The following is a 43,884-nucleotide window of genomic DNA, read 5'->3' on the forward strand; positions in this document are numbered from 1 at the left end:
GTTCGAGGATCGCCCGTTCGCGCATCTTGCGGTGAGTCTTCAGCCCGCGCATGAAGCTGCGCGGCGCATTCACCGGGCCGCCATGGCCGGGCAGCAGCAGGCGGTCGCCGCGCGCGATCAATTTATCCAGCGAGGCCATGTAGTCGGCCATCGCGCCGTCCGGCGGCGCCACGATCGACGTCGCCCACGCCATCACATGGTCGGCCGAAAACAGGATGCCGGTGCCTTCGAGCGCAAATGCCGCGTGATTGGCGGTGTGGCCCGGCGTCAGCACCGTCCGGATCGTCCAGCCATCGCCCTCGACCAGCGTATCGTCGGGCAAAGTGACATCCGGCGCGAAACCGGTGTCGGCGCTGGCGTCGAGCGGATTGATCTCGCCGATCCGCAGCGGCCTTGCCGGGCGGTGCGGGCCTTCGGCCAGCACGGCGGCACCGGTGCGCGCTTTCAGCCGGGCGGCCAGCGGAGAATGGTCGCGATGCGTGTGACTGACTAAAATATGGCTCACCGGCCGGTTTGCGATCACCTTCAGCAACGCCTGGAAATGCGCTTCATCATCCGGACCCGGGTCGATCACCGCCAGTGTGTCGCGGCCGATAATGTAGCTGTTTGTGCCGTGAAAGGTGAATGGGCTGGGGTTTTTGGCGGTGACGCGCAAGACCTCGAGCGCGACGGTGACGCCCCGGCCATAGGCGGGATCGAAGCTGGTGTCGAATTTGAGCGCCATGGCGGTGTCGTTGAACCTCTGTTCAGGAGGACGGCAAAACTGATTGCCGCATAACACGGAAGCCAATATAGAAAAACGCAAGGCCGCGATCTGCGGCAATCCGGATTGGGGAAGACCATGGCACTTGCAACGACGATGCGTCCGCTTGTTTCTCTCGCTTTGCCCCAGGAGGGCGCGCAGCGCCTGGCAACCCAGCTTTTGCTCGCGATCGCCGGAACGCTGCTTTTGACCCTGTCGGCCAAGACGAAAGTCGTGCTCGGGCCGGTCGACATCTCGATGCAGACGCTGGCCGTCCTGCTGATCGCCACCGCATTTGGCCTGCGGCTTGGCGTCGCTACCCTGCTTCTCTACATGGCCGAAGGCGCCATGGGCTTCCCGGTCTTCCAAAGCACGCCTGAAAAGGGCATCGGCATCGCCTACATGATCGGCGGCACCGGCGGTTATCTCGCCGGCTTCGTCGTCATGGCGGCCATTGTCGGCTGGGCCGCCGACCGCGGCTGGGACCGCCACCCGATCAAGTTGTTCAACGCCATGCTGGTCGCCGAAATCGTCATGATGGCCATGGGCTTTGCCTGGCTGGCCACCCTCATCGGCGCGGAAAAGGCGTGGCAGTTCGGCGTTTTGCCGTTCGTCCTCGGCGACCTGATCAAGGTTGCGCTCGCCGCCAGCCTGGTGCCGGCGGTATGGTCGCTGCTGCCCAAGCAGCCCTGAAACCGGACAAATGAATGAGCCGGCGGGCCCGGGGCCCGCCGGGGTTTTTTTTTGACGCGGCCGCCAGCCGCTGGTGCAAGCCGGTTGCCAAATCGCCACGCCCATTTGCATCGTCAGCTTGTGCCTGGTCGGTCAAATTGCCGCGAGGCGGCAGATGCAGAGCAACTCTGGCGCCGATCCACGGCCGAGATTGAATTGACAAGCCATTGCGCGAAACCTAAGCACGGGCAACTTGATTTCGAGGCGGGGGCCGGTAACTCAAGGAGAGCTTGTTGAAGGGAATAATCCTTGCAGGAGGCAGCGGGACGCGTCTGTATCCCCTTACATTAGCGATCTCTAAGCAGATTCTGCCGATATACGACAAGCCGATGATTTTTTATCCGCTGAGCGTCTTGATGCTCGCCGGTATCCGCCAGATTTTGATCATTTCGACACCTCGCGACTTGCCGGTGTTTCGGGAGTTGCTGGGGGACGGTTCGGATTTCGGGGTCGAATTCTCCTATGCCGAGCAGGCGCAGCCCAACGGGCTTGCCGAGGCCTTCATCATCGGCCGCGACTTCATCGGCAAGGATAATGTGTCGATGATTCTCGGCGACAACATCTATTTCGGCGACGGCCTGTCGCAGCTCTGCCGCACTGCTGCGCAGCGCCAAAGCGGCGCGTCGGTGTTCGCCTACCATGTCGAGGACCCGCAGCGCTACGGCGTGGTGTCGTTCGACAAGCTCAGCGGCACGGCTTTGACGATTGAGGAGAAGCCGCGGGAGCCGAAGTCCAACTGGGCGGTCACCGGCCTCTATTTCTACGACAATGAGGTCGTCGACATCGCGTCGACGATCAAGCCCTCGGCGCGTGGCGAACTCGAGATCACGGCGGTCAACAACGTCTATCTCGAGCGCGGGAAATTGCACGTGCATCAGCTCGGCCGCGGCTATGCCTGGCTCGACACCGGCACGCATGACAGCCTGCATGAAGCCTCTTCCTTCGTGCGCACGATCGAGCACCGCCAGGGGATCAAGGTCGCCTGTCCTGAAGAAATCGCTTTCGAGCAGGGCTGGCTGACTGCCGACAAGGTGCTTGAGCGCGCGACGCGCCTGGGCAAGAACGAATACGCCGCCTATCTGCGCCGGCGTGTCACTGAGCTGACGGAGAACTAGAGTGGACTTCAGGCAGCTTGGTCTTGATGGCGTGCTCGAGATCGTGCCGAAGCGGCACGGCGATGCGCGCGGCTATTTCATCGAGACCTGGAATGCCGAGCGCTTTTTTGAAGCCGGCATCGACCTGCGTTTCGTCCAGGACAATCACTCCTATTCGGCGGCGGCAGGTGTCGTGCGGGGGCTCCACTATCAGCTTCCTCCACGCGCGCAGGACAAGTTGCTGCGTGTGATCCGAGGCAAGATTCTCGACGTGGCGGTCGACATCCGCCGCAGCTCGAAAACCTTCGGCAAATGGGTCGCGCTCGAAATATCGGCCGAGAGAGGCAACCAGATCCTGGTGCCGAAGGGTTTCGCGCACGGTTTCGTCACGCTCGTGCCGGACACCGAGGTTCTGTATAAGGTCACCGACACCTATTCGCCGGCGCATGATCGATCGATCCGTTTCGACGATCCTGATATCGGCATCGATTGGCCGTCGCCGGCCGGCGCCTTCGAGCTCTCGGCCAAGGACCTCAAGGCGCCGGCGCTTGCTGAGGCCGAGGTGTTCGCATGACGCGCGACGATGTGGGGAGAGCGCCATGAATTTTCTGGTGACAGGCGGTGCCGGCTTCATCGGCTCGGCCGTGTGCCGGCATTTGTGCGCCAATCCGGCCTACCATGTGACCAATCTCGACAAGCTCACCTATGCCGGCAATCTGGCCTCGCTGCGCACCATCGAGAATGCACACAACTACAAATTTGCGCAGGCCGACATCTGTGACGAGCGGGCGGTTCTCGACATCCTCCACCGCGACGAGATCGACGTCGTCATGAACCTCGCCGCCGAAAGCCATGTCGACCGCTCGATCGACGGACCCGGCGCCTTCATCGAGACCAACATCGTCGGCACCTACCGGGTGCTGAATTCGGCGCTCGAATATTGGCGCGGCCTTGACGAGGACAGGAAGGCGCGCTTCCGCTTCCACCATGTCTCGACCGACGAGGTGTTCGGCGATCTGCCCTTCGATGGCGGCATGTTCGTGGAGGAGACGCCTTACGCGCCATCCTCGCCCTATTCTGCCTCCAAGGCGGCGTCGGACCATCTGGTGCGGGCCTGGCACGAGACGTACGGCCTGCCGGTGGTGCTCTCCAACTGCTCGAACAATTACGGCCCGTATCACTTTCCCGAAAAGCTGATCCCTCTGGTGATCCTCAACGCGCTCGATGAAAAGTCGCTGCCGGTCTACGGCGCCGGCGCCAACGTGCGCGACTGGCTGTTCGTCGAGGATCATGCGCGCGCCCTGGAGCTGGTCGCCACCAAAGGCCAGCCGGGCGAGAGCTACAATGTCGGCGGCAATTCCGAACGCACCAATCTCGGCGTCGTCGAGACGATCTGCGATCTGCTCGACACCAGACGTCCGCGCAGCGGGGGCCGGAGCTACCGCGATCTTATCAGCTTCGTCACCGATCGGCCCGGCCATGACCGCCGCTATGCCATCGACGCCTCCAAGATCAGCCGGGATCTCGGCTGGGCGCCGGCGGAGAGTTTCGACAGCGGCCTGGCAAGGACGGTCGACTGGTTCCTCGACAACAAATGGTGGTGGGGGCCGATCCGCGAGCAGCGCTATGCCGGCGAACGGCTGGGGCAAGTCCAGCCCCGGGGCCATGTCGAAGGCAGGAAGGGCGCGGCGTGAGACTGGTTGTCACCGGACGCGACGGTCAGGTCGCTGCCAGCCTGCTGGAGGCCGGGCAGAGGCGCGATGGCATCGAGGTCGTCACCCTCGGCCGCCCAGTGCTCGATCTGGCGCGGCCCGATACGGTCTTCGACGCACTCGCGGCAGCGCGGCCGGATATCGTGGTGTCGGCTGCCGCCTACACCGCCGTCGACCAGGCCGAGGACGAGCCCGATCTTGCCTTCGCTGTGAACGCCGTCGGCGCCGGCAAGGTCGCCGAGGCGGCCGCGAAGCTCGGCGTGCCCGTAATCCATCTGTCGACCGACTACGTCTTCGATGGCACCAAGGACGGCGCCTATGTCGAGACCGACGCCACCGCACCGCTCGGCGTCTACGGCGCCTCCAAGCTTGCCGGCGAGCTGGCCGTGGCCGCCGTCAATCCGCGCCATCTGATCCTGCGCACCGCCTGGGTCTACAGCCCGTTCGGCAAGAATTTCGTGAAAACCATACTGCGCCTGGCCGGCGACCGCGACGAGATCGCCGTGGTCGCCGACCAATGGGGAAATCCGACTTCGGCGCTTGATATTGCCGATGCGATCCTGCATGCGGCGGCGATGTTGCGCGACGACGAGGCGTTCGACGGTTACGGCATCTATCATCTGGCCGGCACCGGGGGGATCAACTGGAGCGGCTTTGCCCGTCATATTCTGGAGGCAAGCCTGTCACATGGCGGGCCGTATGCTGCGGTACGGGATATTACGGCGCGCGACTACCCGACCAAAGCGCGTCGCCCGGCTAATTCGCGTCTTTCGACGCAAAAATTCACAGCCGCATTCGGATCGGAGGCACAGGGGTGGCAGCAATCGACGGGGCTTGTGGTGCGCCGCATCTTGCAAGCCCAGCCCGCAGCATGGAAAGACGTAGCGATTGTGTCTGTTAAGCGATGAAACAGCTTGTCGCTATCTTTATGTCGGCCGAGTCGCCATATCGCGGCGCCTTCATGCCTGTCGCGGAAATTACCAAGCCTGAGCAAGTTACACTGAAGGAAGTATCATAATGTCGGGTGTATCAATGGTTTGGCTTCGGCTCGCGCAGTTTGACATACGGCTTCGTTACCGAAATTCGACTTTCGGGCCTTTCTGGATTACGCTGAACACGGCAATATTTGCCCTTTCAGTTGGGCTTCTATATGCTGTCTTGTTTAAGCAGCCTATCAGGGAGTTCATACATCACTTGGCTACGAGTGTAGTCTTGTGGCAATTTTTATCTGGAGCAATAATTGAAGGTTCGGAAACTTTAATTGGATCTCACGATCTTCTTCTAAATACGAAGATCTCGCCGGCCTCATGCATATTTCGTTGTGTCTCTAAGAACATAATAATATTGATGCACAATGTGCTAATTATATTCATAACTCTAATTATTGCCTATCCGAACTCCGGCTTGAACATACCAATGTTCATCGTCGGAACCGCGCTGTTGGCTGCCCATGCCGCCTGGATATCGACCATCGTAGCGATTGTTTCTGTGCGATACAGAGACGTTCCGCTGATCACCGCTGCCGTTATGCAGCTTCTGTTCATGCTTTCGCCGATTATCTGGACGGCAAAGGTTCTCCCTACCAGCTCTCCGTTCCTGGTCTACAATCCTGTCGCCTACATCATCGATGCAGCGCGAACTCCACTGATGAGCGACGGCACCGACTACATGAGCGTGCTCGTGTCCGCCATTATTGCCGGCGCGGGGAGCATCGCCGCCTATCTTCTCTATCGAAGGACGGAGCACCGAATTCCGTACTGGCTTTGAATTCTGACGCCGTCACACAATTGTATTGGAAGCCCCATGTCACCGCCATCCATTCATCTGAGCGACGTCACCGTCCGGATTCCGGTCTGGTCGGCTCCGGCAAATCGTTCTCTCAAGCAAGCCGCGCTCCGTTTCACCACGGGCGGGCGTTTGCTGGCCGGTGACTCCGGCCGTTTCGAAGTCGCGGCTCTCGATGGCGTGTCGCTCGATCTTAAACCCGGCACCCGGCTGGGGCTGAGCGGGCACAACGGTGCTGGCAAGACGACACTGTTGCGCGTCTTGGCAGGCATTCTCAAACCCACCAGCGGGACAGCTGTCATCAACGGGGACTCGGCCGTTCTGATAACGCCCTCCATGGGTTTATCTCCCGAACTCACGGGCCGAGAGTTCATCCGGCTTCAGAGCCTCATGACCGGTATCGCCCCCCGTGAAATCGAGCGCCAGACCGAATCGATCATCGAGTTCTCGGAACTGGGCGATTTCATAAATTTGCCGGTACGCACCTACTCGTCCGGCATGCAGACACGGCTGTCGTTTTCGGTTGTCACCGCATATCCGACCGATATCGTGCTTCTTGACGAAGGGCTGGGCACGGGCGACGCGTCATTTCAAAAGAAGGCCAGAGAGAGAATGGAGCATTGGCTCAACAATGCCGCCATCGTCGTGCTGGCATCGCATTCCGATGCCCTGATCCGGTCGATGTGCAGTTCCGCGGTTTTTCTCGAGAAAGGTCGCGTCGTGAGAGAGGAGACCTTTGGCTAATGCGTCGTCAGCTGACTGCAACGCTCGCCGGCGCCGGCGCCCGAATCTTCGGGCACCAGGATTTGAAACAATCCTACCATAAGGTCTTCGACCCCGACGTTCCCCTGCAAAGCTACAAGGGCAGGCTTGCCTATTGGTGCATGTCGGCGGCGCACCGCCTTGGCTTCCTCTCCGACCTGCAACTGTCCTACCTGTCGCAACTGCCGCTCGTCCCGGCGGTCGCTCCGCCAAACCATGTCTATGATCACGAGTTCTTGAACCTGCGGCTGAACCGAATCTACGACATGCCGGACGTCGAGATAGATGAGCGCCGGCCGCAGACGATCAATGTCCTGGTTCCTGCTTTCGACTTCAAATCGATCTCGGCCGGGTTCTTCGGCGTCTTCCAGATGGCGCTGTTCTTGCGTAAGACGGGTATCAATGTTCGCCTCGTCCTATTTGATAATTTTTATTTCAATCTCGCCGACTTCAGAGAAAAGGTTTTGAAATACCCCGGTATGGAGGGTGTCTTCGACGAACTCGAAGTCGAGTATATCGGCGAGAGGCGGAAACCGCTTGCTATATCGCGCTTCGACTATGCCGTGGCGACCGTTTGGTATTCAGCCTATTTTGCAGAGAAGATTACAGCTCGCACAGAGAGCAAGAAGTTTATATACCTGATACAGGACTATGAGGCTGTATTTTATCCAGCAAATAGTCTATATGCCGTTGCAGATCGTACATACGCGATGGACTACGACGCGATATTTTCAAGCGAAAGCCTTATGCAGTTCTTCATTTCGAATGATGTCGGCGGCATAAGGTCTCGCGGCATGTCGCATACGTTTTTCAACAACGCCTGCTCGTCCAATCTCCTGCCCAAGGACATGTTCATCCAACGCAATCTTGCAAAGAAAAAGAAGACGATCGTCTTCTATTCTCGTCCGGTGGTGGATCGGAATATGTTCGAACTTACAGCGTTAGCTCTTACGACGGCCTTCAGGCGGGGCATTTTCGACCCCGAGGAATGGGATTGCGTGGGCATGGGCTTGGGAGAAGGTGTTGTCGAGTTGCAGCCCGGGGTTCGATCGGTTTCGTTGCCAAGGATGGACCTCAGCAAATACATCGAGGAGGTCTCGGGTTTTGATATCTGTCTCACGCTGATGGCTTCTCCGCATCCGAGCATGATCCCGATGGATCTGGCCGGATCCGGCTGTGTCGTTGTGACAAATACCTTCAAGACAAAAACTGATGATTATTTGAAGGGCCTCAGCGGAAATATCATCCCGGCTGCTTCGGAATTGAATGAAATCGTTTCAGCTTTGGAGCTGGCAAAGTCGAGGAGCGGGGACCTGGAGCAGAGGTACAGATTTGCCAAGGCAATGAAGTATCCGCGGGATTGGGACCAGTCGCTCACTGCCAAACATCTGAATTTCTTCAAGCGTCGCCTGCAGGTTCGCGCGGAAAAAGCAGCAACCGGCAAACAATAACCGTCATGAATTTTTTCGATTGCCGGCGCTGCGGTCGGGGCGACTGCGAACATTGGGACACTAGGAGCGTAAGACGGTGGCGATGGCTACATCACACAAGGCGGTCAGACTCGCGTTGCCGCGGGGGCCACGAACCCTGATAGTGGTCGGATGTGGCCGGGGCGGCACAAGCCTCGTCGCCGGTGCGGCCATAATCCTGGGCGTGCCCATGGGATCGTCACCCGATTCCATCATCCATGAGGATATGGAGCTCGTTTATGCGGCCCAGGGTCGGGACATCGATGGCCGCCTGATCGATGATTGGGCAGATAATGGCTTGAAGAAGCTGGAAGAGATCATCGAGGCGAGAAATGATGCCAATGATCTATGGGGTTGGAAAGATCCGTCTGCCGATCTTTACCTCGGGGCGATAGCGGAGGTCGTGAGGAACCCGTTCATCGTGTTCGTCAACCGCGACATGGCTGCGGTCGCCCAGTCCGAAGTCAAGCAGATGCAGTCCTCGATCGAGCAAGCCTATGACCTGGCGCTGATCAGGTACAGCAGATATTGGGAATTGCTGCAGCGATTGCAGTGGCCGATGCTCCTTGTCAGTTATGAGCGTTCGCTGTTGAACCCGGAGTCACTGTTGTGCGAGATCGCAGATTTTATTGGACTTGAGCCCCCCAGCGAAAGACAGCGCGATTTCATCAAGCAGTTCGCTTCCGGGCGGGATTATCAGCAACTGGACTTGGCAAACGCCGCTGTCTAGGCTTCCTTGATGGCTTGCCGGGCACTTTCGTCGGGGGGCGAGAGACAGTGGTGACAAGGACGTAACCTTGGCATGGGGGCGCATGCATTGGACCAGCCTGTGTTGGGTTTCATCGTTGGTGGGGTGCAGAAGTCCGGCACGACCAGCCTGTTCGGCCATCTCAGGCAACACCCACAGCTGGCGACGCCGTCCGTCAAGGAGATGCATTTCTTTGACGACGAGACGCCGAACTGGACGGAGCCGGACTATCGCAAGTTGGGAAGCTTTTTTCCGACGATGCTGGGAGAGGCATCGGATTTGACGTGACCCCGATCTATCTCTTCTGGCCGCCATCGCTGGAACGGATAAAGCGATACAATCCCGCAATGAAGCTTGTCTTCATCTTTCGCGATCCGATCGAGCGAGCGTGGTCGCAATGCGTATGGAGACCGGTAACCGGTCGGAGCATCTGCCTTTTCACCTGGCGATCCGGCAAGGCCGCTGGCGACTAAAGGGATTGGATCAGACCGATCCGGCATGGCGTGTGTATAGCTATGTCGAACGGGGCTTTTACGCACGCCAACTACGCCGGCTATTTGCCTTGTTCCCGAGGGAGAACGTTCTGCTCCTGCGTTCACTGGATTTGTTGAGGGATCACCAACCTACGCTGGATGCCGTTGCTGGGTTCCTTTCCATCCAACCGTTTCTCCCCCTTGCTCCGCGAACAGATCATCTTGGGAGACGATGTGAGAACGAGCTTCGACCGGAGGACGTAACCTATTTGCGCGAGGTTTTTTACGATGACACCGTCGAATTCTCCCGACTTTCGGGGCTGTCGGTTTCCGACTGGCCGACTATTGATTCGGGCTTGGCGGTAGAAGGCTGATGGAGCGACCCAACATCCTCTTCATCGTGGCTGACGACCTCAATTCCTGGATTGCGCCGTTGGGCCGCCATCCGGACGTCAAGACGCCTGACTCGCGTCGCGTGGAACGACGTTTCTGCGCGCCTACTGCACGGCGCCCTATTGCAATGCCAGCCGGATGTCCGTGTTCACCGGATGCCTGCCGACGACAACGGGTGTCTATCAGAACGAGCCATTCTGGGGGGCGCCGCTGCGCAAAGTTACACTGCTCGAGCGCCTGCGCGAAGCCGGGTATTTCTGCATGGGTGCGGGGAAAGTGTTCCATGGAAGTTTCGACTACGCCGATGCAGGGCGCAACAGGACGCCGTCGGCAAGATGGAGCGACATCGAGAACCGCCCAGCCTTGTGGGACGAATTCCATACGACCGCCGCCGAGCCGATGCCTTTGCATCGGCCGCTCAACCGCATGTTTGATTTTGATGATTTCCCGAACGAGCGTCGATGAATCATCACTTCGATTGGGGCGCCATCGAATCCGCTCGCGAGCCGGAGATGCCCGATTTCAAGACCGCGGACGCGGTTTGCGCCTTCCTGCAAGAACCGCACGAGCAGCCATTCTTTTGCGCGACGGGTTTCTACAAGCCGCATTTGCCCTGGTACGTACCGCAACAATTCCTTGATCTTTATCCTCTCGACAAGGTCAGCCTGCCCTTTGTCAAGAATGACGACCTTGACGACGTTCCCGCCATCGCAAAGGCTTTGGCTCTGTCGCCGCCTGATCACGAAACCGTCCTGAAACACGGGCAATGGCGCAACGCCGTCCAAGGCCTATCTCGGGGCCATCTCCTACTGCGACACTCAGATTGGACGTGTGCTTGACGCACAACGGGTTCCACCTGGGCGACAAGCTGCACTGGCGGAAATTCGTGCTGTGGGAGGAAGCAACGCGAGTGCACTTCGTTCTGGTGCCGCCACGAGGTATGGCGACGTCGGCTCGCGTCGACCAGCCAGTCAGTCTGGTCAACTTGTTTCCTACGCTTCTTGATCTTTGCGGGTTCGAGCCACCGGCGGACATAGACGTCCGTTCACTCATGCCTTTGGCGCGGGGTGGCAAAATGGAAGACCATTGTGCGATCATGACATGGTTGCGCGGCAATCATTCTGTGCGGTCAAGCCGCTGGCGCTACACGCGCTACTCCGACTTGTCGGAAGAACTCTATGATTTGAGCGCCGACCCCTATGAGGTGGAACAATCTGGCCGGCGACGCCCGCTTTGAGCAAATGCGCATGGATCTCGGTGCGCGCCTCCCGCCCGATCGTCTGGATTGAAGGTCAGCCAAGGGAATTTCCAAAAAAATATCTGGCGATGACTACAACTCCACGCTATGCGATACAAAGCGGCGGGGCTGGGGATTGGCACTCTAAACAGGTGATCGGTGACGGGTTTCCGTCGCTCTCGCACTACGTTAGTGTCCAAGTCCTTGCGCCTGGAGTTCAGTACTACCCAATGACATCCTATGTAGAGGTCGTGTCCGGACTTCGGCCGAAGATGCGGCGCGCCATTATAATGATCCAGGATCTGGTCATGGTCCTGGTCGCGGTGGCGCTGAGTCTGGGGCTTTCTCAGTCGAGACTTTCATTCGACGCGCTCTCCACGGCCGGCCTGGCGTGCTGGGCAAGTATTGTTTTTCTCAGCCATATGCTGTTTCGCTATTGCGGCCTCTACAACACCGTGTGGCGTTTCGCCTCCACGCCGGACTTCTTCAACATCCTGAAGAGCTGCGCCATCCTGACCGTCACGCTCTATGTCGTCTCGCTGGCGGTTCGATCGTTTCAGCCGGTGACCGGCCTCAACGAGCGCCAGTTCATCGTCTTTTTCCTCGTCTCCTTCACCATCATATCGGCGCCTCGGCTCTATTACCGGTTCCTGCGCGACGGGGCGAGCTGGCGGATCCTGAGCCGCAACGCAAACAATGTGGCGATCAAGCAGGCGCTGTTCGTCGGCAGGCTCGGCGAAGCAGACGTCATAATCCGGTTCACGCGCACGGCAGAGCCGGCCGAATATTCCATCGCCGGGATCATGGCCATCGAGAACGGCGCGCCTTTGGGCACGCAGATCCACGGCGTTCCGGTGGTGGCCGTGCGCCCCCGCCTGGTCGAGGTCCTCGAAGAATATGCAAGAGGCACCAAAAGCCTCGACATGCTGATTTTCGGCAAAGGCGCCGAGCGCGAGATCGAAGAATTTTCGGAACTGGTTCGCATCGCCCGTCATAGCGGCATCGCCGTCGTCCAGTTCTCCGGCGTCTCGGAGCTCGGGCAGCGCGGAAAGCTGGTTCTCGATGCCGTCGAGATGGAAACCATCCTGCGCCGCTCAACGGTTCCATCCGACATTGAGCGCATTGGCGGCTTCCTCAACGGCAAGCGCGTCCTGGTCACCGGCGGCGCCGGCTCAATCGGTCGCATCCTGGTCAAGCGGTCGCTGGAACTTGGCGCCGAGGCGGTTCTGGTCGCCGATATCTCGGAGTTCGGTATTTTCCAGCTCGACCAGCAGGTTGACGAAAAGGACCATGTCCGGCTCAAGAGCCGCATCGTCGATGTCACAGACCGGCGCCAGATCACCCGCGTCGTCAGCGATTTCAAGCCCGACATCATCTTCCATGCCGCCGCGCTCAAACATGTGCCGCTGCTCGAGGAAAATTGGGAATCGGCGATCCAGACCAACATTTTGGGCACCCTCGTCTGCGCCGAGGTTGCCGCCAAATGCGGGGTGCCGCAGTTCCTGCTGATTTCCAGCGACAAGGCGGTCGATCCGACCTCGGTGCTCGGCATGACGAAACGCGCCGCCGAGCAGATCGTCTCTTCGCTGCACGAAACGCACGCCACCGGGCCTAGCGGCCGTCGCTCCGGCACCAAGTTCATCGCCGTGCGGTTCGGCAATGTCTTCGGCTCCAATGGCTCGGTCGCCACCATCTTCCAGGCGCAGATCGAGGCCGGCGGTCCGGTCACCATCACCGATCGCCGCATGACCCGCTACTTCATGACGGTGGCCGAAGCCGTCGACCTCGTCATCATGTCGGCGGCCGACGCCGAGCGGCGCCAGGGCAAGGACGACTACGCCATCTACATGCTCGACATGGGCAAGCCGGTGCCGATCCTCGAAGTCGCTGAAACCATGATCCGCATGGCCGGCAAAAGCCCCTACACCGACATTCCGATCCGTTTCACCGGGATCAGGCCGGGCGAGAAGCTTCACGAGGTGCTGCATGGCGGCAATGAGGAGATCGTCGCGCTGGATATCCCCAAGATCTTCGGCCTCAGAACCGATGTCGTGGGATGGCCCAAGGTCCAGGCGGCGCTGACATCGCTGCAGGCGGCCATGCGCGATCAGGACAAGGCCTCGGCGCTCGCCGTCATGGCCGCCCTCTATCAGGCGGAAGAGCCTCCAAGTGACGCACGCCGGGAAACCGTTGCGAAAACAGTCGGGCAAGCTGGTTAGAGCAATTCCAGGAAAAAGTGTGGAGCGGTTTTCCCGTCCGGGATTGCGTCAAAACAAAGAGCCTGTCCTGATCGACCGGGATTGGCTATTGAAACCGATCCGATGGCCGTTCCCAGGCGTTTGCAGATGATTTTGAACCAGTGAGCAGACAAGATCAGCGCGTGGCCGTGCTGCTGGGCACGAAAGATGGCGCGGCTTTCCTTGACGAGCAGCTCGCGTCGCTGGCTGCGCAATCGCATCCTGTTGTCGACCTCTGGGTTTCCGACGACGGTTCGACAGACGGCACTTCGGCCATTATCGGCGCCTGGCAGAGCCGCTGGTCCAAGGGCCGGTTCACCCTGTCGAATGGTCCTCGCCAGGGCTTTGCCGCCAATTTCCGCGCGATGATCATCGATCCGCGCATCGAGGCCGACTACTACGCCTTCTGCGACCAGGATGACATCTGGGAGCCGGATAGGTTGGAGAGCGCTATTGCCTGGATGCAAGGGCACGATGCCGCAACGCCGCTGCTGTTTTGCTCCAGGACCGCGACCATGTCCGAAACCGGAGCGGCGCAAGGGTATTCGCCGCTGTTCCAGCATCCACCCGCATTTCGCAATGCGCTTGTGCAAAGCATTGCCGGCGGCAACACGATGATGATCAACCGCGCCGCGCGAAAGTTGCTGGCAAAGGCATCGGCAAGGACCGAGTTCGTCAGCCATGACTGGTGGACCTATCTGATCGTCACGGCTGCCGGCGGCATTGTTCGCTATGACCCGCGACCGCTGGTGCGCTACCGCCAGCATGAGGCAAACCTGGTCGGCGCCAACGTGTCGTGGAAGGCGAGGCTGTCGCGGCTGGGGCGCCTCTTCAGGGGCGAGTTCGCCGTCTGGACCGATCACAATCTGAGTGGCCTGGCGGTCAATCGCGACATCCTCTCGAGGGATGCCGCCGCCTGTCTCGGCCTGTTCATCAGGGCACGAAAGGGCGGTATCTTGCGACGCCTGCGCCTTCTCAGAAAAAGCGGCGTCTACCGGCAGACGCTGGCTGGGACGCTTGGGCTCTATCTGGCCTTCATCTGGCGGCGGATCTAGAGCATGCAGACACGGCCATGAGGGAACCCAAGCGAGCTTTCGACCTGGCGGTGGCGGCGCTGCTGCTGCCACTGGCCTCGCCTTTCATCCTGCTTGCCATGCTGGCAATCAGGACGACGTCGCCTGGACCGGCACTCTTCTCTCAAACCCGTGTCGGCCAGCACGGGGTGCCGTTTGCCTGCCACAAGCTGCGCACGATGGTTGTGGGAACGCCGTCTCTGCCCTCGCATCAGGCGCCGGCAATTTCCGTCACTGCCGTCGGCAAGGTGCTGCGGAAATTCAAGATCGACGAGCTGCCGCAGCTCTGGAACGTGCTCAAGGGCGAGATGAGCCTGGTCGGACCGCGGCCGTGCCTGCCCACGCAGACGGAATTGGTCGAACGCCGCAGGCAATTGGGTGTGCTTGCGGCGCTTCCGGGCATTACCGGGCTCGCGCAGATGAAAGGCATCGACATGTCCGACCCAAAGCTCTGCGCCGAAACCGATGCCGAGTATTTAAAGTCGGCATCGGTGGGCCTCGATGTCCGCATTCTCATAGGCACGATTTTCTACCGCTGAACGGCACCCGATTTGTAGCGGCGTGCGAGCTCGGTCAGCTGTTCGAGCGAATCGGTCTGTGGCGCCCAGCCTTCGGATACCAGCACGGACGGATCGCAAATTTGGGTCGCGGTCATCGCCTCCCATGCCGTGCGTTTGCCGATCAAGGTCAGTGCTGTCCGCACCAGGCCGCCGGGCACTCTGGACAGCTTCAACGAGTAGCCATAACCGTCCCGGAAGGCCATGATGATGGATGAGACCGGGAGGGGCGGGAGGTCGCAGGCGACGTAGGCCGGGCGAACCGACTGCGGACGGCTGAACAGATAAACAGCGGTTCGCGCCGCACTCTCGCATGACATCAATGATCGGAGGCCGCTGAAGGTCGCCGCCGGCAGCGACAAGGCTATAGGCATGCCGCTCAGCCGCATCAGGTACGCCAGGTTTCCCTTCATGCCTTCGCCATAGACCGGCGGCAGGCGCAACGTCGTGGCGTCGGAGGGCCTGGAGGCATAGGCTTCGAGCATCCTGATCTCGCCTTCGCGTTTCGAGCGCCCATAGGCGCATTGCGGGGCTGCTGGCGTCGCTTCACTGATGGTTCCGCTGAAACCGGGACCGGCCACCGCCCGGATCGATGACAGATAGACGAAGCGCCCGCTTGTCCGCCAGGCGGCCGCGCGCGCCAGCTGGGCGGTCAGTGTCGCGTTGGCGGCCATGAAGTCGGCTTCGCTCGCCTTGCGGTCATTGTTGAGCGCCGCACAGTGGACGACATGGGTGACATCTCGCATCAGCGCCTGGAATGCCTGGGCCGGCGCGTCGAAGTCCGGCAACAAAACCGCATCGCTCACGGGATCGAGCCGTTCCGGGTGGCGCGATGCCATGCGCACCCCGAACCCGGCTTCGCGAAGCTGGTTGACCACCTGCCTGCCGATGAAACCCGTCGCGCCTGTGACCAGCACTTTCACGGCCGGCTTGCCTGGGGCGCCGGGGCCGGTTGTTCCGGCAGCATTTGTTGCCGGCCCGATGCAAGATAGGTCCCGGACACCAGAAACACCATCAGTGTGGCATCGAGGATGTCGTGGCCGACCAGGATGCCGGTCAGGCCGCCGATGAGATAGGTGATCGCAGTGACGACAATCATCGTGGCGCCGAACCGCTCGATCGCGTCCGCGCTGGTGCGCAGCACGATGGCCGCGTTTCTCGCGGCAACGACGAACACAGCCGCGAGCGTTACGGCTCCAAGCAGGCCGGCCTCCACCAATGCGGTCAGGAAGCCATTGTGGAAATGGCTGAAGCCCGTCGACGGCATGTTGAACTGATTGTGGAACCCATCCTTTATCAGCTCGCGGCTTGCGGCAATGCCGTGGCCGAAAATCGGCATGTCGTGGAAGGCGCTCAGGCCAATCTGCCAAAGTGCGGCGCGCAAGCCGAGCGCGGTCGTGTGGTCGCCCTTCGTGGCGAGCGCATCCCAGTCGCTGAACAGGAAGGCCGCGCGCTCGGAAATGATGGGGAGACCGATGACAGCGATGACGATGCCGGTCGCCCCCGCAATCAGCAAAAGCCGAATGGCGTTTCTGTTGTTGAGCTTGCGACGGTTGATCAGCAGGACCGCGATGCCGGCCACCAGCATCGCCAGCCAGATTATCCGAGATCCCGAATAGACAATGGCGACCGCGCCGGCCAGTGTCGCGCAGGCCAGCAACGTCCTGTTCTTTTCTACACCCGATAAAGCGCCTGCCAGGCACATCATCATGCTGAGGCAGGCGACGGTCGCGAACACGATCGGATTGCCGGCGCCGCCTTCGGCCCGTATGCCCAGCCCGTGATATTGCACGACCGCCAGCAGCACGGCGCCAAAACAGGCGGCGGCGCTCGCCAGCACGACGATGCGCGTCAGCGTGGTTTTCTCGGTAATGCTCCAGGTCGCGTATGAGACAGGGAAAAACAGGAAGGTGATCAGCCCTGCCAGATGCGGCGCATCCCTGGCGATCGAATTGTTGACGATGGAGGCGAGCACGCTGGCTGCGCAATAGGCATAGATGGCCACCGTCATCACGGTCATCGGCCGGTCAATGTTGAAACGCCGTCTTTTCAACGCAAGCAGAAGCACCGACCACAGGCCGCCGCCATTGAACAAAAAGCTGACCGCCGATCCCAGCACCGGCGGGAAAAAGAAGCACAGAATGGAGAAGGTGATGTTGATCCGTGACGGCGAAACGTGCTGCTTGATGGCGGAGATCGGGGTCAATGCTCTGGTTCACAATGCGCTGGGTCGCGTGGCGACGGACAATGTTTGGCGCGGCATTTGCGGCATGCCGCCCGGCGCAGGTTCAGGAGCCGGTATAGCGGCTGGGTGCGGTTTTCGAAAGTGCGACGAGGTCGGGCCGGCGTTTCTTTCGGTCCAGGCAAGATTTTTCCCGGCCTTTGAAGGCTATCGCTCCGTCGGGCAGGAATTTCCCGATTCTGGGCTTTTCATGGAAAATTCGTTGCCGATCGGTGTGGCCGCCGGCCTTTCCAGCGTTGTTATATCAGGTGGCGATCTGCTAGAACGCCGGCACGAACCGATAGTGTCCAGCAGTGAAGCTTGAACCGGGCGGCTGAAAAGGACGCCCGATCCATCTGATGCAAGGTCTGGATTGCACGAGAGAACGCTCACAGTCCATGAACATCGCGCTTACGCATCTGCAGCGGCTCGAGGCCGAGTCCATCCACATCTTCCGTGAGGTTGCGGCCTCCTTCTCCAAGCCGGTGATGCTCTATTCCGTCGGCAAGGATTCCTCCGTGCTGATGCATCTGGCGATGAAGGCCTTCTATCCGGCCAAGCCGCCTTTCCCCTTCCTGCATGTCGACACCACCTGGAAGTTCCGCGAGATGATCGCCTTTCGCGACCAGATGGCGCAGAAGCTCGGCTTCGACCTGCTGGTCCACGTCAATGAAGACGGCGTGCGCGACGGTATCAACCCCTTTGACCATGGCTCGAACACCCACACCCATGTGATGAAGACGGTGGCGTTGCGCCAGGCGCTCGACAAATACGGCTTTGACGCTGCCTTCGGCGGGGCGCGGCGCGACGAGGAGAAGTCGCGCGCCAAGGAGCGCATCTTTTCCTTCCGCAACGCCCAGCATGTCTGGGACCCGAAGAACCAGCGGCCGGAGATGTGGAAGATCTTCAACACCCGCATCGCGCCGGGCGAATCGATCCGCGTGTTTCCGCTGTCGAATTGGACCGAGCTCGATATCTGGCAGTACATTCTGCAGGAAAACATCCCGATCGTGCCGCTCTATTTCGCCAAGGAGCGGCCGGTGGTCGAACGCGACGGCATGCTGATCATGAAGGATGACGATCGCATGCAATTGCGCCCCGATGAGACGGTGGAGAACCGCCTGGTCCGTTTCCGCACGCTTGGCTGTTATCCGCTGACCGGCGCCATCGAATCCGACGCCGACACGCTCGAAGCCATCGTCGGCGAGATGCTGACGGCGCGCACCTCCGAGCGCCAGGGCCGCCTCATCGACCGCGATGAAGCCGGCTCGATGGAAAAGAAGAAGCGCGAGGGGTATTTCTGAGCATGCGCCATATCCTGGCCAAGAGCCTCGCTCCCACCGACGGCGTGCGCGAATACATGGCGGCGCAGGAGAAGAAGTCGCTGCTCCGCTTTCTCACCTGCGGCTCGGTCGACGACGGCAAGTCGACGTTGATCGGCCGTCTTCTGTCCGACACAAAGCAGATCTTCGAGGACCAGCTCGCCGCACTCGCGCGCGATTCCCGCAAGCACGGCACCACTGGCGACGACATCGACTTCGCGCTTCTGGTCGACGGCCTCGAGGCCGAGCGCGAGCAAGGCATCACCATCGACGTCGCCTACCGCTTCTTCGCCACGCCCAAGCGCAAGTTCATCGTCGCCGACACGCCCGGCCATGAACAGTACACCCGCAACATGGCGACCGGCGCCTCTACCGCCGATCTCGCCATCGTGCTCATCGATGCGCGCCAGGGCGTGCTGCGCCAGACCCGACGCCACTCGATCATCGCTTCGCTGCTCGGCATCCGCCATATCGTGCTTGCCGTCAACAAGATCGACCTCGTCGATTTCGACCAGGCGGTGTTCGACCGTATCGTCGAGGATTACCGGCAGTTCTCGCACGAGCTCGGCTTCCAGACGATCGTGCCGATCCCGATGTCGGCCCGCTATGGCGACAATGTCACCAGCCGCTCCGGCAAGACGGCGTGGTATTCCGGCCCGTCGCTGATCGAGCATCTCGAAACCATATCGGTCGACGAGGCCGCGGTCGAACTGCCGTTCCGGTTTCCGGTGCAGTATGTCAACCGGCCCAATCTCGACTTCCGCGGCTTTGCCGGCACCATCGCGTCCGGCTCCGTCGCGCAGGGCGACGAGGTGGTGGTCGCCAAATCCGGCAAGGCCTCGCGGGTCAAGCGCATCGTCGCGCAAGGCGGCGATCTTGCCCAGGCGGTGGCCGGCCAGGCCATCACCCTTGTGCTCGATGACGAGGTCGAGGTCTCCAGAGGCAACATGCTGGTGTCGCCGGCGGCACGGCCGCAGGTCGCCGACCAGTTCGCCGCCAACATCGTCTGGTTCGACGAGGCAGCGCTGCTGCCGGGTCGCTCCTATATACTGCGCACCGAGACCGACCAGACCAGCGCCACCGTCACCGACCTGAAATACCGCGTCAACGTCAACGACTTCGCTCGCGAGGCGGCGAAGTCGCTCGAGATGAACGAAGTCGGCATCTGCAACATCTCGACCCGGGCGCCGATCGCCTTCGACTCCTTCGCCGACAACCGCGATACCGGCGCCTTCATCCTGATCGACCGCATCACCAATGCCACGGTCGGCGCCGGCATGATCCTGCATACCTTGCGCCGCGCCGAAAACATCCACTGGCAGTCGCTCGATGTCGGCAAGCGCGGCCGCTCCGACCTGAAGAGCCAGCGTCCCGCCGTGTTCTGGTTCACTGGGCTTTCCGGTTCGGGCAAGTCGACCATCGCCAACCTGCTCGAGAAGAAGCTGTTCGCTTCCGGGCGCCACACCTACATTCTCGACGGCGACAATGTCCGCCACGGCCTAAACCGCGATCTCGGCTTCACCGACGTCGACCGTGTCGAAAACATCCGCCGGGTCGCCGAGGTGGCCAAGCTGATGGCCGATGCCGGGCTGATCGTCATTGTCTCCTTCATCTCGCCCTTCAGCGCCGAGCGGCGCATGGCCAGGGAGTTGATGGCCGACGGCGAGTTCGTCGAAGTGTTCGTCGATACGCCGTTCGAGGAATGCGCCCGACGCGACCCGAAAGGCCTTTACGCACGGGCGCTGAATGGCGAGATCAAGAACTTCACCGGCGTCGATTCCCCGTATGAAGCTCCCGAAAATCCCGAAATCCATCTCAAGACACTCGGCAAGACGGCCGAGGAGATGGTAGAGGCTCTGGAACACTGGCTGAATGAGCGCGACATTGCCGAAGACCAATATGACAGCGGCGGCGGCATCTGACGACGAAGTGATGCTCGACGTGTTCGAGCGCCTGGCGCTCGAAGCCGGACGCGAGGTGATGCGGGTCTTCAAGGCCGGCTGCGCGGTCGACAGCAAGTCCGACTCCTCGCCGGTCACGGAAGCCGACCGCGAGAGCGAGACGATCATCCTCGCCGGCCTGCGTGCGGCCTATCCCGATATTCCCTGCGTGGCCGAGGAAGAGGTCGCCGAAGGCATTGTGCCGCCCGATCTGGATGGCGCCTTCTTCCTGATCGATCCGCTCGATGGAACGAAGGAATTCGTCAACCGCCGGACCGATTTCACCGTCAACATTGCGCTTGTCCGGCACGGCGTGCCGGAGATCGGCGTCGTCTTCGCACCGTGCAGCGGGCGGTTCTTCTCTGGACGGCCGGGCTGGGCCGAAGCAATCGAGGTCGAAGGCGACTTCCGTATCGTCGGCCGCCGGCGGATTTCGGTTAGGAGGGCGGTCACGCCGCTGGCGGTCGTTGCCAGCCGCTCGCACAACACCCCGGAGACCGAAGCCTTCATCAAGGATCTCGGCGCCGCCGAGATCGTCTCGGTCGGCTCATCGCTGAAATTCTGCCTGCTCGCCGCAGCCGAAGCCGACATCTATCCGCGCTTCGGCCGCACCATGGAATGGGACACGGCGGCCGGCGACGCCGTACTGCGCGCCGCCGGCGGCATGACGCGCACGCTGGACGGCGAGCCGCTCACCTATGGCAAGCGCAAACAGAGCGACGACGAGGATTTCGCCAACCCGCATTTTATTGCGAGCGGGAAGGCGGCGGACGCGGCGTAACTGACGCCGCCGCTACATGCGCCGAGTTCGAGCCAATGTAGTTGCGGATCGTCTCGATGATGCGGTCCTGGTCGGCTTCGCTGAGATAGGGATGCATCGGCAGGCACAGGATGCGCTTCGGCAGTTCCTCCGAAACCGCAAGCCCGGTCGGCGTGCGCGGATAGTCGCGATAGGCGACCTGCTCGTGCAGCGGCTTCACATAATAGATCACCGAAGGGATGCCCTTTTCGCCGAGATGCGCCCTCAACCCGTCGCGCTTCGGCGTCTCGATGGCGTATTGCGCCCAGGCCGAGCGGCCACCGCCCAGATTGCGTGACGCCTTGACGATGTCGCCGAGACCTTCGGCGTAGCGCTTGGCCACCACCTGGCGGGCGACCATCTCGTCTTCGAGGATGGCGAGTTTCTCGATCAGGATCGCCGCCTGGATCGTGTCGAGGCGTGAATTGATGCCGACGCGGACATTGTCATACTGCGTCTCGCCCTTACCGTGGAACGCAAACGAGCGCAGCTGGTCGGCCAGCGCGTCGTCATTGGTGAACATCGCGCCGCCATCGCCGTAGCAGCCCAGCGGCTTGGCCGGATAAAAGCTGGTCGAGCCGACATGGCCGAAGGCGCCGCACATTGTGCCGTCGGCCGAACCGCCGATCGACTGCGCCGCATCCTCGATCACCAGCAGCCCTTCGCGCTTGGCAATCGCCATGATCGCCTCGTAGTCGGCGGCAAGCCCGAACAGGTCGACGGGAATAATCGCCTTCGGCTTCAGCCGGCCTTCCTTCTTGATCATGGCGATCGCCGCCTCGAGGCTGGCGATGTCGATGTTGTAGGTCTCGGCGTCGACATCGACGAAAACCGGTTCGGCCTTGGCAAGCGCCACCACTTCCGCCGTCGCGGCAAAGGTGAAGCTCGGCACGAACACCGCGTCGCCGGGGCCGATACCGGCGGCAAACAGCGGCAACAGCAGCGCGTCGGTGCCGTTGGCGCAGGCCACGACATGCTTGGTGCCGATATAGGCTGCGAGCTTGTTTTCGAATTCGGTGACTTGCGGTCCGAGGATATAGCGGCCTTCCTCGACGACATTGTCGATCGCGGCCTTCAGCCGGTCGCGGATACGTTCGCGCTGCGCGCCAAGATCGATGAATTGCATGTCGGCCTCAAAACGGTGTGGTGCGAGCCGCCCCAACGACACGCACAGAAACAACAACTTAACCGGGCCGCTGGTACCAGAGTTGGGTCGGTCTAGAAAGCCGGACCGGCCGCGGGACGGGTTGTCTAGGTGTCGCAGCCTGTTACTTCAGGCTTTCCCTGCATTGCCGCAAGATGCCGGAAATCCGGGCTTCGCCGCCTATTAATCCGGCTGATTCAGTGCGTCTTTCCGGCTCGCGGAAACATAAAGTGATCGGCTGCTTGCAGCGGCTGGCGGCGGACTAAGCGTGGATCAGGCGATTTCGTGCCGCCAGGGCGGGTTGGCGCCGGCCCGCGACACGGTCACCGCCGCCGCTTTGGCGCCGAGGGCCAGCGCCTGACGGATGGCGTCCTCCGAAAGGCCGCCGATCCCGGCCTTGGTGAGCAGGCCTTGCTCGTGCAGCGAGGCCAGAATGCCGGCATTGAAAGTGTCGCCGGCGCCGACCGTGTCGACCACCTCCACCTTATGCGGCATCACCGTGACCTTGTGATCCCTGCTGTAGCCGACTGCGCCTTCGCTGCCATGGGTGACGACGATCAGCTTGGGGCCCCGATCGAGCCAATTGCGGATGACGTCCTCATGCGAGCCGGCCTCGCCGAACCAGTGCAGATCCTCATCCGATAGCTTCACGATGTCGGCCATCGCCATCATCGAGCGGATGCGCCGGAGGTGCTTGGCTTTGTCGGGGATGAAGTTCGGCCGGATGTTGGGGTCGAGCATCATGACGCGGCGTTGGTGCTCGCGTTTCATGAATTCTTCGTAGGCAGCACCCGCCGGATCCGAAATCAGGCTGATGGCGCCAAACAGCATGGCTTCGATCTCGGCGCCCAGTTTCGGCAGATCCTCTGTCGTCAGCATGCGCCCGGCGGTGTTTTCGTCGTAGAAAGTGTAGGTCGCCTGGCCGTTGGTGAGCCGCACGAAGGCGAGCGTGGTCGGGCGAGGGGAGGTGTGCGCATAGGTGGAACTGACCTTGCTTGCGCCGAGCGCCTCGCGGAACTGGCCGCCGAACAGATCCGACGACAGGCCGGAAAAGAAGCCGGCGGGCGCGCCGAGGCGGCCAAGCGCGATCGCCGTGTTGAACACCGCGCCGCCGACATAGGGCGCAAAGGCCGGCTCGCCCTGTGTCGTGGTGCGCGGCAGCATGTCGATCAGGGCTTCGCCGCAGCAGAGGATCATGATTTCTTGTTCTCCGGCGGATAGATCACGCCCTTGCGGATGATGATGTTGGCGTAGAGCCGGGGTTCGCTGGTCCCGACGATCGCATATGCCGACCGGACGCGTGCATAGAAGTCGGCGCCCGCCAGCGCAACCACCTTGCGGCCCGGCGCGCGCCTGGTGCAGATCGCCTCGATCTCGAGGTGGACCGGATCTGCAACCGAGGGATCGCCTTTGACCGAGGCACGAAACAGCGCTTCCGGCACGAAATCATCCACCGGCAGAACGCTCAAAATGGCGTCAAGCACCGGTATGAGGTGAAGACCGTCGGCGCGGATCAGCCGGTTTGCCTGTTCTTCCGCCGGATAGTTGCCGTCGACAAGCGCGATCTCGTCGCCATGGCCCATGGCGCGCAATGTCGCCAGAAGCTCCGGACCGAGCAGCGACGGAATACCGATCAGCATTCAGGTGCTCCGGGAAATGGTGGTCGAACCGATGAGGAAGCGTTCGGACAGCGGCAGGCTGGCGCCGCCCAGCGCCCGGGCATGGATGCCGACGGTGCCTTCGCGCACCACCGGAAGCTTCAGGCCTTCGCCGTCAATGGTGCCGATCGCCTGCCTGACGGCATCGACGAGCCGGCGGCGTACGGCGAGCGGCATCCAGCCATCGATCACCGCGGCCTCGAAATCGATCACCGAGGACGCCGCGACAATGGCGTAGGCAAGCGCCTGCGAGGCGGTGGCAATCCAGTCGTCCAGATCGGCGCCGATCTCGCCCCATTCCTGCGGCGAGGTCCAGAGATAGGAGCCGTCAATGCCGCGTGCGTTAAGCGCCTTTTCCAGCATGGCGATCGAGGCGACGTCGATGAGCTGCGTCGGCTTGCCGTCTGGTCCCGGCACCGGCATCGAACCCAGCGCCCCGGCATTTCCGGTTGGCCCGCCGAACAGCCGGCCGTTGAGCACGATGCCGCCGCCGGCAAAGGCACCGATATAGAAATAGACGAAGTCGCGCGCGCCGCCGGTCTGGCCGAACACCAGTTCGGCGCCGCAGGCGGAGGTGGCGTCATTCTGCAGATAGACCGGGAATTCGCACTGCGCCTGGATGTCGGCACGGATGTCGCGATGGCGCCATTCGTCCATGATGTCGCGCGGCGCGCCGGCGGTGTCGGCCCAGTTCCACAGTTCGAACGGCATGGCGATGCCGAGCCCGGCAATGCGCTTGTCCTGCGCAGGTGTCAGTTCGGCGCGCATCGTCTTCATGCCTTCGGTGACGAACTCAACCGTCTCGCGCGGCGCCGGATAGCGGTAGGAGTGCTGCAGCATGGAACGCACAGTTCCGAGGAAATCGATCAGCACCAGTTCGGCGCTGCGGCGGCCGATCTTGAGGCCGATGAAGAAGGCGCCTTCGGGGTTCAGCGCCATCGGGATGGAGGGCTGGCCGATCTTGCCGCGCAACGGCGCCTGGCGCAGCAGCAGGCTGTCTTCCTCCAGTTCGCGCATGATGACCGAGACGGTCTGCGCTGAAAGCCCGGTCATGCGCGCAATGTCTGATTTGGCCAAGCTGCCGTGCTGGCGAACCAACGACAGCACCAGCCGCTCATTGTGGTCGCGCATACCGCTCTGGTTGGTGCCACGGTGGAGACGGCTGGCGGCCGCCTCGGGCGAACCGTGCCTCGCAATGCCGGTCTCCACCCTTGTTCCTTCCCTTGGTTTATTCTTACTGCTTTTGCGGCAGAATGAGTGAACCGCGCAAAGCTGTCAATAATAAATAAGAGTGATTTAATTATTGACAGGCGGCTCCCGCTGGTGTCATTTGAGGGCGCGTCCACACTGGGAGAACTTCAGTGGATGCGCTCGAGATGCCGGTTGGCGGCATCCGCATGGTTCCATGGGAGGAAGATCGTGACCAAAGCTTTATTGAAGTCCACCGTGTTCGCCGCGGCGGGCCTCGGCCTGATGGCGTTTGCTTCGACAGCATCGGCCGCCGGCGTCGGCGCCTGCCTGATCACCAAGACCGACACCAACCCCTTCTTCGTCAAGATGAAGGAGGGCGCGACCGCCAAGGCCAAGGAACTTGGCGTCGACCTCAAGACCTATGCCGGCAAGATCGACGGCGATAGCGAGAGCCAGGTGGCGGCGATCGAAAGCTGCATCGCCGACGGCGCCAAGGGCATCCTGATCACCGCGTCCGACACCAAGGGCATTGTGCCGACGGTGAAGAAGGCGCGTGACGCCGGCCTGCTGGTGATCGCGCTCGATACCCCGCTGGACCCGATCGATGCCGCCGACGCGACCTTCGCGACGGACAATCTGGAAGCCGGCAAGCTGATCGGCGCCTGGGCAGCCGCGACCCTCGGCGACAAGGCCAAGGACGCCAAGATCGGCTTCCTCGACCTGACCCCCTCGCAGCCGACCGTGGATGTGCTGCGCGACCAGGGCTTCATGATGGGCTTCGGCATCGACGTGAAGGATCCCAACAAGATCGGCGATGAGGACGATGCCCGCATCGTCGGCCACGACGTCACCAACGGCAATGAAGAAGGCGGCCGCAAGGCGATGGAAAACCTTCTGCAGAAGGACAACTCCATCACCGTCATCCACACCATCAACGAGCCCGCCGCTGTCGGCGCCTACCAGGCGCTCAAGGCGGTCGGTCTCGAAAGCCAGGTGCTGATCGTCTCGGTCGATGGCGGCTGCCCCGGCGTGAAGTCGGTGACCGAAGGCGTCATTGGCGCCACCTCGCAGCAATACCCGCTGCAGATGGCGGCACTCGGCATCGAGGCGATCGCCGCCTTCGCCAAGGACGGCGCCAAGCCGAAGCCGACCGAAGGCAAGAACTTCTTCGACACCGGCGTCAACCTCGTCACCGACAAGCCGGCCAATGGCGTGAAGTCGATCGACACCAAGGAAGGCCTCGCCAAGTGCTGGGGCTGATGGCTGTCTGACAGCCAGCGACAAGCTGACGGCCGGGGGCTTGATCCCCGGCCGCTTCGGGTGGACGATGCGTCACGCGAATAATCCCGGCAGCAGACCGGACAGGCGCGAGCGGGTCTCGGCATGGAGCTGAAGCCCAGGGGAGGAAACATGGCTCAAGCACAGGAATTCGAGAAGGTTCTCTCGAGCAGCGACACAAGCGTTGCCGCCTTTGACGAGCACAAATCGGCCGTCAAGCGCATCCAGCATTTCCTGCACTCCACGCCGGCGGCGGTGCCGCTGATTGTGCTGGTCCTGTCGATCGTAATTTTCGGCATCGCCATTGGCGGGCGTTTCTTCTCATCCTATACGCTGACGCTGATCCTGCAGCAGATCGCCATCGTCGGCATCCTCGGTGCCGCGCAGACACTGGTCATCCTGACCGCCGGCATCGACCTGTCGATCGGCGTGATCATGGTGATTTCAGCCGTGATCATGGGCAATTGCGCGGTCAGCTACGGCATGCCGGCCGTGCTCGCAGTGCCCATCGGGCTTGCCGCCGGCGCAGCCTGCGGCCTGCTCAACGGTTTGCTGGTCGCCTACATGAAGCTGCCGCCGTTCATCGTCACGCTCGGCACCTGGAACATCGTCATGGCGACGAACTTCATCTATTCGGCCAATGAGACGATCCGCGATACCGACGTCGACGCCCAGGCGCCGCTGCTGCATCTCTTTGCCCTGAGTTTCAAGATCGGCACGGCGGTGCTGACACTGGGCGTCATCGCCACGGTCGTGCTCGTTTTGATCCTCTGGTACGTGCTCAATCACACCGCCTGGGGCCGCCATGTCTACGCCGTTGGCGATGATCAGGAGGCGGCGAAGCTGTCTGGTATCCAGACCAAGAAAGTGTTGATGACGGTCTACACCCTTGCCGGGTTGATCGCCGCTTTCGCTGCCTGGGTTTCCATCGGCCGCAACGGCTCGATCTCGCCGTCAGCCGCCGTCACCGACTACAACCTGCAGGCGATAACCGCGACGGTGATCGGCGGCATTTCACTGTTCGGCGGGCGCGGCTCAATTCTGGGCACGCTTTTCGGCGCGATGATCGTCGGCGTCGTCTCGATGGGCCTCAACATGCTGGGCGCCGATCCGCAATGGAAGGTGCTGCTCACCGGTGTGCTGATCATCGGCGCCGTGGCGATCGACCAATGGATCAGAAAGGTTTCGGCATGACCGTGGAACCCATCCTCACCGCGCGCGGCCTGATCAAGCGCTATGGCCGTGTCACCGCCCTCGACAATGCCGACTTCGACCTCTACCCCGGCGAAATCCTGGCCGTCATCGGAGACAATGGCGCCGGCAAATCATCGCTGATCAAGGCGATTTCCGGCGCCGCCGTGCCCGACGAAGGCGAGATCCGTCTCGAAGGCAAAGCTGTCGCTTTCAAATCGCCCATGGAGGCGCGCGAGGCGGGCATCGAGACGGTCTACCAAAACCTGGCTTTGTCGCCGGCCCTGTCGATCGCCGACAACATGTTCCTCGGCCGCGAGATCCGCAAACCCGGCTTCCTCGGCGACTGGCTTCGCATGCTCGACCGGCCCGCAATGGAAAAGCGCGCCCGCGACAAGCTGACCGAGCTTGGGCTGATGACCATCCAGAACATCAGCCAGGCGGTGGAAACGCTGTCGGGTGGCCAGCGTCAGGGCGTGGCGGTGGCGCGCGCCGCCGCTTTCGGCAGCCGTGTGGTGATCATGGACGAACCGACTGCGGCACTCGGCGTCAAGGAGAGCCGCCGCGTGCTGGAACTGATCCTCGACGTCAAGAAGCGAGGCCTGCCGATCGTGCTGATCTCGCACAACATGCCGCATGTCTTCGAGGTTGCCGACCGCATCCATATCCATCGGCTCGGCCGCCGCCTATGCGTCATCGATCCCAAGCAATATACCATGTCCGACGCCGTCGCCTTCATGACGGGAGCGAAGGTTCCGCCGGAGGCTGCACTCGCTGCCTGATCCGCTCGACGGATAAATTGCCGCAGGGGAACTGGCGGCATGCTGGTCTAAATCGATTGAACGTATGTTGCGATGCACTAGGATAGGCTGGGACTGAGAGCGAAAGCCGGTATGATCGCAGCACGATCACGAGAGGCAGTATGACGCGAACAATGACAGCCAAAGCCCCCGATCTCGAAATACCCGATCCCAAGACGCTGGCCGACGAAGTCTTGCTGGCTCTCAAATACCGGGTCGGCAAAGGCACGTCCGTTGCTACGCAATATGATTGGCTGACCGCCTCGATCAAGGTCGTGCGCGACCGCATCGTCGATCACTGGATGCAGGCGACGCAGGAGGCCTACGCCCAGCAGGAAAAGCGCGTCTATTACCTGTCGCTCGAATTCCTCATCGGCCGGCTTATGCGCGATGCCTTCTCCAATCTCGGCCTGATGGACAATATGCGAGAAGCGCTCAAGTCGCTGGGCGTCGACCTGGACCTCATCGCCGGGCTCGAACCGGATGCGGCGCTCGGCAATGGCGGTCTTGGCCGGCTCGCCGCCTGCTTCATGGAAAGCATGGCGACCGTCGACATTCCGGCCCACGGCTACGGCATTCGCTACGCCAACGGTATGTTCCGCCAGGAGATCCATGACGGCTGGCAGGTCGAACTGCCCGAAACCTGGCTCGACCACGGCAACCCCTGGGAGTTCGAGCGGCGGGAGCGTGCCTTCGAGGTCGGCTTCGGCGGCTCGGTGGAATCGATCACCTCCAAGGATGGCCGGCTCGAGCGTCACGTCTGGAAGCCGACCGAGCATGTCCAGGCCGTCGCCTACGACACGCCGGTGGTCGGCTGGCGCGCCAACCGCGTCAACACGCTGCGGCTTTGGTCCGGCATGCCGGTCGATCCGATCCTGCTCGACAAGTTCAACGCCGGCGACCACATCGGCGCGCTGGCCGAAAGCAACAAGGCCGATGCCTTGTCGCGTGTGCTTTACCCCGCTGATTCCCACAAGGCCGGCCAGGAACTGCGGCTGCGGCAGGAATATTTCTTCTCCACCGCGTCGCTGCAGGACATCGTCCAGCGCCATCTCAGCCAGTATGGCGATCTCGCCTCGCTGCCCGACAAGGCGGCGATCCATCTCAACGACACCCATCCGGCGATCGCCGTGCCGGAGCTGATGCGCCTGCTGATGGACGTCCACGGCATGGATTTCGACCAGGCCTGGGACATCACCAAGCGCACCTTCGGCTACACCAACCACACGCTGCTGCCAGAGGCGCTGGAAAGCTGGCCGGTGCCGCTGTTCGAGCGGCTTTTGCCGCGCCACATGCAGATCGTCTACGCCATCAATGCGCAGGTGCTGCTTGAGGCGCGCGCCACCAACCAGTTCTCAAACGAGCAGATCAGCCGCATCTCGCTGATCCAGGAAAATGGCGACCGCCGCGTGCGCATGGGTAACCTGGCCTTTGTCGGCTCGCACTCGATCAATGGCGTGTCGGCGTTGCACACCGAGCTGATGAAGGAGACGGTGTTTGCCGATCTCCACAAGCTCTATCCCGATCGCATCAACAACAAGACCAACGGCATCACGCCACGGCGCTGGCTGATCCAGTGCAATCCAGGCCTCACCGCGCTCACCCGCGCGGCGATCGGGGACCGTTTCCTCGACGACATCGACGCCATCAAGGGGCTCGAAGCCTTTGCCGGCGACTCCGCCTTCCGCGACAAGTTCGCCGCCGTCAAGCGCTCCAACAAGGTCAAGCTCGCCAATCTGGTCGCCGACCGGCTCGGCATCAAGCTCGACCCGTCGGCGCTGTTCGACATCCAGGTCAAGCGCATCCACGAATACAAGCGCCAGCTGCTCAACATCCTGGAAGCGATCGCGCTCTACGACCAGATCCGCTCGCATCCCGAGCTGGACTGGATGCCACGCGTCAAATTTTTCGGCGGCAAAGCGGCGCCCAGCTACCACAATGCCAAGCTGATCATCAAACTGGCCAACGACGTCGCCAAGGTCATCAACAGCGACCCGTCGGTGCGCGGGCTGCTGAAAGTGGTGTTCGTGCCGAACTACAATGTCAGCCTGGCCGAGGTGATGATGCCGGCCGCCGACCTGTCCGAGCAGATTTCGACTGCCGGCATGGAGGCGTCGGGCACCGGCAACATGAAGTTCGCGCTGAACGGCGCCTTGACCATCGGCACGCTCGACGGCGCCAATGTCGAGATCAAGGAATGCGTCGGCGACGACAACATCTTCATCTTCGGCCTGAGCACGGCGGAAGTCGCCGAGCGGCGCAGCAATGGCTACAACCCGCGCGCCGTGATCGAGGGCTCCCCTGAATTGGCGCAGGCTGTTGCCGCAGTATCGTCGGGCGTGTTCTCGCCCGACCAGCCGGATCGCTACCGCGAGCTGGTCGACGGTCTCTACAACAGCGACTGGTTCATGGTGGCGGCGGATTTCGACGCCTATGCCGCCGCCCAGCGCGATGTCGACGCCGTCTGGCGCAACAGCCCCGATTGGTACGCGCGCGCGATCCGCAACGTTGCCCGCGTCGGCTGGTTCTCTTCCGATCGCACGATCCGCCAATATGCGAAAGAAATCTGGAACGTGCCCGCCTGATATGATTGCATGAGGCCACGACAATGGGTCTTGTGCACAAGAACTGGTTCCCAGGGAGGGACACCGCCTGATGAAGAAACCGCGCGCGACCGCGACGACGAGCGGGTCGGACGGGCTGGCGTCAGCCGGCGATGTCGCCGCAATTGTTGCAGGCACGCATGGCGATCCTTTTGCAATCCTGGGCGTGCATGATGCCGGCAAGAGCCTGGTTGCCCGCTGCTTCGTCCCCAATGCCGAGTTCGTCACCGCATACACGCTGGCCGGCAAGAACGCCGGCGAACTCACGCGGCGCGACGACGCCGGTTTCTTCGAAGGCAGACTGTCGATCAAGAAGCGTCAGCCGCTGCGCTATCACGCCGAAAATGCCGGCGGCGACTGGTGGCTGACCGATCCCTATTCCTTCGGCCCGGTGCTCGGCCCGATGGACGACTACTATATCGCGCAAGGGTCGCACCTCAGGCTGTTCGACAAGCTCGGCGCCCATCTCCTCGACCATGAAGGCGCGTCGGGCGTCCATTTCGCCGTCTGGGCGCCCAATGCAAGGCGCGTCTCCGTGGTCGGCGACTTCAACGAATGGGACGGCCGCCGGCACACGATGCGCGACCGCCGCGACACCGGCATCTGGGAACTGTTCATTCCCGATATCGGCGCCGGCCACCCCTATAAATACGAGATCATTGCCCCCGACGGCGTGCGCCTGCCGCTCAAGGCCGATCCGTTCGCCTTCAAGTCGGAATTGCGCCCGGCCACAGCCTCAGTGACGGCGGTGCCGCCGGCGCATGAATGGGGCGACGAGGCGCATCGCAATTACTGGCGAAAGGCCGATCCCCGGCGCGAAGCCATATCGATCTACGAGGTCCATGCCGGTTCGTGGCAGCAGCACGATGATGGCAGCTTCCTGTCATGGGACGAACTCGCCAACCAGCTCATCCCCTATGCTGTCGAGACCGGCTTCACCCACATCGAGTTCCTGCCGATCTCCGAACATCCCTATGACCCGTCATGGGGTTATCAGACAACCGGACTTTATGCCCCCTCGGCGCGCTTCGGCGACCCCGACGGCTTCGCCCGTTTCGTCGACGGTGCGCACCGCGCCGGCGTCGGCGTCATCCTCGACTGGGTGCCGGCGCATTTCCCGGTCGATGCGCATGGCCTGGCCAATTTCGACGGCACAGCGCTTTATGAGCATGCCGATCCGCGCAAGGGTTTTCATCCCGACTGGAACACCGCGATCTACAATTTCGGCCGCCGCGAGGTGGTGTCGTTCCTGGTCAACAATGCGCTGTTCTGGGCCGAGAAATACCATGTCGACGGTTTGCGCGTGGATGCGGTGGCCTCGATGCTCTACCTCGATTATTCGCGCAAGGCCGGCGAGTGGATCCCCAACGAGAAGGGCGGCCGCGAAAACCTCGAAGCAGTCTCCTTCCTGCAGAAGATGAACAAGGAGGTCTACGGCCACCATCCCGGCGTGATGACCATCGCCGAGGAATCGACCTCATGGCCGAAGGTCTCGGCGCCGGTGCATGAAGGCGGGCTGGGCTTCGGCTTCAAATGGAACATGGGCTTTATGCACGACACGCTGGAGTATTTCGCCAAGGAGCCGATCTTCCGCAAACATCACCACAACGACCTGACCTTCGGCCTGACCTACGCCTTCTCCGAGAATTTCGTGCTGCCGCTGTCCCATGACGAGGTCGTGCACGGCAAGGGCACGCTGCTCGGCAAGATGGCCGGCGACGACTGGCAGAAGTTCGCGACTTTGCGCGCCTTCTATGCCTTCATGTGGGGCTATCCCGGCAAGAAGCTGTTGTTCATGGGCCAGGAATTCGCCCAGCGCCGCGAGTGGAGCGAGGCGCGCGCGCTCGACTGGAACCTGCTCGACTTCCACCCGCATCGCGGCGTCTGGCAGACGGTGCGCGACCTCAACTATCTCTACCGCTCGCGCCCGGCGCTGCATGCGCGCGACTGCGAGCCGGACGGCTTCTCCTGGCTGATCGTCGACGACAAGGAAAATTCGGTCTTCGCCTGGCTGCGCAGCGCGCCCGGCGGCAACCCGATCGCCGTCATTTCCAACTTCACGCCAGTGCCGCGCGACAATTATCGCGTGCCATTGCCCAAGGTCGGCAAATGGCGCGAAATCATCAACACCGACGCTTCGGACTATGGTGGTTCGGGCAAGGGCAATGGCGGTGTGGTCGAAGCAAGGGCGGAAGGAGGAGGCATTTCGGCAACGATGCTTTTGCCGCCGCTGTCGACGATCATGCTTGAACTCGTTGCGGACTAGATCCGTCAACTCGTTGCGGACTAGGTCCGTCAACTCGTTTCGGATTAGGTCCGTCGACTCGTTGCGGACCGGGCGATGCTCCAGACTGGTAATTTGGGAGGGTAAAAATGGCAGACTTGAAGAGAACCCAGCCGCTGGCGCGCGATGCCATGGCCTATGTGCTGGCCGGCGGCCGCGGCAGCCGGCTCAAGGAATTGACCGACCGCAGGGCCAAGCCGGCCGTCTATTTCGGCGGCAAGACGCGCATCATCGATTTCGCGCTGTCCAATGCGCTGAATTCCGGCATTCGTCGCCTCGGTGTCGCCACCCAGTACAAGGCGCATTCGCTGATCCGCCACCTGCAGCGCGGCTGGAACTTCCTGCGCCCGGAGCGAAACGAAAGCTTCGACATCCTGCCGGCCTCGCAGCGTGTCTCGGAAACCCAGTGGTATGAAGGCACCGCCGACGCCGTCTACCAGAACATCGACATCATCGAGGCCTATGGCCCTGAATATATGGTGATCCTGGCCGGCGACCATATCTACAAGATGGACTACGAGCTGATGCTTCGCCAGCACGTCGACGCCAATGCCGACGTCACTGTTGGTTGCCTCGAAGTGCCGCGCTTGGAAGCGACCGGCTTCGGTGTCATGCATGTCGATGGCAAGGACAACATCATCGCCTTCGTCGAAAAGCCCGCCGACCCGCCCGGCATTCCCGACAAGCCGGAATTCGCGCTGGCCTCTATGGGCATCTATGTCTTCAAGACCAAGTTCCTGATGGAACAACTGCGCCGCGATGCGGCCGAGCCGGGTTCGAGCCGCGACTTCGGCAAGGACATCATCCCCTACATCGTCCAGCACGGTAAGGCGATCGCGCATCGCTTCGCCAAGTCCTGCGTGCGCTCGACGGCCGAGAACGAAGCCTATTGGCGCGATGTCGGCACGGTCGACGCCTACTGGGAAGCCAATATCGACCTGACCGACATCACTCCCGAACTCGACCTCTACGACCGCGACTGGCCGATCTGGACCTATGCCGAATTGAAGCCGCCGGCAAAGTTCGTGCATGACGAGGATGGCCGGCGCGGTTCGGCCGTCTCCTCGCTGGTCTCAGGCGACTGCATCGTCTCGGGTGCTTCGCTGAAGCGCAGCTTGATCTTCACCGGGGCGCGCATCAACTCCTATTCGACGCTGGAAGAGGTCGTCATGCTGCCCGACGTTCATGTCGGCCGGAACGCAAAGTTGAAGCGCGTCGTCATCGACCACGGTGTAAGGATACCGGAAGGGCTGGTGGTTGGCGAAGACCCTGTTCTCGACGCCAAGCGTTTCCGGGTCTCGGAAAAGGGCATCTGCCTGGTCACGCAGGACATGATCGACAAGCTGAAGCTGTAAGACGGGATACCATAAACGCATGCAGGTTCTGTCGGTCACGCCCGAGATATTCCCGCTGATCAAGACCGGCGGACTTGCCGATGTGACCGGTGCATTGCCGATCGCGCTGGCCGCCAAGGGCGTGACCATGCGCACGCTCATCCCCGGCTTTCCCCAGGTGATGGACGCCTTCAAGAAAAAGAAGGCTGTCTACCAATACCCGCTGCTGCAGGGCGGCAAGGCTTCGGTCCATGCCGTCAAGATCGCCGGGCTCGACCTGTTCGTGCTCGACGCGCCGCATCTCTACGATCGTCCCGGCGGCCCTTACGGCAATGCGGCCGGCGCCGATTGGCCCGACAATTGGCGGCGTTTTGCTGCGCTGAGCCAGGTCGGTGGCGATATCGCCGGCGGCGCCATTTCCGGCTACCAGCCGGATCTCGTCCACGCCCATGACTGGCAGTCGGCGATGACGCTGGCCTATATGCGCTACGGCAAGGCGGTCGGCGTGCCGTCGCTGATCACCGTGCACAATCTTGCCTTCCAGGGTCAGTTCGGCGCCGGCATTTTTGGCGAGCTCGGCTTGCCGGCCGCGGCGATGGCGCTCGACGGCGTAGAATACTATGGCGGCGTCGGCTTCCTCAAGGCCGGCCTGCAGGCGGCCTGGGCGATCACCACGGTGAGCCCCACCTATGCCCAGGAAATCCGCTCGCCGGAATTCGGCATGGGCCTCGACGGCCTCATCAACATGCGCTCTTCCGACCTCTACGGCATCGTCAACGGCATCGACACCGACATCTGGAACCCGCAGACCGACAAGCATCTGGTGTCGGCCTACTCCGCCGCGACGCTCAAGGCTCGGCTTCCCAACCGGGCGGTTGTCGAGGACCGCTTCAGCCTCGAGCGCGACGACAGTCCGATCGTCTGCGTCGTCAGCCGGCTGACCTGGCAGAAGGGCATGGACATACTGGCGGCTGTGGTCGACGGCGTCGTCGCCACCGGCGCGCGGCTGGCGATCCTCGGCTCAGGCGACGCCGGCCTGGAAGGCGCGCTGCTGGCTGCCACCGCCCGCCATCGCGGCCGTGTCGGCGTCGTCGTCGGCTATGACGAGGGGCTTTCCCACACCATGCAGGGCGGCTGCGACGCCATCGTCATCCCGTCGCGCTTCGAGCCTTGCGGGCTGACCCAGCTTTACGGCCTGCGCTATGGCTGCGTGCCCGTCGTCGCCCGCACCGGCGGCCTTGCCGACACCATCATCGACGCCAATGAAGCAGCGATCTCGGCCGGTGTCGCCACCGGCTTCCAGTTCGCGCCCAATAGTGGCGGCGCCATGCTGCACGCCATCCGCCGGCTGGTCGATGCGCATTCGAGCCCGGCCGTCTGGGAACAGATCCAGCGCCAGGGCATGAAGGCCGATGTCTCCTGGGACAAGAGCGCCGACAAATACGTTGAACTTTACCGCCTGCTGCTTTCGAAAAGGGTTGCCTGAAGCATGATCCGGACCGTCGCCACCAAACCCTATCTCGACCAGAAACCCGGCACGTCCGGCCTGCGCAAGAAGGTGCCTGTCTTTCAGCAGGAGCACTATGCCGAGAACTTCATCCAGTCGATCTTCGACGCGCTGGAGGGCTTTGAGGGCAAGACGCTGGTGATCGGCGGCGACGGCCGCTTCTACAACCGCGAGGTCATCCAGAAGGCCATCGCCATGGCGGCGGCCAACGGCTTCGGCAAGGTGATGGTCGGGCAGGGCGGCATATTGTCGACGCCGGCGGCGTCGCATGTCATCCGCAAATACAAGACCTTCGGCGGCATCATCCTGTCGGCCAGTCACAATCCGGGCGGCCCGCACGAGGATTTCGGCATCAAGTACAATGCCGGCAATGGCGGCCCGGCGCCGGAAAAGCTGACCGACGCGATCTTCGAAAAGACCAAGACGATTTCGAGCTTCAAGACCGCCGACATCGACCAGATCGACATCGATAAGATCGGCACGGTGACCGCCGGCGGCATGGCGGTCGAGATTATCGACCCGGTCACCGACTATGCCGAATTGATGGAGAGCCTGTTCGACTTCGACGCCATCCGCGCCAATTTCAAATACGGCTTCCGCATGCGCTTCGACGCCATGCATGCGGTCAACGGCCCGTATGCCAAGGAAATCCTCGAGCGCCGGCTCGGCGCGGAGAATGGCACCTGCCGCAACTACAAGCCGCTGCCGGATTTTGGCGGCCATCACCCGGATCCGAACCTGGTCCACGCCAAGCATCTCTATGACGAGATGATGGGACCGGATGCGCCCGATTTCGGCGCCGCTTCCGACGGCGACGGTGACCGCAATCTCATCATCGGCAAGGGCATTTTCGTCACCCCGTCGGATTCGGTGGCCATGCTTGCCGCCAATGCGCAATTGGCGCCGGGCTACAAGGACGGCCTCAAAGGCATCGCCCGCTCGATGCCGACCAGCGGCGCTGCCGACCGCGTCGCCGAAAAGCTCGGCATCGGCATCTACGAAACGCCGACCGGTTGGAAGTTCTTCGGCAATCTGCTCGATGCCGGCATGGCAACGATCTGCGGCGAGGAAAGCGCCGGCACCGGCTCGAACCATGTCCGTGAAAAGGACGGGCTGTGGGCGGTGCTGTTGTGGCTGAACATCCTGGCCGTGCGCGGCGAAAGCTGCAAGGACGTCGTTACCGAACATTGGGCGACCTACGGCCGCAATTACTATTCACGTCATGACTATGAGGAGGTCGAAACCGAGCGCGCCAACGCCCTGGTCGACGAGTTGCGCGCCAAGCTCGCTTCGCTGCCCGGCACCAGCGTGCGCGGACTGAAGATCGCCAATGCCGACGACTTCGCCTATCACGATCCCGTCGACGGTTCGGTGAGCAAGAACCAGGGCATCCGCATCCTGTTCGAAGGCGGCTCGCGTGTCGTGTTTCGTTTGTCCGGCACCGGCACGTCGGGTGCTACGCTGCGCGTCTACATCGAGCGCTACGAGCCGGACAGAGCGCGGCATGATCTCGACACGCAAGAGGCGCTCGCTGACCTGATCGCGGCTGCCGATGATATCGCCGGGATCAAGAGCCACACCGGGCGCAACAAGCCGAGCGTGATTACTTGAGGGTGGTGACGTCTTTACCCTCCCCCTTGTGGGGAGGGTCGATCCGCGCAGCGGATCGGGTTGGGGGTGCTCGTAAAGCGCTTTCCCCGCGCCGACCCCCACCCCGCTCACTTCGTTCGCGACCCTCCCCACAAGGGGGAGAGTGGAGGATGCGCCGATGACCCAGCTCGGCGCAACCGTCACTCCCGAAGGCATCCGCTTCGCCGCCTGGTCGTCATCCGCGCGGCGCCTGTGGGTGTCGATCTTCGACGACACCGGCGCCCGTGAAATCGACCGGCTCGAACTTCAGCCGGAAGGCGAGAGCGTCCATGCGCTGTTCGTCGCCGGCCTTGCCGCGGGTACGCGCTACGGCTTTCGCGCCGACGGCGAATATGCGCCGGAGCGCGGGCTGTGGTTCGATCCCGACAAGCTGCTCACCGATCCCTACGCCGTCGAGATAGACCGGCCCTACCAGCATCATTGGCGGCTTGCCGTCCGGCGCAACGAAGGCACCGATACCGCGCCGCTGATGCCGAAGACCGTCGCCCGCGCGCTGCCCAAGCCGCTGCCGGCCAAGGCGCCTTTGTTCCAGCCGGGCGGTCTGATCTACGAACTCAATGTCCGTTCCTTCACCAGACTGCATCCGGACGTGCCCCAAGCGCAGCGCGGCACCATTGCGGCACTTGCGCATCCGGCCATCCTCGAACACCTCAGAAAGATCGGCGTCTCCGCCGTTGAGCTGATGCCCGTGACGGCATGGATCGATGAGCGCCATTTGCCGCCGCTGGGCCTCAGCAATGCCTGGGGCTACAACCCAGTCACCTTCATGGCGCTCGACCCGCGCCTGGCGCCCGGCGGCATCGCCGAGTTGCGCGATACTGTGGGGGTGCTGCGCAGGGTTGGCATTGGCACCATCCTCGATCTCGTCTTCAATCATACCGGCGAAAGTGACCGGCTCGGGCCAACGCTGTCGCTGCGCGGCCTCGACAATCAAGCCTACTACCGCAGCGAGCCGGACGGCAGGTTGGCCAACGATACCGGCACCGGCAATACCATTGCCTGCGACCATCCGGTCGTTCGCGACATGGTACTCGACACGCTACGCCATTTCGTCCGCCATGCCGGCGTCGACGGTTTCCGCTTCGACCTGACGCCGGTCCTCGGCCGCGTCGCTGGCGTATTCGATCCGGCGGCCCCGTTGCTCGAGACCATCGCTGGCGATCCTCTGCTTGCCGATAGGGTGCTGATCGCCGAGCCGTGGGACATCGGCCCGAATGGCTATCAGCTCGGCAATTTCCGGCCGCCTTACCTCGAATGGAACGACCGCTACCGCGACGACGTCAGGCGCTTCTGGCGCGGCGATGCCGGCGCGGTCGGTGCGCTGGCGACAAGGCTCGCCGGCTCCTCCGATGTGTTCGGCAGGGAGGGCCAATCCGCCAGCCGCACGGTCAACTTCATCGCCGCACACGATGGCATGACGCTGGCCGATATCGTCGCCTATGAAGCCAAGCACAACCAGGCCAATGGCGAGAAGAACCGCGACGGCCACAATGAGAACCTGTCCTGGAACAACGGCGTCGAGGGCGAAACCTCGGACAAGGCGATTGCCGAGGCCCGTTCCCATGATCGCTTCGCGCTGCTCGCCACTCTGTTTGCCTCGCGCGGCACCATCATGCTGACGGCGGGCGATGAATTCGGCCGCACGCAAGGGGGCAACAACAACGCCTATGCGCAGGACAACGCCATCACCTGGCTCGACTGGGCCGGGCGCGACGTCGGGCTGGAAGCCCATGTGTCCGCGCTCGCAGCTCTGCGCGGCGCGGTGCCGGCGCTTTCCGATACGCGCTTCCTGACCGGAGAGCCGCCGGCCGGTTCTGAAACGCCCGACGTCGCCTGGCTGACCGAGACCGGCGCGCCGCTCGGCGAAGCCGACTGGAACGATGGCTCGCGCCATCGCCTCGTCATGCTGCTCGGCGATGGCGGGGAAGGCCGCCTGGCTGTGATCGTCAATGGCGATCGCCGCCAATGCGTCTTCACGCTGCCCGCGAGGCAAGGGTTTGAATGGCAGCCGGCTGTTGAAGCGCAAGCGGTCGACCTCGCGTGGCCGCTGCCCGGCCGCAGTGTCAGTTTCATGATCGAGCGCCGGACCGCAAAGGCCCGCGCCAGGAAGGGTCCGTGATGGCCGACGACAATGCCCAGCCGGGACCCGAACACAGCGCCGACTGGTGGCGCGGCTGCGTCATCTACCAGATCTATCCTCGCTCCTTCCAGGACACCACCGGCGACGGCAGCGGCGACCTCTCAGGCATCACCTCACGGCTGGCGCACGTCGCCTCGCTCGGCGTCGACGCCGTCTGGCTGTCGCCCTTCTTCAAATCGCCAATGGCCGATATGGGCTACGACGTCTCCGACTATCAGGCGGTCGATCCGATGTTCGGCACGCTCGACGACTTTGACGCGCTGGTTGCCGAGGCGCACAGGCTCGGCCTGAAGGTGATCATCGATCAGGTGTTGTCGCACTCCTCCGACAAGCACGAATGGTTTGTAGAGAGCCGTGCCAGCAAGGATAATCCCAAGGCTGACTGGTATGTCTGGGCCGACACCAGGCCGGACGGCAACGCGCCCAACAACTGGCTGTCGGTCTTCGGCGGCCCGGCCTGGGAGTGGGACGCGACCCGCCGGCAATACTACATGCACAATTTCCTCGCCTCGCAGCCGGACCTCAACTTCCACAATCCTGAGGTTCAAGACGCGTTGTTGCAGACGGTGCGGTTCTGGCTCGAGCGCGGCGTCGACGGCTTCCGCCTGGATACGGTCAACTACTATGTCCACGACCGCTGGCTGCGCAGCAATCCGCCGCTGGCGTCGAGCGTCGCCGGCACCAATGGCGAAACCAACACCTATCTCTTCCAGGAGCATCTGTTCGACAAGACGCAACCGGAAAACCTCGGTTTCCTCAGGCGCTTCCGCGCTTTGCTCGACGAATATGACGGCCGCGCCAGTGTCGGCGAGGTCGGCGACGAAGGCCGTTCCCTGCAGACGCTGGCCGCCTACACATCCGGCGGCGACAAGCTCAACATGTGCTACACCTTCGACCTGCTCGGCCAGCAATTCTCAGCCGCCCATGTGCGCGGCTGTGTCGAGGCCTTCGAGGCAGCTGTCGCCGACGGCTGGGTCTGCTGGGCGTTCTCCAACCACGATGTCGTGCGCCATGTCAGCCGCTGGACGCGGCCGGGCGGCGATCCAGATGCGGTGGCGACATTCGCTATCGCTTTGCTCTCCTGCCTGCGCGGCTCGATCTGTCTCTACCAAGGCGAAGAGCTTGGGCTGGAGGAGGCGGAACTGACCTTCGAGGATCTGCGCGATCCCGTCGGCATCCGTTTCTGGCCGGGGGTCAAAGGCAGGGACGGCTGCCGCACACCGATGGTCTGGGAGGCGGGCGCCGACAATGCCGGTTTTTCCTCGGGAAAACCCTGGCTGCCGGTGCCGGAAAGCCACGGCGCTCGGGCGGTCGATATCCAGAACGCCGACGACAAGTCCGTGCTCGCCGGCTACCGGACGATGCTCGCCTTGCGCAAGGCGCATCCGGCACTGGTCAAGGGCCCGATCCGCTTTCTCGATACCGAGGGGGATGTCCTTGCCTTCATCCGGCAGGGCGAGGACGAGACATTGCTCTGCGTCTTCAATTTCGCCGACAAGCCGGCCGACTGGCGACTGCCGCCGGATCTCCAGCCTGTGGAGGCGATCGCTCTGGGTGGCGGTGCCGTCCTGCAGGAGGAGGGGCTGTTGCTGCCGGCCTTGGGCTGGTTTGTCGGCAAGGTAGGCTGATCTTTCAGGGACGCCGTCCGGCTTCAAAAAAGATCGTGTCCGCGTGCAACCGTGCCGAGTGATCCGCGCAACGTCACCGGCGCCACGTTTTTCATTTTCGGGCTTCTTCGGTACTTTCGTCGAGCTTGGCCACGAACGGCATTCCTGGAATGTTTCCAGATGGTTGCGCTAATTACAACTGCTGAGGGCAAAGCGCAAAATTACAGCACAACCAAAAGCTGCACCCAATTGAACCTGGTAATATAGATTAGCTATGGCTGATTTAGGGTAGGATGCTCACTTAGCGTCAAGCAAGACTCGGTTGAAATAATATTTCCGTCTGTCTAGTCTCCTGCCACCAGCTGCCGGAACGGGAACCGGCGGCGCGCTCGAAGGGGCCAGAAATCGGTTCCGGGGCGTCAACACTCGTAAGGCGCAGCCGATGGGCAGCGCCACAGGGAGAGACTTCATGCTGAAAAATATGCTGAAGGCGACGCTTGTCGCCGCGACCATGACCTTTGCCGCAGGCACGTTCCTGACGCCGGCCCTTGCCGAGACCGTCTATAACAGAGGCAGCGCCGCCGAAGCGGAGACGGTCGATCCGCACAAGACCTCGACCGTCTACGAAGCCGATATCATACGCGACCTGTTCCAGGGACTGGTCATGCACGATCAGAAGACGAACCTCATCCCGGGCGCCGCCGAAAGCTGGACGGTATCTGATGACGGCACCGTCTACACCTTCAAGCTGCGCAAGGACGGCTTGTGGTCGGATGGCAGCCCGGTGACGGCGGACGACTTCGTCTATTCCTTCCGTAGGCTGGAGGATCCGGCGACCGCCGCTGAATACGCTTCCATGCTCTATCCCGTGAAGAACGCCGAGGAAGTCAACACCAAGAAAGGCAAGCCCGAGGACATGGGCGTCAAGGCGATCGACGCCAACACCCTGGAAGTGACGCTGAAGGCGCCGACGCCATACTTCCTGGAGATGCTGACCCACCAAGCTACCTATCCGGTCAACAAGGCCTCGATCGACAAGCTCGGCGCCGACTGGATCAAGGCGGGCAATCTCGTTTCGAACGGCGCGTATACATTGGCCGAGTGGATTCCCAACGACCACATGAAGCTGGTCAAGAATCCGAAATTCTGGGATGCCGCGACCGTCAAGATGGACGTCGTCAACTACATCCCGACCGAAGACCGCTCTTCGGCGATGAAGCGCTTCGAGGCAGGCGAACTCGACAGCTACGGCGACCTGCCGACCGAACAGCTCGCTGACCTCAAGACCAAGTTCGGCGATCAGGTCCGCGTCGGACCGTATCTCGGCACCTATTATTACGCGATCAAGACCGACAAGGCGCCCTGGGACAATGTCGAGCTGCGCAACGCCATCTCGATGGCGATCGACCGCGACTTCCTGGCCGAAAAGGTCTGGCAGAATTCCATGCTGCCCGGCTATTCGATGGTGCCTCCGGGCATCGCCGGCTACACGCCGGCAATGGCCAAATACGCCGACATGCCGCAGATCGACCGCGAGGACGCCGCCAAGAAGATCCTTGAGAAACTCGGCTATACGCCCGAGCATCCGCTGAAGATGGAGATCCGCTACAACACCTCGGAAAACCACAAGAACACCGCGGTTGCCATCCAGGAACAGTTGAAGCCGCTTGGCGTCGAGATCACGCTGCTCAACACCGATACCAAGACCCACTATTCCTTCCTCGAGCAGAAGGGCAACTACGACGTGGCGCGTGCCGCCTGGATCGCCGACTACAAGGATCCCGAGACCTTCCTCGGCATCACCCGCAAGGCCAGCGGCAACAACTATTCGAGCTACGTCAGCCCGGCATATGAGGCGGCCATGGACAAGGCCGCGGCTGCCGGCGGCAAGCCGGAAGAGCGCATGAAGGACCTCACCGAGGCCGAGCGCATCCTTGTCGATGACGTTGGCAACATTCCGCTTCTCTACTACAGCTTCCACGATATCGTTTCCTCGAAGCTGCATGGCTTCGATGACAATGTGATGGACATCCATCCGTCCCGCTTCGTCTCCAAGGACTGATAATCATCCTTGACTGGACCGCGCCGCCCCCCCCCCCCCCGCGCGCGCCGGGCGGGCAAACGCCCCGCCCCAAACACATACTATATAAAAAAAACCACCCCCCCCACCCAAACGCCCGGGAGGCTTACGGGGGGAGGGG

Annotated in this window: 37 protein-coding genes and 1 pseudogene (1 of these 38 cut by a window edge); 31 read left to right on the forward strand and 7 right to left on the reverse strand. The window is 62.1% G+C overall.

Translation table 11 applies throughout. The features are described from left to right. Nucleotides 1-724, reverse strand: partial view of an MBL fold metallo-hydrolase gene (locus tag NKI31_RS22660; protein ID WP_352652571.1) — the 5' portion only. 185 nt of this gene lie to the left of the window's left edge; the window shows 724 of its 909 coding nt (coding positions 1-724); its start codon is at nucleotides 722-724; its stop codon lies off the left edge, out of view. Between the two features lie 117 nt (nucleotides 725-841). Between NKI31_RS22660 and NKI31_RS22665 the strand changes: the two genes are divergently transcribed. From NKI31_RS22665 to NKI31_RS22740, 16 genes and pseudogenes are all read left to right on the forward strand, one after another. Then, the gene (locus NKI31_RS22665; RefSeq protein WP_023684601.1) at nucleotides 842-1,435 is read left to right on the forward strand and encodes a biotin transporter BioY; all 594 of its coding nucleotides are present in this window, start codon (nucleotides 842-844) and stop codon (nucleotides 1,433-1,435) included. Between the two features lie 272 nt (nucleotides 1,436-1,707). Next, on the forward strand, nucleotides 1,708-2,589 hold the full coding sequence (gene rfbA, locus NKI31_RS22670; protein ID WP_023684600.1) for a glucose-1-phosphate thymidylyltransferase RfbA: 882 nt from the start codon (nucleotides 1,708-1,710) through the stop codon (nucleotides 2,587-2,589). Nucleotide 2,590: 1 nt separating this feature from the next. Beyond that, nucleotides 2,591-3,142 carry a dTDP-4-dehydrorhamnose 3,5-epimerase gene (rfbC, locus tag NKI31_RS22675; RefSeq protein ID WP_352652572.1) on the forward strand — a complete coding sequence of 184 codons (552 nt, stop codon included), beginning with the start codon at nucleotides 2,591-2,593 and terminating at the stop codon, nucleotides 3,140-3,142. A gap of 25 nt (nucleotides 3,143-3,167) precedes the next feature. Next, on the forward strand, nucleotides 3,168-4,262 hold the full coding sequence (gene rfbB, locus NKI31_RS22680; RefSeq protein ID WP_352652573.1) for a dTDP-glucose 4,6-dehydratase: 1,095 nt from the start codon (nucleotides 3,168-3,170) through the stop codon (nucleotides 4,260-4,262). Next, entirely contained in the window at nucleotides 4,259-5,188 is a 930-nt protein-coding gene (gene rfbD / locus NKI31_RS22685; protein ID WP_352652574.1) for a dTDP-4-dehydrorhamnose reductase, read from the forward strand. Before rfbB ends, rfbD begins: the two co-directional genes overlap by 4 nt. A 124-nt stretch (nucleotides 5,189-5,312) precedes the next feature. Then, a complete protein-coding gene (locus NKI31_RS22690; RefSeq protein WP_031193609.1) occupies nucleotides 5,313-6,047 on the forward strand; it encodes an ABC transporter permease in 735 nt (244 codons plus the stop codon). Nucleotides 6,048-6,083: 36 nt separating this feature from the next. Continuing rightward, complete coding sequence (locus NKI31_RS22695) at nucleotides 6,084-6,809, forward strand: ABC transporter ATP-binding protein (RefSeq protein WP_023687183.1); 726 nt, start codon at nucleotides 6,084-6,086, stop codon at nucleotides 6,807-6,809. Beyond that, nucleotides 6,809-8,278 carry a rhamnosyltransferase WsaF family glycosyltransferase gene (locus tag NKI31_RS22700; RefSeq protein ID WP_352652575.1) on the forward strand — a complete coding sequence of 490 codons (1,470 nt, stop codon included), beginning with the start codon at nucleotides 6,809-6,811 and terminating at the stop codon, nucleotides 8,276-8,278. The genes NKI31_RS22695 and NKI31_RS22700 overlap by 1 nt, the downstream gene beginning before the upstream one ends. A gap of 82 nt (nucleotides 8,279-8,360) precedes the next feature. Next, complete coding sequence (locus tag NKI31_RS22705) at nucleotides 8,361-9,026, forward strand: sulfotransferase (RefSeq protein WP_352652591.1); 666 nt, start codon at nucleotides 8,361-8,363, stop codon at nucleotides 9,024-9,026. 102 nt (nucleotides 9,027-9,128) lie between these two features. Continuing rightward, nucleotides 9,129-9,332: a hypothetical protein gene (locus NKI31_RS22710; RefSeq protein WP_352652576.1), complete on the forward strand. Its 204-nt coding sequence runs from the start codon at nucleotides 9,129-9,131 to the stop codon at nucleotides 9,330-9,332. A gap of 665 nt (nucleotides 9,333-9,997) precedes the next feature. Further along, nucleotides 9,998-10,375: pseudogene (locus NKI31_RS22715) on the forward strand (sulfatase-like hydrolase/transferase); the annotation flags it as partial. Beyond that, nucleotides 10,372-10,749 carry an alkaline phosphatase family protein gene (locus tag NKI31_RS22720; RefSeq protein ID WP_352652577.1) on the forward strand — a complete coding sequence of 126 codons (378 nt, stop codon included), beginning with the start codon at nucleotides 10,372-10,374 and terminating at the stop codon, nucleotides 10,747-10,749. The pseudogene NKI31_RS22715 and the gene NKI31_RS22720, both read left to right, overlap by 4 nt. Further along, nucleotides 10,746-11,147 carry a sulfatase/phosphatase domain-containing protein gene (locus NKI31_RS22725; protein ID WP_023819237.1) on the forward strand — a complete coding sequence of 134 codons (402 nt, stop codon included), beginning with the start codon at nucleotides 10,746-10,748 and terminating at the stop codon, nucleotides 11,145-11,147. Before NKI31_RS22720 ends, NKI31_RS22725 begins: the two co-directional genes overlap by 4 nt. A 230-nt stretch (nucleotides 11,148-11,377) precedes the next feature. Next, entirely contained in the window at nucleotides 11,378-13,366 is a 1,989-nt protein-coding gene (locus NKI31_RS22730) for a nucleoside-diphosphate sugar epimerase/dehydratase (RefSeq protein ID WP_031196486.1), read from the forward strand. A gap of 140 nt (nucleotides 13,367-13,506) precedes the next feature. Beyond that, nucleotides 13,507-14,439 carry a glycosyltransferase family 2 protein gene (locus tag NKI31_RS22735; RefSeq protein WP_352652578.1) on the forward strand — a complete coding sequence of 311 codons (933 nt, stop codon included), beginning with the start codon at nucleotides 13,507-13,509 and terminating at the stop codon, nucleotides 14,437-14,439. Between the two features lie 17 nt (nucleotides 14,440-14,456). Further along, a complete protein-coding gene (locus NKI31_RS22740; RefSeq protein ID WP_023705480.1) occupies nucleotides 14,457-14,996 on the forward strand; it encodes a sugar transferase in 540 nt (179 codons plus the stop codon). Here NKI31_RS22740 and NKI31_RS22745 read toward each other — a convergent pair. Together NKI31_RS22745 and NKI31_RS22750 are read right to left on the reverse strand one after the other, a co-directional pair. Then, the gene (locus tag NKI31_RS22745) at nucleotides 14,987-15,937 is read right to left on the reverse strand and encodes an NAD-dependent epimerase/dehydratase family protein (RefSeq protein WP_352558926.1); all 951 of its coding nucleotides are present in this window, start codon (nucleotides 15,935-15,937) and stop codon (nucleotides 14,987-14,989) included. The genes NKI31_RS22740 and NKI31_RS22745 overlap by 10 nt on opposite strands. Next, on the reverse strand, nucleotides 15,934-17,025 hold the full coding sequence (locus tag NKI31_RS22750) for an O-antigen ligase family protein (RefSeq protein WP_245271838.1): 1,092 nt from the start codon (nucleotides 17,023-17,025) through the stop codon (nucleotides 15,934-15,936). The genes NKI31_RS22745 and NKI31_RS22750 overlap by 4 nt, the downstream gene beginning before the upstream one ends. On the opposite strand from NKI31_RS22750, the gene NKI31_RS22755 reads away from it, so the two are divergent. The 4 genes from NKI31_RS22755 to cysQ all read left to right on the forward strand — a co-directional run bounded on the left by NKI31_RS22755 (nucleotide 17,012) and on the right by cysQ (nucleotide 21,278). Next, the gene (locus NKI31_RS22755; protein WP_245261131.1) at nucleotides 17,012-17,560 is read left to right on the forward strand and encodes a hypothetical protein; all 549 of its coding nucleotides are present in this window, start codon (nucleotides 17,012-17,014) and stop codon (nucleotides 17,558-17,560) included. The genes NKI31_RS22750 and NKI31_RS22755 overlap by 14 nt on opposite strands. Nucleotides 17,561-17,633: 73 nt before the next feature. Beyond that, nucleotides 17,634-18,539, forward strand: a complete 906-nt coding sequence (cysD, locus tag NKI31_RS22760; protein ID WP_023705476.1) for a sulfate adenylyltransferase subunit CysD — start codon at nucleotides 17,634-17,636, stop codon at nucleotides 18,537-18,539. 2 nt (nucleotides 18,540-18,541) lie between these two features. Beyond that, on the forward strand, nucleotides 18,542-20,479 hold the full coding sequence (cysN, locus tag NKI31_RS22765) for a sulfate adenylyltransferase subunit CysN (protein ID WP_023705475.1): 1,938 nt from the start codon (nucleotides 18,542-18,544) through the stop codon (nucleotides 20,477-20,479). Nucleotides 20,480-20,489: 10 nt separating this feature from the next. Next, the gene (gene cysQ, locus NKI31_RS22770) at nucleotides 20,490-21,278 is read left to right on the forward strand and encodes a 3'(2'),5'-bisphosphate nucleotidase CysQ (RefSeq protein WP_352652592.1); all 789 of its coding nucleotides are present in this window, start codon (nucleotides 20,490-20,492) and stop codon (nucleotides 21,276-21,278) included. On the opposite strand, the gene NKI31_RS22775 is transcribed toward cysQ, so the two are convergent. From NKI31_RS22775 to NKI31_RS22790, 4 genes are all read right to left on the reverse strand, one after another. Further along, nucleotides 21,244-22,422, reverse strand: coding sequence for a DegT/DnrJ/EryC1/StrS family aminotransferase (locus NKI31_RS22775; RefSeq protein WP_352652579.1), 1,179 nt, complete (start codon nucleotides 22,420-22,422; stop codon nucleotides 21,244-21,246). The genes cysQ and NKI31_RS22775 overlap by 35 nt on opposite strands. A gap of 291 nt (nucleotides 22,423-22,713) precedes the next feature. Continuing rightward, entirely contained in the window at nucleotides 22,714-23,637 is a 924-nt protein-coding gene (locus NKI31_RS22780; protein WP_023708422.1) for a carbohydrate kinase family protein, read from the reverse strand. After that, a complete protein-coding gene (locus NKI31_RS22785; RefSeq protein ID WP_352652580.1) occupies nucleotides 23,634-24,080 on the reverse strand; it encodes an RbsD/FucU family protein in 447 nt (148 codons plus the stop codon). The genes NKI31_RS22780 and NKI31_RS22785 overlap by 4 nt, the downstream gene beginning before the upstream one ends. Beyond that, nucleotides 24,081-25,307, reverse strand: coding sequence for an ROK family transcriptional regulator (locus NKI31_RS22790; RefSeq protein ID WP_352459687.1), 1,227 nt, complete (start codon nucleotides 25,305-25,307; stop codon nucleotides 24,081-24,083). 264 nt (nucleotides 25,308-25,571) lie between these two features. Here NKI31_RS22790 and NKI31_RS22795 point away from each other — a divergent pair, with 264 nt between their 5' ends. From NKI31_RS22795 to NKI31_RS22845, 11 genes are all read left to right on the forward strand, one after another. Beyond that, entirely contained in the window at nucleotides 25,572-26,549 is a 978-nt protein-coding gene (locus tag NKI31_RS22795) for a sugar ABC transporter substrate-binding protein (protein ID WP_081725578.1), read from the forward strand. A gap of 150 nt (nucleotides 26,550-26,699) precedes the next feature. Then, nucleotides 26,700-27,761: an ABC transporter permease gene (locus NKI31_RS22800; protein WP_023670725.1), complete on the forward strand. Its 1,062-nt coding sequence runs from the start codon at nucleotides 26,700-26,702 to the stop codon at nucleotides 27,759-27,761. Continuing rightward, nucleotides 27,737-28,540 carry an ATP-binding cassette domain-containing protein gene (locus tag NKI31_RS22805; protein ID WP_245269849.1) on the forward strand — a complete coding sequence of 268 codons (804 nt, stop codon included), beginning with the start codon at nucleotides 27,737-27,739 and terminating at the stop codon, nucleotides 28,538-28,540. Before NKI31_RS22800 ends, NKI31_RS22805 begins: the two co-directional genes overlap by 25 nt. A gap of 140 nt (nucleotides 28,541-28,680) precedes the next feature. After that, nucleotides 28,681-31,143 (forward strand): glycogen/starch/alpha-glucan phosphorylase, encoded by a 2,463-nt coding sequence (locus NKI31_RS22810; protein ID WP_352459685.1) that lies wholly within the window; start codon nucleotides 28,681-28,683, stop codon nucleotides 31,141-31,143. 70 nt (nucleotides 31,144-31,213) lie between these two features. Further along, a complete protein-coding gene (gene glgB / locus NKI31_RS22815) occupies nucleotides 31,214-33,427 on the forward strand; it encodes a 1,4-alpha-glucan branching protein GlgB (RefSeq protein ID WP_352537969.1) in 2,214 nt (737 codons plus the stop codon). Nucleotides 33,428-33,534: 107 nt separating this feature from the next. Continuing rightward, a complete protein-coding gene (gene glgC, locus NKI31_RS22820) occupies nucleotides 33,535-34,800 on the forward strand; it encodes a glucose-1-phosphate adenylyltransferase (protein WP_023715696.1) in 1,266 nt (421 codons plus the stop codon). A 19-nt stretch (nucleotides 34,801-34,819) separates the two neighbouring features. After that, nucleotides 34,820-36,265 carry a glycogen synthase GlgA gene (gene glgA / locus NKI31_RS22825; protein ID WP_023684577.1) on the forward strand — a complete coding sequence of 482 codons (1,446 nt, stop codon included), beginning with the start codon at nucleotides 34,820-34,822 and terminating at the stop codon, nucleotides 36,263-36,265. Between the two features lie 3 nt (nucleotides 36,266-36,268). Further along, nucleotides 36,269-37,897 (forward strand): alpha-D-glucose phosphate-specific phosphoglucomutase, encoded by a 1,629-nt coding sequence (locus NKI31_RS22830; protein WP_352652581.1) that lies wholly within the window; start codon nucleotides 36,269-36,271, stop codon nucleotides 37,895-37,897. A 157-nt stretch (nucleotides 37,898-38,054) separates the two neighbouring features. Continuing rightward, nucleotides 38,055-40,055 (forward strand): glycogen debranching protein GlgX, encoded by a 2,001-nt coding sequence (gene glgX, locus NKI31_RS22835; protein ID WP_352652582.1) that lies wholly within the window; start codon nucleotides 38,055-38,057, stop codon nucleotides 40,053-40,055. Beyond that, a complete protein-coding gene (gene bglA, locus NKI31_RS22840) occupies nucleotides 40,055-41,704 on the forward strand; it encodes a beta-galactosidase BglA (RefSeq protein WP_352652583.1) in 1,650 nt (549 codons plus the stop codon). The genes glgX and bglA overlap by 1 nt, the downstream gene beginning before the upstream one ends. A gap of 448 nt (nucleotides 41,705-42,152) precedes the next feature. Then, nucleotides 42,153-43,745, forward strand: a complete 1,593-nt coding sequence (locus NKI31_RS22845; protein ID WP_023715691.1) for a peptide ABC transporter substrate-binding protein — start codon at nucleotides 42,153-42,155, stop codon at nucleotides 43,743-43,745. Nucleotides 43,746-43,884 lie beyond the last annotated feature (139 nt).

Origin of the sequence: Mesorhizobium sp. M0659, assembly GCF_040320605.1 — a bacterium.
Taxonomy (GTDB): domain Bacteria; phylum Pseudomonadota; class Alphaproteobacteria; order Rhizobiales; family Rhizobiaceae; genus Mesorhizobium.

Bases quoted from the DNA above. Each gene is read 5' to 3' on its own strand.
- NKI31_RS22665 (WP_023684601.1), top strand. From the start codon at position 842: ATGGCACTTGCAACGACGATGCGTCCGCTTGTTTCTCTCGCTTTGCCC.
- rfbB (WP_352652573.1), top strand. From the start codon at position 3,168: ATGAATTTTCTGGTGACAGGCGGTGCCGGCTTCATCGGCTCGGCCGTG.
- NKI31_RS22690 (WP_031193609.1), top strand. From the start codon at position 5,313: ATGGTTTGGCTTCGGCTCGCGCAGTTTGACATACGGCTTCGTTACCGA.
- NKI31_RS22695 (WP_023687183.1), top strand. From the start codon at position 6,084: ATGTCACCGCCATCCATTCATCTGAGCGACGTCACCGTCCGGATTCCG.
- NKI31_RS22700 (WP_352652575.1), top strand. From the start codon at position 6,809: ATGCGTCGTCAGCTGACTGCAACGCTCGCCGGCGCCGGCGCCCGAATC.
- NKI31_RS22705 (WP_352652591.1), top strand. From the start codon at position 8,361: ATGGCTACATCACACAAGGCGGTCAGACTCGCGTTGCCGCGGGGGCCA.
- NKI31_RS22720 (WP_352652577.1), top strand. From the start codon at position 10,372: ATGAATCATCACTTCGATTGGGGCGCCATCGAATCCGCTCGCGAGCCG.
- NKI31_RS22730 (WP_031196486.1), top strand. From the start codon at position 11,378: ATGACATCCTATGTAGAGGTCGTGTCCGGACTTCGGCCGAAGATGCGG.
- NKI31_RS22740 (WP_023705480.1), top strand. From the start codon at position 14,457: ATGAGGGAACCCAAGCGAGCTTTCGACCTGGCGGTGGCGGCGCTGCTG.
- NKI31_RS22755 (WP_245261131.1), top strand. From the start codon at position 17,012: ATGGCCACCGTCATCACGGTCATCGGCCGGTCAATGTTGAAACGCCGT.
- NKI31_RS22750 (WP_245271838.1), bottom strand. From the start codon at position 17,025: ATGACGGTGGCCATCTATGCCTATTGCGCAGCCAGCGTGCTCGCCTCC.
- cysD (WP_023705476.1), top strand. From the start codon at position 17,634: ATGAACATCGCGCTTACGCATCTGCAGCGGCTCGAGGCCGAGTCCATC.
- cysN (WP_023705475.1), top strand. From the start codon at position 18,542: ATGCGCCATATCCTGGCCAAGAGCCTCGCTCCCACCGACGGCGTGCGC.
- cysQ (WP_352652592.1), top strand. From the start codon at position 20,490: ATGCTCGACGTGTTCGAGCGCCTGGCGCTCGAAGCCGGACGCGAGGTG.
- NKI31_RS22775 (WP_352652579.1), bottom strand. From the start codon at position 22,422: ATGCAATTCATCGATCTTGGCGCGCAGCGCGAACGTATCCGCGACCGG.
- NKI31_RS22780 (WP_023708422.1), bottom strand. From the start codon at position 23,637: ATGATCCTCTGCTGCGGCGAAGCCCTGATCGACATGCTGCCGCGCACC.
- NKI31_RS22785 (WP_352652580.1), bottom strand. From the start codon at position 24,080: ATGCTGATCGGTATTCCGTCGCTGCTCGGTCCGGAGCTTCTGGCGACA.
- NKI31_RS22795 (WP_081725578.1), top strand. From the start codon at position 25,572: ATGGCGTTTGCTTCGACAGCATCGGCCGCCGGCGTCGGCGCCTGCCTG.
- NKI31_RS22800 (WP_023670725.1), top strand. From the start codon at position 26,700: ATGGCTCAAGCACAGGAATTCGAGAAGGTTCTCTCGAGCAGCGACACA.
- NKI31_RS22805 (WP_245269849.1), top strand. From the start codon at position 27,737: ATGGATCAGAAAGGTTTCGGCATGACCGTGGAACCCATCCTCACCGCG.
- NKI31_RS22810 (WP_352459685.1), top strand. From the start codon at position 28,681: ATGACGCGAACAATGACAGCCAAAGCCCCCGATCTCGAAATACCCGAT.
- glgB (WP_352537969.1), top strand. From the start codon at position 31,214: ATGAAGAAACCGCGCGCGACCGCGACGACGAGCGGGTCGGACGGGCTG.
- glgC (WP_023715696.1), top strand. From the start codon at position 33,535: ATGGCAGACTTGAAGAGAACCCAGCCGCTGGCGCGCGATGCCATGGCC.
- glgA (WP_023684577.1), top strand. From the start codon at position 34,820: ATGCAGGTTCTGTCGGTCACGCCCGAGATATTCCCGCTGATCAAGACC.
- NKI31_RS22830 (WP_352652581.1), top strand. From the start codon at position 36,269: ATGATCCGGACCGTCGCCACCAAACCCTATCTCGACCAGAAACCCGGC.
- glgX (WP_352652582.1), top strand. From the start codon at position 38,055: ATGACCCAGCTCGGCGCAACCGTCACTCCCGAAGGCATCCGCTTCGCC.
- bglA (WP_352652583.1), top strand. From the start codon at position 40,055: ATGGCCGACGACAATGCCCAGCCGGGACCCGAACACAGCGCCGACTGG.
- NKI31_RS22845 (WP_023715691.1), top strand. From the start codon at position 42,153: ATGCTGAAAAATATGCTGAAGGCGACGCTTGTCGCCGCGACCATGACC.